Annotated in this window: 53 protein-coding genes (1 of these 53 running past the window's edge); 31 read left to right on the top strand and 22 right to left on the bottom strand. The window is 58.1% G+C overall.

Annotated features, from left to right (window positions below; genetic code table 11):
- The 5 genes in view from GOW31_RS17735 to GOW31_RS17715 are tightly spaced (at most 11 nt apart) and all read right to left on the bottom strand, a layout consistent with a single transcriptional unit that may run on beyond the window.
- On the bottom strand, window positions 1-132 hold the 5' end (the start) of the coding sequence (locus tag GOW31_RS17735) for an Ldh family oxidoreductase (RefSeq protein ID WP_171171898.1). The gene continues 885 nt to the left of window position 1, outside the view; the window shows 132 of its 1,017 coding nt (coding positions 1-132); its start codon is at window positions 130-132; the stop codon falls past the left edge of the window.
- 11 nt (window positions 133-143) lie between these two features.
- The gene (locus GOW31_RS17730) at window positions 144-773 is read right to left on the bottom strand and encodes a DUF3726 domain-containing protein (RefSeq protein WP_171120079.1); all 630 of its coding nucleotides are present in this window, start codon (window positions 771-773) and stop codon (window positions 144-146) included.
- Entirely contained in the window at window positions 770-2,458 is a 1,689-nt protein-coding gene (locus tag GOW31_RS17725; RefSeq protein ID WP_171171896.1) for a hypothetical protein, read from the bottom strand. Before GOW31_RS17725 ends, GOW31_RS17730 begins: the two co-directional genes overlap by 4 nt.
- Window positions 2,459-2,462: 4 nt before the next feature.
- The gene (locus tag GOW31_RS17720) at window positions 2,463-3,437 is read right to left on the bottom strand and encodes a membrane dipeptidase (protein ID WP_171171894.1); all 975 of its coding nucleotides are present in this window, start codon (window positions 3,435-3,437) and stop codon (window positions 2,463-2,465) included.
- A complete protein-coding gene (locus GOW31_RS17715) occupies window positions 3,437-4,879 on the bottom strand; it encodes an aldehyde dehydrogenase family protein (RefSeq protein ID WP_171171892.1) in 1,443 nt (480 codons plus the stop codon). The genes GOW31_RS17720 and GOW31_RS17715 overlap by 1 nt, the downstream gene beginning before the upstream one ends.
- Before the next feature lie 103 nt (window positions 4,880-4,982).
- Between GOW31_RS17715 and GOW31_RS17710 the strand changes: the two genes are divergently transcribed.
- The 3 genes from GOW31_RS17710 (at window position 4,983) to GOW31_RS17700 (ending at window position 10,443) form a co-directional block, all read left to right on the top strand.
- Complete coding sequence (locus GOW31_RS17710) at window positions 4,983-5,867, top strand: LysR family transcriptional regulator (protein WP_171171890.1); 885 nt, start codon at window positions 4,983-4,985, stop codon at window positions 5,865-5,867.
- A 116-nt stretch (window positions 5,868-5,983) separates the two neighbouring features.
- Complete coding sequence (locus GOW31_RS17705) at window positions 5,984-9,259, top strand: adenylate/guanylate cyclase domain-containing protein (RefSeq protein ID WP_171171888.1); 3,276 nt, start codon at window positions 5,984-5,986, stop codon at window positions 9,257-9,259.
- A gap of 20 nt (window positions 9,260-9,279) precedes the next feature.
- Window positions 9,280-10,443, top strand: a complete 1,164-nt coding sequence (locus GOW31_RS17700) for a hypothetical protein (RefSeq protein ID WP_171171886.1) — start codon at window positions 9,280-9,282, stop codon at window positions 10,441-10,443.
- Here GOW31_RS17700 and GOW31_RS17695 read toward each other — a convergent pair.
- Entirely contained in the window at window positions 10,440-14,039 is a 3,600-nt protein-coding gene (locus tag GOW31_RS17695) for a flavoprotein (RefSeq protein WP_171171885.1), read from the bottom strand. The two genes, GOW31_RS17700 and GOW31_RS17695, sit on opposite strands and share 4 nt — an antisense overlap.
- A gap of 331 nt (window positions 14,040-14,370) precedes the next feature.
- Complete coding sequence (locus GOW31_RS17690; protein ID WP_171171883.1) at window positions 14,371-15,948, bottom strand: DUF5928 domain-containing protein; 1,578 nt, start codon at window positions 15,946-15,948, stop codon at window positions 14,371-14,373.
- Window positions 15,949-16,091: 143 nt separating this feature from the next.
- On the opposite strand from GOW31_RS17690, the gene GOW31_RS17685 reads away from it, so the two are divergent.
- Window positions 16,092-16,910, top strand: a complete 819-nt coding sequence (locus GOW31_RS17685) for a sulfotransferase family protein (RefSeq protein ID WP_171171881.1) — start codon at window positions 16,092-16,094, stop codon at window positions 16,908-16,910.
- Between the two features lie 155 nt (window positions 16,911-17,065).
- On the opposite strand, the gene GOW31_RS17680 is transcribed toward GOW31_RS17685, so the two are convergent.
- Complete coding sequence (locus GOW31_RS17680) at window positions 17,066-17,518, bottom strand: NUDIX hydrolase (protein ID WP_171171879.1); 453 nt, start codon at window positions 17,516-17,518, stop codon at window positions 17,066-17,068.
- Between the two features lie 104 nt (window positions 17,519-17,622).
- Window positions 17,623-19,455: a dihydroxy-acid dehydratase gene (gene ilvD, locus GOW31_RS17675; protein ID WP_171171877.1), complete on the bottom strand. Its 1,833-nt coding sequence runs from the start codon at window positions 19,453-19,455 to the stop codon at window positions 17,623-17,625.
- A 107-nt stretch (window positions 19,456-19,562) separates the two neighbouring features.
- On the opposite strand from ilvD, the gene GOW31_RS17670 reads away from it, so the two are divergent.
- From GOW31_RS17670 to GOW31_RS17655, 4 genes are all read left to right on the top strand, one after another.
- Window positions 19,563-20,126 (top strand): helix-turn-helix domain-containing protein, encoded by a 564-nt coding sequence (locus tag GOW31_RS17670; RefSeq protein ID WP_171171931.1) that lies wholly within the window; start codon window positions 19,563-19,565, stop codon window positions 20,124-20,126.
- On the top strand, window positions 20,123-20,392 hold the full coding sequence (locus tag GOW31_RS17665; protein ID WP_152459709.1) for a hypothetical protein: 270 nt from the start codon (window positions 20,123-20,125) through the stop codon (window positions 20,390-20,392). Before GOW31_RS17670 ends, GOW31_RS17665 begins: the two co-directional genes overlap by 4 nt.
- A gap of 71 nt (window positions 20,393-20,463) precedes the next feature.
- Entirely contained in the window at window positions 20,464-21,318 is an 855-nt protein-coding gene (gene sseA / locus GOW31_RS17660) for a 3-mercaptopyruvate sulfurtransferase (RefSeq protein ID WP_152459710.1), read from the top strand.
- The gene (locus tag GOW31_RS17655) at window positions 21,318-22,502 is read left to right on the top strand and encodes an amino acid aminotransferase (RefSeq protein WP_171171875.1); all 1,185 of its coding nucleotides are present in this window, start codon (window positions 21,318-21,320) and stop codon (window positions 22,500-22,502) included. The genes sseA and GOW31_RS17655 overlap by 1 nt, the downstream gene beginning before the upstream one ends.
- A gap of 70 nt (window positions 22,503-22,572) precedes the next feature.
- Here the strand turns inward: GOW31_RS17655 and GOW31_RS17650 are convergent, their stop codons facing one another.
- Window positions 22,573-23,895, bottom strand: coding sequence for an ammonium transporter (locus GOW31_RS17650; protein WP_171171872.1), 1,323 nt, complete (start codon window positions 23,893-23,895; stop codon window positions 22,573-22,575).
- 33 nt (window positions 23,896-23,928) lie between these two features.
- Window positions 23,929-24,267 carry a P-II family nitrogen regulator gene (locus tag GOW31_RS17645; protein ID WP_152459713.1) on the bottom strand — a complete coding sequence of 113 codons (339 nt, stop codon included), beginning with the start codon at window positions 24,265-24,267 and terminating at the stop codon, window positions 23,929-23,931.
- A gap of 258 nt (window positions 24,268-24,525) precedes the next feature.
- On the opposite strand from GOW31_RS17645, the gene GOW31_RS17640 reads away from it, so the two are divergent.
- Window positions 24,526-26,700, top strand: coding sequence for a transglycosylase domain-containing protein (locus GOW31_RS17640; protein WP_171171870.1), 2,175 nt, complete (start codon window positions 24,526-24,528; stop codon window positions 26,698-26,700).
- Between the two features lie 76 nt (window positions 26,701-26,776).
- On the opposite strand, the gene leuB is transcribed toward GOW31_RS17640, so the two are convergent.
- Entirely contained in the window at window positions 26,777-27,880 is a 1,104-nt protein-coding gene (gene leuB / locus GOW31_RS17635; protein WP_152459715.1) for a 3-isopropylmalate dehydrogenase, read from the bottom strand.
- A 91-nt stretch (window positions 27,881-27,971) separates the two neighbouring features.
- Here leuB and GOW31_RS17630 point away from each other — a divergent pair, with 91 nt between their 5' ends.
- Window positions 27,972-28,499, top strand: a complete 528-nt coding sequence (locus tag GOW31_RS17630; protein WP_171120094.1) for a redoxin domain-containing protein — start codon at window positions 27,972-27,974, stop codon at window positions 28,497-28,499.
- A 3-nt stretch (window positions 28,500-28,502) separates the two neighbouring features.
- On the opposite strand, the gene GOW31_RS17625 is transcribed toward GOW31_RS17630, so the two are convergent.
- The gene (locus GOW31_RS17625; protein WP_171171868.1) at window positions 28,503-29,396 is read right to left on the bottom strand and encodes a LysR family transcriptional regulator; all 894 of its coding nucleotides are present in this window, start codon (window positions 29,394-29,396) and stop codon (window positions 28,503-28,505) included.
- 84 nt (window positions 29,397-29,480) lie between these two features.
- On the opposite strand from GOW31_RS17625, the gene GOW31_RS17620 reads away from it, so the two are divergent.
- Window positions 29,481-30,389 (top strand): sugar nucleotide-binding protein, encoded by a 909-nt coding sequence (locus GOW31_RS17620; protein WP_171171866.1) that lies wholly within the window; start codon window positions 29,481-29,483, stop codon window positions 30,387-30,389.
- On the opposite strand, the gene GOW31_RS17615 is transcribed toward GOW31_RS17620, so the two are convergent.
- Window positions 30,381-31,409, bottom strand: a complete 1,029-nt coding sequence (locus GOW31_RS17615; RefSeq protein ID WP_171171864.1) for an endonuclease/exonuclease/phosphatase family protein — start codon at window positions 31,407-31,409, stop codon at window positions 30,381-30,383. The two genes, GOW31_RS17620 and GOW31_RS17615, sit on opposite strands and share 9 nt — an antisense overlap.
- Entirely contained in the window at window positions 31,406-32,236 is an 831-nt protein-coding gene (locus GOW31_RS17610; RefSeq protein WP_152459720.1) for a hypothetical protein, read from the bottom strand. The genes GOW31_RS17615 and GOW31_RS17610 overlap by 4 nt, the downstream gene beginning before the upstream one ends.
- 104 nt (window positions 32,237-32,340) lie before the next feature.
- Here GOW31_RS17610 and GOW31_RS17605 point away from each other — a divergent pair, with 104 nt between their 5' ends.
- Window positions 32,341-32,544, top strand: a complete 204-nt coding sequence (locus GOW31_RS17605; RefSeq protein ID WP_171171862.1) for a hypothetical protein — start codon at window positions 32,341-32,343, stop codon at window positions 32,542-32,544.
- 24 nt (window positions 32,545-32,568) lie between these two features.
- Here GOW31_RS17605 and leuD read toward each other — a convergent pair whose 3' ends face one another.
- Genes leuD through GOW31_RS17585 form a run of 4 tightly spaced genes read right to left on the bottom strand, consistent with a single transcriptional unit; the run spans window position 32,569 to window position 35,363 of the window.
- Window positions 32,569-33,174 (bottom strand): 3-isopropylmalate dehydratase small subunit, encoded by a 606-nt coding sequence (gene leuD, locus GOW31_RS17600; protein WP_171171859.1) that lies wholly within the window; start codon window positions 33,172-33,174, stop codon window positions 32,569-32,571.
- A gap of 42 nt (window positions 33,175-33,216) precedes the next feature.
- Complete coding sequence (locus GOW31_RS17595) at window positions 33,217-33,771, bottom strand: HdeD family acid-resistance protein (RefSeq protein ID WP_171171858.1); 555 nt, start codon at window positions 33,769-33,771, stop codon at window positions 33,217-33,219.
- A 37-nt stretch (window positions 33,772-33,808) separates the two neighbouring features.
- Entirely contained in the window at window positions 33,809-35,212 is a 1,404-nt protein-coding gene (leuC, locus tag GOW31_RS17590; protein WP_152459723.1) for a 3-isopropylmalate dehydratase large subunit, read from the bottom strand.
- A gap of 43 nt (window positions 35,213-35,255) precedes the next feature.
- The gene (locus GOW31_RS17585) at window positions 35,256-35,363 is read right to left on the bottom strand and encodes a hypothetical protein (protein ID WP_010438763.1); all 108 of its coding nucleotides are present in this window, start codon (window positions 35,361-35,363) and stop codon (window positions 35,256-35,258) included.
- A gap of 103 nt (window positions 35,364-35,466) precedes the next feature.
- On the opposite strand from GOW31_RS17585, the gene GOW31_RS17580 reads away from it, so the two are divergent.
- The 4 genes from GOW31_RS17580 (at window position 35,467) to GOW31_RS17565 (ending at window position 38,345) form a co-directional block, all read left to right on the top strand.
- Window positions 35,467-36,819, top strand: coding sequence for a mechanosensitive ion channel family protein (locus GOW31_RS17580; protein ID WP_171171856.1), 1,353 nt, complete (start codon window positions 35,467-35,469; stop codon window positions 36,817-36,819).
- A 164-nt stretch (window positions 36,820-36,983) separates the two neighbouring features.
- The gene (rsfS, locus tag GOW31_RS17575) at window positions 36,984-37,343 is read left to right on the top strand and encodes a ribosome silencing factor (protein ID WP_058276550.1); all 360 of its coding nucleotides are present in this window, start codon (window positions 36,984-36,986) and stop codon (window positions 37,341-37,343) included.
- A gap of 44 nt (window positions 37,344-37,387) precedes the next feature.
- Window positions 37,388-37,858 (top strand): 23S rRNA (pseudouridine(1915)-N(3))-methyltransferase RlmH, encoded by a 471-nt coding sequence (gene rlmH, locus GOW31_RS17570; RefSeq protein ID WP_171171854.1) that lies wholly within the window; start codon window positions 37,388-37,390, stop codon window positions 37,856-37,858.
- 1 nt (window position 37,859) lies between these two features.
- A complete protein-coding gene (locus tag GOW31_RS17565; RefSeq protein WP_171171851.1) occupies window positions 37,860-38,345 on the top strand; it encodes a flavodoxin family protein in 486 nt (161 codons plus the stop codon).
- A 3-nt stretch (window positions 38,346-38,348) separates the two neighbouring features.
- On the opposite strand, the gene GOW31_RS17560 is transcribed toward GOW31_RS17565, so the two are convergent.
- Together GOW31_RS17560 and GOW31_RS17555 are read right to left on the bottom strand one after the other, a co-directional pair.
- The gene (locus tag GOW31_RS17560) at window positions 38,349-38,696 is read right to left on the bottom strand and encodes a hypothetical protein (RefSeq protein ID WP_171171849.1); all 348 of its coding nucleotides are present in this window, start codon (window positions 38,694-38,696) and stop codon (window positions 38,349-38,351) included.
- Window positions 38,697-38,731: 35 nt separating this feature from the next.
- Window positions 38,732-39,442, bottom strand: coding sequence for a DUF599 domain-containing protein (locus tag GOW31_RS17555; protein ID WP_152459727.1), 711 nt, complete (start codon window positions 39,440-39,442; stop codon window positions 38,732-38,734).
- Between the two features lie 78 nt (window positions 39,443-39,520).
- Here GOW31_RS17555 and GOW31_RS17550 point away from each other — a divergent pair, with 78 nt between their 5' ends.
- The 7 genes from GOW31_RS17550 (at window position 39,521) to GOW31_RS17520 (ending at window position 48,096) form a co-directional block, all read left to right on the top strand.
- Window positions 39,521-40,969, top strand: a complete 1,449-nt coding sequence (locus tag GOW31_RS17550) for an FAD-linked oxidase C-terminal domain-containing protein (protein ID WP_171171847.1) — start codon at window positions 39,521-39,523, stop codon at window positions 40,967-40,969.
- A gap of 24 nt (window positions 40,970-40,993) precedes the next feature.
- Window positions 40,994-42,094 (top strand): FAD-binding protein, encoded by a 1,101-nt coding sequence (locus GOW31_RS17545; protein WP_171171846.1) that lies wholly within the window; start codon window positions 40,994-40,996, stop codon window positions 42,092-42,094.
- 4 nt (window positions 42,095-42,098) lie between these two features.
- Window positions 42,099-43,412 carry a glycolate oxidase subunit GlcF gene (glcF, locus tag GOW31_RS17540; RefSeq protein ID WP_171171844.1) on the top strand — a complete coding sequence of 438 codons (1,314 nt, stop codon included), beginning with the start codon at window positions 42,099-42,101 and terminating at the stop codon, window positions 43,410-43,412.
- A gap of 119 nt (window positions 43,413-43,531) precedes the next feature.
- The gene (locus GOW31_RS17535; RefSeq protein ID WP_171171842.1) at window positions 43,532-44,323 is read left to right on the top strand and encodes a serine protease; all 792 of its coding nucleotides are present in this window, start codon (window positions 43,532-43,534) and stop codon (window positions 44,321-44,323) included.
- Window positions 44,324-44,346: 23 nt separating this feature from the next.
- The gene (locus GOW31_RS17530) at window positions 44,347-45,135 is read left to right on the top strand and encodes a serine protease (protein ID WP_254441751.1); all 789 of its coding nucleotides are present in this window, start codon (window positions 44,347-44,349) and stop codon (window positions 45,133-45,135) included.
- Between the two features lie 123 nt (window positions 45,136-45,258).
- Complete coding sequence (locus tag GOW31_RS17525) at window positions 45,259-45,726, top strand: Hsp20 family protein (RefSeq protein ID WP_171171838.1); 468 nt, start codon at window positions 45,259-45,261, stop codon at window positions 45,724-45,726.
- Window positions 45,727-45,870: 144 nt separating this feature from the next.
- Window positions 45,871-48,096: a tetratricopeptide repeat protein gene (locus GOW31_RS17520; protein ID WP_171171836.1), complete on the top strand. Its 2,226-nt coding sequence runs from the start codon at window positions 45,871-45,873 to the stop codon at window positions 48,094-48,096.
- A gap of 109 nt (window positions 48,097-48,205) precedes the next feature.
- On the opposite strand, the gene GOW31_RS17515 is transcribed toward GOW31_RS17520, so the two are convergent.
- On the bottom strand, window positions 48,206-49,681 hold the full coding sequence (locus GOW31_RS17515) for an NAD-dependent succinate-semialdehyde dehydrogenase (RefSeq protein ID WP_171171834.1): 1,476 nt from the start codon (window positions 49,679-49,681) through the stop codon (window positions 48,206-48,208).
- A 283-nt stretch (window positions 49,682-49,964) separates the two neighbouring features.
- Between GOW31_RS17515 and GOW31_RS17510 the strand changes: the two genes are divergently transcribed.
- The 8 genes from GOW31_RS17510 (at window position 49,965) to GOW31_RS17475 (ending at window position 57,637) form a co-directional block, all read left to right on the top strand.
- On the top strand, window positions 49,965-51,044 hold the full coding sequence (locus GOW31_RS17510) for a hypothetical protein (RefSeq protein WP_171171832.1): 1,080 nt from the start codon (window positions 49,965-49,967) through the stop codon (window positions 51,042-51,044).
- Window positions 51,045-51,320: 276 nt separating this feature from the next.
- Window positions 51,321-52,439: a hypothetical protein gene (locus GOW31_RS17505; protein ID WP_171171830.1), complete on the top strand. Its 1,119-nt coding sequence runs from the start codon at window positions 51,321-51,323 to the stop codon at window positions 52,437-52,439.
- 57 nt (window positions 52,440-52,496) lie between these two features.
- On the top strand, window positions 52,497-54,428 hold the full coding sequence (locus GOW31_RS17500; RefSeq protein WP_171171828.1) for an ATP-binding protein: 1,932 nt from the start codon (window positions 52,497-52,499) through the stop codon (window positions 54,426-54,428).
- Between the two features lie 72 nt (window positions 54,429-54,500).
- Window positions 54,501-54,725: a DUF2188 domain-containing protein gene (locus tag GOW31_RS17495; protein ID WP_171171826.1), complete on the top strand. Its 225-nt coding sequence runs from the start codon at window positions 54,501-54,503 to the stop codon at window positions 54,723-54,725.
- A 9-nt stretch (window positions 54,726-54,734) separates the two neighbouring features.
- Window positions 54,735-55,364 carry a hypothetical protein gene (locus GOW31_RS17490; protein WP_171171824.1) on the top strand — a complete coding sequence of 210 codons (630 nt, stop codon included), beginning with the start codon at window positions 54,735-54,737 and terminating at the stop codon, window positions 55,362-55,364.
- A 12-nt stretch (window positions 55,365-55,376) separates the two neighbouring features.
- Window positions 55,377-56,714: a DUF6638 family protein gene (locus tag GOW31_RS17485; RefSeq protein ID WP_171171822.1), complete on the top strand. Its 1,338-nt coding sequence runs from the start codon at window positions 55,377-55,379 to the stop codon at window positions 56,712-56,714.
- Window position 56,715: 1 nt separating this feature from the next.
- The gene (locus GOW31_RS17480; RefSeq protein ID WP_171120117.1) at window positions 56,716-56,982 is read left to right on the top strand and encodes a hypothetical protein; all 267 of its coding nucleotides are present in this window, start codon (window positions 56,716-56,718) and stop codon (window positions 56,980-56,982) included.
- Between the two features lie 10 nt (window positions 56,983-56,992).
- Window positions 56,993-57,637 carry a DUF1523 family protein gene (locus GOW31_RS17475; protein ID WP_152459741.1) on the top strand — a complete coding sequence of 215 codons (645 nt, stop codon included), beginning with the start codon at window positions 56,993-56,995 and terminating at the stop codon, window positions 57,635-57,637.
- Window positions 57,638-57,671 lie beyond the last annotated feature (34 nt).

Below are 57,671 nucleotides of genomic sequence, written 5' to 3'. Positions count from 1 at the left end.
GCCGTCTGCCTCGGTCGCGGCTGTGGCAACAGCCAAAGGGCGAGCGTTTTCTTCGCTTGTGCCGGCGGCAACCAGCGCATTGAATGACAGCTCTTCGATTTCGGCAAGCGAGAGAGTTCTGGTTTCGGTCATCGGGTGGTCCTTCAATCGTTGTCTGACAAGCCTGAACCAGCGCCAAGCAGTCGGGATTCTTCAGTTGCGGGGGCATAGGTGCGATGCGCCACAGTGTTGAGGAATTGCCACGCCCCCGGATCCGGGTCAGCGCGGCTGTGCATGGAACGGGTGGGTCTGATGCGGCCGGTTTCGGTTATCCCGACGCGATTTGCCCTCTCCATTCCGAAATCGCCACAGCTGAGATGAACACCATCAGTGGTCGCTGAAACCCCGTCCAATGTGATTTCCAAAGTCGATTTCCGCTTTTTCGCCATGGTGGCGACAAAGGGCAGCAACAGAAGAGGTGCGGCAACATTGGAAATCAGAACTTTGCCTTGCGACAGGGCGTCCGGGAAATCTGATAATGCCGATCCGGTCATAAGGGGACACAGATCCCGGGCGCCGGACCACATGCCGTCCCGGGCCTCTGGGATGTGATGTTCCAGGTGCGGCGCAAATTTCTGCTTAAGCAACTGGGCCAGGATCGCAGGCCCGTCAAACCCCTGGACGCACAGCCATCGGGTTGCTTTCGCGGCTTCCTCCGCCACACCCCAGGCATATCCAGCCCCACGGGTTGCGCGTTTGGCGGTGGCTTCCACTTCGTTCAACGAGAAGGTCATTGCGCAACCTCCGGATAAACCCAAAGATCGGCGTTCGCGGTGTTCAGCTCTTCCGGGTAGGGCGCGCCCGCATACATGCAGATACGCACCCACCGATCCGAACGCGGGTCGAAATGTGTTGCCCCAAAGAAAGACAGTTTGGCCCGCAGCATATCAATGGGCATCACCTGCGCGCTGATCGTGTTGTCTCGAATTTCACCGTAGGGTGCGATACGGCTGATTTGCGCGCGGCGCACGCTGTGGCGGTGTTCCGGATGGCGCAACAGAAACTCTGCTATCGGAGCGTCATCAGGCCAGTTCTGCAACGCTTCGAAAGCCAGGGTTGCATCCCGCGCCGGTGCAAGAGGTTGTTCATAGTCCGAGATCGGCTCCTCGAACCGCTCCCCCAGCCGGGGTTCCAGCTTTTCTTCGGATACGTACCAGGCCCGCGCGCAGTTTTCGGCGGCGGCCCAATCAAGGTTCAAAGCCCAGTCAAAGCTGTTCCGGATCAACGCACGCACCGCTGATACCGGCATGGTCCCATCAATCACCTGTGCAGTCGCGTCGGTGTCTGCCATGCAGCTCGCAAGCCCGTCAACAAGCGCGCCGTAAGGTTCAAGGATTAAAGAGGCCAGCAGCTCCTGACCTTCTTCGGTCAGCGCGGTTTCGGACCAAAGGATCAGACGGTTCCAGGGGTGATCCTGTGTCAGATCATCCTTGGCCAGGTATTTTTCGATTTCTTGCAGATCCGAATTCAGCGCCGCCAGCTTTTCCATCTGCACCGGGTGTTCAGATCGCCACCAGGCGATTGACTGTTTGCAGCGTGCAAAGACATCGCAAAAGACACGTGCCTCATCCGTCGAAGCCGTATCAATGGACCGAACGCGCGAGATCGCCTCTTCGCGCACCATGATCCAGTTGTTGAACAGTACCGGGTGATTGACGATGAACGGCGCCATACCCAGGCCGGTCGAATTCCCGATGCCCAGCCAGCGCGCGATGTCCGGATCAAGCTCTGCGGTCTGGTCTCGGCCTTTGACCCGCGCCATGTGCTGTACCAGATCGCGCACAAAGGCGCGGGTCAGATAGACCGACAGCATCTCGATCTGGAACGGGCCGCTGACTTCGGCCCGGCCGGCCGTCTTTTCACGGTCCGCCGCGCCAAACTTGCCCGAACCATAAACGGCCGTGGTCCGCATCAGATAGCCGACCTTGTAGATCTGTTCGAGGTCGGGTTGCCGTCCCGCAGCAAGCTGATCCACCACATGTGCCCAAAGCCGCACGGAACGGTTCGCCCGCGACAGGGACAGTTCGGCTTCGCTGACGCGTCCGGCTTCTTGCAACGGAACATTCTGCGACAGACGGTCGATATCGTCCGCCGTTGGAATGCCGTCAAACAAGGTAAAGGTGGCATCCCAAGCCTCGGCAATCACCCGGTCCGATCGTTGATCGGGTGGCAGGTCATGGGCAAAGGCGACCAGCGAATAGGCCCGATCGAGGCCTTGCGCGGTATAGACCGCATGGCCCACACCCTTGTTGTCAATTTCGAACGCGGGGCGCGAAAAGCTCCAGTTTTCTTCGGCCATGCGACGCGTCAGCTGCCGCATAAAGCTGAGCCGACATTGGTGCAACGATCCCAAACGTGACAGCCGCATGACCGTGGATGGGTCACGTCTGGCGATCTCTGTCTGCGCGTGTGGTTCCATTTGGTTACCTTTGTGGGACGAAGTTCTCGGCAAAGAACCGATACCAGTTCCCGCCCATGATCCCGGCCACTTCGTCATCGTTCAGGCCGGTCGCGCGTAACCCTTTTTCGATGTTGCCAAAGTCTCGGTTGTCCTGGAACCAACCCGGCATCGGTGGGAATCCCGGAGCCGAGGCCGAGCCTTCGCCATAGTCGATCTCTTTTGTCCAACGCCCCACACGCATCCATTCCACGACGCTGTCGGGCTGATCCTGACACAGGTCGGTGCCGATCCCCAGATGTTCGGCCCCGTATTTGTCAGCAGTGCGGGCGATCATTTCGCAGAAGCTCTCCAGCGTGCAATCGGACTTGTCTTTCAGGTGGTGAGGGTAGACCGAAAAGCCCAGCATCCCACCTTTTTCCGTTACAGCGCGGATGACGTCATCTCGCTTGTTGCGCAGGGCCGGGGACCATTCGTGCGGATTGGCGTGTGTAATCGCGATGGGCCGGTCCGAGATTTCAGCCGCCTCGATCGTGGAACGGTCCGCCGAATGGCTCATGTCGACCACAAGGCCCACGCGGTTCATCTCTTTGATGACCTGCTTGCCCATGCGGGTGATGCCGGTGTCTTCGGCCTCGTAGCAACCGGTCGCCAGCAGGGATTGGTTGTTGTAGGTCAGTTGCATGAACCGCGCGCCCAGATCGTGCAGGATTTCGACCAGCCCGATATCGTCTTCAATGGGCGACGGGTTCTGAAACCCGAAAAACACGGCGGTTCGGTCCGTTTTACGGGCCGTGTCGATATCGCTGACCCAGCGGCCTTTCATGATCAGATCCGGGTATTGCTCGAACCAGCGGTTCCATTTTTCGAAGTTCAGAACCGTTTCGCGGAAATTCTCATGATATGCGATGGTGACGTGGATCGCGTCCACGCCCCCTTCGCGCAGCTGGCGGAAGATCTTTTCCGACCAGTTGGCATATTGCAGGCCATCGATCCGCATCAGACGGGGCCTGCGCTGATATAGGCGGTTTTGACGGTCGTGTAGAATTCAGCCGCCGCCTTTCCCTGTTCGCGGGGTCCGTACGAGCTGTCGCCCCGGCCACCGAAAGGCACGTGGTAATCGGTGCCAGCGGTGGGCAGGTTGACCGTCACAACACCGGTGCGCGCGTTGCGGCGGAAATGCGTGGCGCGGGCCAGCGATTTGGTCACTATGCCCGAGGTCAGGCCGAAATTGGTGTCGTTGACCACGCTCAGCGCCTCGTCATAGCTGCCGACCTTGATGACACTGGTCAGCGGTGCGAACATTTCTTCGCGGTTGATGCGCATGTCGTTTGTGGTGTTCAGGAACACGCCCGGCGACATGTAGAACCCGTCATGGGGCATCTCCAGCCGCTGACCGCCACAGGCCAGCTCGGCGCCTTCGGTTTTGCCCAGTTCGACATAGGCAAGGTTTTCATTCAACTGCTGCTGGCTGACGACCGGACCCATCTGAACCCCGTCCTCCAGCGCGTGGCCGACCTTGATGGCCTGCGCACCGGCCACAAGCTTTTCGACGAAGGCATCATGGATACCGGCGTGGACGACCAGACGCGACGAAGCCGTGCACTTCTGACCGGTGCCGCCGAATGCCCCGCCCAGCGCCAGCGTCACCGCCAGATCCAGATCGGCATCATCCATAACGGCCAGCGCGTTCTTGGACCCCATTTCCATCTGCACCTTGGTCAGGTTCTGGATCGCCGCGGCGGCAATGCCTTTGCCCACGGGCACCGATCCGGTGAAGGAAATCGCATTAACCTTGGGGCTTTCCACAAGGCGCTGACCGATGGAACGGCCCGCGCCCATCACCAAGCTGAACAGACCCTTGGGGATGTCTTGCCGCGCGATGATTTCGGTCAGGGCCACGGCCGAGGCAGGGGTGATGTTGGCGGGCTTCCACACAACCGCGTTGCCATAGCAAAGCGCCGGGGCGATCTTCCACGAGGCCGTCGCGGTAGGGAAGTTCCACGGGCTGATGATGGCAACCACGCCAACAGCTTCGCGGCGCACGTCAATTTCGATGTCCGGGCGCACGGAATCGGCATTCCCACCGATCTGTCGCAGGCATTCGGCCGCATAGTAGGTGAAGAACTGACCGGCGCGGTAGACCTCGCCCTTGCCCTCGGCCAGCGGTTTTCCTTCTTCACGGCTGAGCAGGGTGCCGAGCTCCTCGGCGCGGGCCATCAGTTCGTTGCCAATGGCGTTCAGCACGGCCTGCTTGCGCTCCAACCCATAAGCCGCCCATTCCACCTGGGCCGCGCGCGCCTGATCCAGCGTTGTCTCAAGCTGATCAGCACTGGCCTGCGCGAATATGCCGACCAGATCGCTCAGATCCGATGGGTTGCGGTTTTCGATTTCGCTTTCGCCGGCCAGCCATTCGCCGGCAATCAGATTCAGTTTGGTCACGTCAGGCCCCAAATTCGCAAATTTCAGTTTGCGAAAGAATGGAACTTGCCGGCGACATCAGTCAAACTCAAATAACTTTAGAAAACTTCAGAAAGATTGAAGCATGGCCGTGAAAATAGAAATGCTGCGGTGCTTTTGCACTGTGGCCCAAACCGGAAACCTTGCCGAGGCAGCCAGCCGTTTGGGCCGCACGCAATCCGCGGTCTCAATGATGTTGAAACAATTCGAAGAGCATCTTGGAAAGAAACTGTTTGAAGGCGAACGGAAAAACCACCTTTCACCGCTGGGTCAGCAAGTTCTCGAGCTTGCGCTCAAACAGGTGCGGGATTTCGATCAGGCTGTTCAGAATATTGAACTGGCGGCACAGGCCGAGCACGGGTTGATCCGTATCGTATCCGTGCCGTCCGTGGGGGCGTTGGTCTTTCCTGCCCTGCTGGATCATATGACGTCTCGCTTTCCCGGCCTGAAGATCGAGCTGCGCGACGGAGATTCGCAGCAGGTTCTGGATGCGGTTGCCGGCGACACGTCTGATATCGGGATAGCGTCAGGCCACTTTCCGCTGAATGGGGTCAGTGCAGAGCCGCTGTTTCAGGACCGCTTTGGTTTGGTTGCAGCGTCCGATCATCCGCTGATGACACGGGCCGAACCGCCAGCCATTTCCGATCTGGTGGCTCAGCCTTTCGTGCGAAACGCCCTGTGTGACTTTATCGAGTCCGCGCCTTTCCGCGAAGTTCTGGACAGGGCCGAGGTTACCATCCACAATACGCATTCCCTGATCACGACTGTCAGGGCAGGCCAGTGGATCACGGTCCTGCCGCAGACCGTCGCGCAATTCATCCCGGACGCAGTCGCCTTTCGTCCGATTTCAGATTTGCCGGACAGGCGCGAGGTGTTTCTATACGTTCGGGAAAGGTCGCGATTCCGAGAAATCTCGGAGGCCTGCCGTTCATTTGTCCTTTCGAGTGGATTTGGAAATTCAAGCCTGTGAATGCATCAAAAGGGGATTAACCCTGCTCAAAATCACAAATTAATTTGGTTTTTGCAGACTCACGCCCGCTGCCATGCTAGGTTCTCGTTTGAAGTGGGGGACTTCAGAGGGGCGATATGTCTCAAGACCTGAGGGGCTGGTTGAGCGCAAATGGATTAAACGAGTACGCGCAGGCCTTCATTGATAACAAGATCGACTTTTCCATTCTGCCTGATTTGACGGCCGAGGATCTGATCGAAATCGGCGTGACTGCTGTCGGCGATCGTCGGCGGCTTTTACGTGCCATCGAGCAACTTGATTCCACCCACACCGCAGCCGAGCCTGAACCAACGGCACCGCATGAACCCGCGCGGCGGCAGGTCACGGTGATGTTTGCTGACCTGACCGGGTTCACGAAAATTTCCAGCGAGCTGGATGCCGAGGATCTGCACGCGCTGCTCAATCAGTTCTTCAGCAAAGTGGACAATGTGGTCGAAAAATACGGGGGTCGCATCGACAAGCATATCGGTGATGCGGTCATGGCTGTTTTCGGGGCGCCGATCTCACATACCAACGACACGGAAAGGGCAGCACGCGCTGCGGCTGAAATTCACGCGGTTCTTCCGACGTTATCGCCGCCGCTTTCCTGCCATATCGGCATCTCTTCGGGTCAGGTCATTGCCAGTTCAACCGGCAGCCAGTCACATACGGAATACACGGTGACAGGAGATGGCGTAAACTTGGCCTCCCGTCTCACGGACATATCAGCGGCAGGGGAAACGCTGGTCTCACATGACATTCAACGCGCGCTGGGTCCGTTGTTCGTGGGCGACTCCATCGGGGTCAAGGCGATCAAGGGGCTGAACGAACCGGTTGAGGTCTGGCGTCTGGACCGGTTGGCCAGGAACATTCGAACGAGACGGCACAAATTCATTGGGCGCGAGCGTGAGATGTCGATTTTCTCAGCCACTTTCGACCGGTGCCAGCGCCATGGCAAAGGTGAAGTACATATCGTTCTGGGCGAACCCGGAATTGGAAAAACCCACCTGTCCGAGCAGGTGGCGGAACTGGCCATCAGCCTGTCCTACACGATCCACAACGGCGTTGTGGTGGATTTCGGTGCGCGCGAAGGTCATTCAGCCATTCAGACCGTTGCACGCAGCATTCTGGGGCTTGAAGCGTCGGACGGGGCGGAAACCGGGGCGGCCGTTGCTAAAGAGGCTATTACCAAGGGCTGGGTCAGCCCTTCCAACGCTGCGCACCTCAATGCTTTGCTTGAACTCGAGCAGGATCCGGGCCTGGCCGAGGTCTATGCGGTGATGGACAACAAAACCCGTCTGCGGGGGCGGCGTCAGGTGCTGGAGGAGCTGCTTTCCGCCAGCAGTCGGGAATCGCCCTTACTTATTCAGATTGAAGACATCCACTGGGCGACGCCCGACATCCTGGCGGCGTGTTCTCATATCGCCGCGGTGACGCGGAACACGCCCTGTGTGTTGATGATGACCAGCCGGGCCGAGGGCGATCCGATCGACAGAGACTGGCAGATGGCCACGGATGGCGCGCTGGTGTCAAAACTGGAACTGGCACCGATGGGAGAGGAGCACGTCAGGCAACTGGTCGAAGAGTTCCGGGCCATCGATCGCGACTTGCTGGAAACATGCGTCCAGCGCGCCGGTGGAAATCCGTTGTTTCTGGAACAGCTGTTGCGAAACACGGATGTGCTCAAACAGGAAACTGTGCCGGGCAGTATTCAGGGTATCGTTCAGTCGCGATTGGATGCGCTGGATCGCGCCAGCCGAACCGCCATTCAGGCCGCATCGGTTCTGGGTCAACGGTTCTCGCCCGAAGTTCTGAATTTCATTCTGGGTGAAGGGCATCTGGATACAAGCAACCTGATCCGCTCGGCGTTGATCCGAGAGGCAGGGCCCGATTTCATGTTTACCCACGCGCTGATCCGGGACGGGTCCTATGCAACTTTGGTCAAATCCGAACGCGCCCGTCTGCACCGGCAGGCGGCTCAGTGGTTCGAAGACAAGGATGCAACCTTGCGCGCCCAGCATCTGGACCGGGCCGGGGCCAATAACGCGGCACAAGCCTATCTGGAAGCAGCCGACAAATTGATTCAGGCCTTCCGGTTCGACGACGCCAGCCCGCTGATCGAGCGTGCTTTGGAATTGCCGTCCCCGGCGGGTGTCCGATTTGACCTGCTGTGCGCGCGGGGCGAAACCCATCGGTTGCAGGGGTTGTCAAACGAAGCTTTGGACGAGTTCAAAGACGCCGCCGGTTTGGCTGAAACAGACGAGCAAATCGCCCGGGCCCATATCGGGCTTGCGCAGGCGGCGCGGCAAGCAAGCCTGTATCAGGACGCGCTGGAAGCGCTCGACACGGCCGAGGCAGCAGCACAGCGCTGCGGGTCCGAGGAAGATGAGGCCCAGATAAGCTATGTGCGCGGCAACGTCTATTTCCCGCTGGGCCGGAACAAAGAAGCGCTGAAGGCCAACGAGCGGGCGCTCTCGCTTGCCCGCAAGCTGGAATCCCCGCGCCTTGAGGTTGGGGCGCTGAGTGGATTTGGCGACGCCAATTTCATGAAAGCCTCGATGAAGACGGCGGCGGGGTTCTATACCCAAGCCGCTGAAAGGGCGCGCGAAAAAGGGCTGGTTCGGGACCTTGCGGCCAATCTGCACAATCTCAGCGTGGCGCGCAGCTATACTGGGGATGTCGGGCAGGGCCGAGCAGATGCCAATGAGGCGATTGAAATCTCGCAGACCTATTTCGCCTTCGTTCCGGAATGTGTCGCGCAAACATGCCTTGGTGTGGCCGAGACCTTTCTGGGCAGCCTCGACCGTGCGCTGGAAGCCTTTGGCGTTTCCGCCGAAATTGCAGAGCGCGTGGGCGCAAAACGCCTTGAAGCGCAGGCGTTGGAACATCTGGCCAGAACGCAGGTTTATGCCGGCCAGGTCGGGCGCGCACGTGAAACCGGTCTGCGAGCAGTCGAAATCGCGCTTGAACATGGCCGCAACTTTGTTGGACCAAAGGCCCTTTCAGCCCTGGCGATGGCCGAAACGGACCCGGATGAGCAAACGCGCCTTTTGAAACTGGGTTCTGAGATCATCGCCGAGGGATGTGTCGGCCACAGCCATTTGCACTTTTACCCCGATGCCAGCGTTGTCATGCTGGCGCGCGGTGATTGGGATGCCGCAATTGAATATGCGGATGGGCTTGCCGCGTTCACCAAGAATGAGCCTTTGCCAATGGTTGACCTGTCCATTCGTCAAACACGGCTGTTGGCCGAGAGCGGAAGGCAGAATATTCCACCGTCACAGCATAGCGGTTTTGCCGGTATGACCGAGCATTTTGCCACGATGGGAATTACCCAATCCTTGCTGGGCCGCGCGGATTTTCTGACGGGTTAGGCGGCAGGGCAGGAGGCTGAATGAGCGTCGAAGGAAAGGTGTGGCTTATCTCGGGTTTGCTGACCTTTGGGTTGGCCGCCTTGTTGCTCAAGCTTTGGATCGAACTGAACCATTTCGAAGGAGACCCGACGCAACTGCCTGACCAGGCTGCGGTAGATGCATATCTGTGCAAGCTGGACGTTGCACCGGACTACCGTTTGAGAACGGGGATTTTCATAAAGTCTTTCAGCTTTCTCGGCGCCAGCGATATACAGCTCACCGGCTATATCTGGCAGCACTACAAAGCAGGTGAACATGACGCGATCATTCCTGCCGAAGGTGAGGCCGGGTTTCTTCTGCCCGAAGCGGTCGATACGGCAAACGGCCTTATCGAACAGGCCTATCGGTTGCCGCAACCCGACGGCGTTTTGATTGGTTGGTATTTCGAACAAACTTTGCGCCAGAGCTTCGACTACACCAGTTACCCGTTCGACCACAAAACGGTTTGGGTACGGTTCTGGCCGGCCTCTTTTGAGGCCAACGTCGCGCTGGTTCCTGACTTTGAGGCTTATCCGGCGACCGGACCGGATGACATCTTTGGGATCGACAACCGGATCGTGATGGGCACGTGGGAGCGTGAAAACACCTATTTCGATTACAAGTTGTCAAATCTGGATACGACGCTGGGCATCCGGCAGAACGCTTACCAAACCAACGCGCCCGAGTTGCATTATAACTTCGTTATCAAGCGCAATTTCGCAAACGCGTTCATCGTGCACATGATTCCATTGCTGGTCGTGGTGATGCTGCTGTTCGGTGCGGTCATGACCGTCACGCGCCGCGAGGGCCTGGTAGAGCGGCATGACTTCAGCACGTCCAGCGTGATCGGCACCTGTTCGGTTCTGTTCTTCGTGATCCTGCTTGCCCATGTACAACTGCGCGAAGGATTCGCCGGATCGCCCGTGATCTACATGGAGTCGTTCTTTTTCCTTATGTATTTCATGTTGTTGGCAGTTTCGATCAACACGTACCTTTTCGCGTCAGAAGCGGTACCGTCGCTGCGGATCATCCATTATCGGGACAACCTGATTCCAAAGGCCAGTTTCTGGCCCTTCGTGCTGCTGTGCATGGTGGCGATCACGGCCTATAACCTCAGCATCAAGGACAGCGCGGAACTGCCACCGATCAGCACGCGGGAGTGTTAGGCCACGGGTTCAAACCCGGGTTTGGGTTCGCCTTGCGCCATATCCAGCGTGTAGTCGCCCACCACTTCGGACGTACCCTCGCGCCAGCTTTTCAGGTATTTTTCCGGATCCGCGATCACATAGGCATATGCGGGTTTCATCGCCCCGTCGATGACGACGTTGATTTTCTTGCGCACATAGACATTCTCGGGTGAGCCGGGGCCGTGATACCCTTCCAGCCTGTCCAGTTCGCGGAGACCGGATTCGGTGACACGGTAGACCTCTCCACCCACTTGCTTGCCCATCCCCTGCTGATCCACAAGGGTTGCCATGCGATGCAGATACCCGCAGTTGGGATTGTCGCAGAATGGTTCCTTCGGGATGATCAGGGGCATTGGTTGCCGGGTGCGCGCCGTTCCCACGAATTCATTCAGGACCGCGCTGTGTGCGTCATGATTGGGGAACCCCTGCTTCAGTGATCCATAGGTGAAATACAGGTAAGAGGGTTCGTTCACCGCCACGAAGCTTTCGTCACGCCCCTGTTCGGGGTCTGCCATCTTCAGGTTGTGATCTTGCGCCCAGGCGTCCAGCATGGAACGGATTTCCGGTTCGATCTGCATGCCCTGAACGAATTCGATGCACGGGGTCGCATCCATGTCTTCAGCCCGCAGCAGGATTTCCACCATCTTCGGTGCCTTGTTCATCACCGCCACATGCAATGCGGTGAACCCGTGATCGTTGACAATGTTGACGTCGATATCCCTGTCGATCAGGTCTTGGGCAGCCTCATAATCCGGCCTGCCCAGATCATGGCCGCTTTCGCCCAGTTCGCCTTCACCGCCCGCCGCATAGTGCAACAGTGAATCTCCATGGGCCTCGTCCACGATGTTGACCCCGACGACCCCTTCGTCGATAGCACGGAACACGCGTTTCCATTCGTTGATGTCATCGGCGGCAGCGGCCTCGCGCGCCCATTTGCAGACGCGATACTTCTGGTCGTCCAATTCCTCGAACGCATCCGCCAAAGCTTCCATGATCTGGTCCGGCGTTGCCATCATGCCGATGCCCATCCGGCCGTTCGACAGGCGGCCTTCGCGCGGTCCGACGAAATCGACCCCAAGCGTCTTAAGCTTGTCGACGTTGTTCTGCGTGGTGATATTGTTCCACATATTCGTATTGCACGCGGGGCAGAGGATCACGGGTTTCTTCTGGTATTGCCAGGCCACGAAGACCGAGGTCAAAAGATTGTCGGCGATGCCATTGGCAACTTTTCCCATCGTGTTGCAGGTTATGGGGGCCACTATGACGCAATCTGCCCAGTCACACAGTGCCAGATGCGAGGCGCGCACCGGCATGTCGAAATTCAAATAGCGGAAATTCCACTCGTCATCGTCGCGGTAATAGTCATTGTGGGTGATTTTGGCGTCGATCCGTTCGGCACCGAAATCCCGAAAGAACTTCTCGGCCGAAACAGACGGGATCAGTTTCACGTTATGCCCCGCGTCGACAATACGTTCGACAAGCTCGGGGATCTTGTCCGCCGCCGACGACCCGCAGGCACAGAGCAATACGTTTCGCTTTCCGGCGTTCACTTGATTCATCACCCCCTTGGGGTAGCCGAACGGGTTCTTCTCAAGGCTTGGGGTTTCATTCAGTTCGGATACTGGCAGCCCTTCCTTGCGCATCCTGGCCTGCAATTCACCGGCCTGGATCATGTCTACGATGTCTTCCAGCTTTTCACTTTTGCTGATGCATTTCCCTTTGAAAAACAAATACGGCACGTCCGGTCTTTCGCCCAGCGTCACCAGTTGCCGCCGCATCCTGATCATATTGGGATCGCGCCCGCCCACGTCGATCTGCTTGACGGTTGTTGCCCCGATATTCGAAAGAATGCTGCGCAGCATATAGGACCACGGGTCCTCGTCCTCGTAGAACAGAACCATCGTATTGTGCTTGATAATGCTGGCAACATCGCTTGGGTTTTCGGGCGGTTCGACCTCTTCGATCACCAGCAATGCAGGGTCTTCGAGATCCCGCAGACCACGGAAGATGTTGCTGCGCGGCGCTTGCCAGACCTGCGAGGTTGCCGGGCTCATATCGACTATGGTCACAACGTCTTCATCGTCGTCATAGTCTATGCACAGGCACCAGAACTCTTCGAGCAACGCAGTTTCCCGGAACACGTTGTCCGGCGGGCGGATCGCCTCGATCCCGGTGACGCGATTGAAGTCGATGTTGATCATCAGGTGGCGATTGCTGTCGGGGGTCAGGCTTTTCAACTGCGCCTTGAACCAGTCTTCGGGGGTTTGGATTGATTTGTCATCGCGGGTCTCAAAGCTCTGGAACGAACTGCTCAGATGCAGGTTCTCGGATTGTCTGATATACTTTTCGACCATGTCGTGCATGTCTTTGGCGGTGGCGACCCGGCGGACAGTATCCGTGAACGACACCTGGGCCGCCCGCAGCAACTCGTCCTCGTCCACCCTGTAATCGCCGTGAATGGCGAGGCTTTCCACCAAAACGCCGATCGAGTTCATGTTGGGCGTTGCCCGGCGGAACAGGTTGCGGCGTTTCTTGGGATCTTTCGCCAGATAACGTGTGCTGTCGACGTAATTGCACCGCTGCTTGAAGGTCTTCAGGTGCGTCTTGACCGCGGCCCGTGCCGAAAACCGCAAAAGGCCGCGGGACCGCATCGAGGTTCCGTCACGATCCGACATGGCTTGCCACAACCGTTCGACGGTTGTCACCCAAAGCTTGCCGTATTTCTCAGGGTGCACATCCATCATATGCACCAGCCCCGTGCTTGGATTGCACTTGGCGATGACGGCAAAATGGCCGCCGGGCATAGTCTCGTTGCCATGGGCAAGACCGACCTGGAAATTCGCCACCAGAATGTCGTTGTCACCGCCCAGCCGGTTGGATTCGTCGATCGCCTCAAGCAGCAGCGGCACACTGGTTGTGTCTGCGTCCATGAAATAGGCCTGAACCTGAACCCTCTCGCGCAGACCCTGCGTGTGAATGTAGGTGCAGGCGACGTCAAAAAGCTCGCCCAGCGAGATTCCGTCGTTCACGACAAAGGACGAGGGCAATGCGCATTCGCGGAAGATGTCATTCACTTCGCAGCTGAACCCCAGGGCCGACATGCTGAGAGCGGCCGCCGTGACACTGCAACAATTGATCGGCTGCTGAAAATTCTGCAACTGAACGCTGACCAGATCACCAAACATCGTTGCAAAACAGGGTTGCCGGACGCTCTCTGGTATCTGAAGCCAGTTCTGGGTGGATAGATACGCCAACCGGGTTCCATCCAGCGCAAGCGCTTCAAGGCTGACAGGGATATCCGAGATTTGAAGGTGTTCTTCATAGAAGTAATCACCGACATCCGCGCTGGCCAATGGTTTCCCGTTCTGGCGCAACTGAACCACGCCACGCAGCACGATATACATGCCGTTCGCTGGCAGAACCGCGTTTCCGGTCACCTCGATACATTCGAATTGTGGGTTGATGACGGTTGGGTCGGCGATCTGAGCCTTGCCCGGAAGAACATCATATATCATCTTCCAGTCTGCGTCGCTTGGGGTGTAAGGTCTGGATTTGGAAATTTGATCTATGGTCACAACTGTGTCCCCCCGGAGTTGCGTTGCAATACTTCAATCTTCGGTCAGCCAGTGCCTCTGGTTCTTCGAAGCTCGGACACCGGTCATTCAGAATAAAAGACCTGCCTGTTATCTGTGTTTGTTCCTGGCAAGGGCCGTGTTGCTGATGGAAAAAGTATGAACAAAATGGCCCAATTGGCTGCACAGTATCCGATATTTGAATAAAAATCACGAGTGCAGTTGCGGCGGCTGCCGCCGCCTTTCGTGGCGGAACACCTGCCATCCGCGATTTGGATTGCGCGGGTCGCGGGTGCCAGCCTTTGGGCAGACAATCTGTGAAGGGCTTTGGGGATCAGTCGAGGAAAAGGTAATCCAACTGCATGATGGCTTGGGCTTTGTCTTCACCAACCCCAAGAAACTTGGCAATAACCGCTTCATTGTCGGCGCGCGGGGCCGTTTCCCGCAGGCGCAGGTAATTGTCCAGCCGGGCGGCGCGGATCCGTTCGGATTCATAGCCCAGATCGTTGCGAAGGGTCGGCAGCAAGGAAGCAACGGTTTCCGTTGGGCTGTTGTCTCCGGCCAGCCCGACGCGACGCGCGTGGCCGATCAGATAGTCGTCCGAGTATTCGCATTCGATCTCAAGCACGTGAGTTTTGGCCTGGTCGCCGCAGAAATCCTCGAGCGCGTCAAGATTGGCCGGGTCAAGGCACAGCACCAGCTGATCCGACCCGAAACTGTCGAACAACAGGCGCAGAACGGCGCGCCGGTGACGAGAGCGCTTGGTCAGTGTGGATTCGATCCCGCCCAGGTCCGGCAGCAACGTATTTTCTTCGTTGAACAGGTATTCTACGCAAGGAATACCCGTTTCAGATGCGATCTGATCGACAAGACGTTTGGCGACATGCCATTTCTTGCAGACGATCACGAACAGTTCCCGTTCCGGGCCGAGTACGCTTCCGGCTTCCCAGAAGCGTTGTCCGAACCGGCGGCCGATACGCCCGCGGCCGGTGAGAAACGCATACAGATTGCGCCCCTCGTTCGAGATCGGGAAATCGACACCCTCACTTGCATAGAGCGAGCCGAGCCGGGCCTTCAACTCATGCGCCTCGGCGCTGATCTTGCGGGCGAACAGATAATCCTGGCCCAGCAACATGTCATAATGGTCATTGTAGAACGTGACCGGCATTCCATAGTCCGAGAACATCAGGAAGGTCGGCGTTCGGTTTTCAATCTCGTTTTTTGGGATCAGGTGACGCACCAGCGTCTGAAAGAAGGTTTCATCGGGGATCCACGTGGTCGAAAAAAAACGGATCACATCCCGGCGCTGACGCAGGAAATCCAGAATCATTTCGACGGTTCTGCGACGCAGGCACCACCATTGGCTGCCGATCATCATCTGAATGTCCTGGGGGATGTCCCGCGTCAGACCGAGGCGCTTTTGCAATTCATAGGCGGCATAAAACAGCTTGGACTGCGTGCGCTCGTTGAAGTAGTGGCGATAGATCAGCCGGTCTTCCTTCATGCCGGTCTTGATCCAGTTGCTTTCAAAGAAATCGTGACTTTCGATGAAATCCTTGTCGTTATCGTCGAGGTAACGGTGCGTGTATTCAGCGGTTTTAATCGCCATGCAGTCACCCGACAGCATGTAGAAATGTGTGGCGCGGGGGAAATTTTCCACGGCGGCTTCCAGGGCGTTCAGCGTGGCCCGGACCAGCGACCATTCTCCCCAGCCGCATCTCACGCGTTTTTTTGCAAAGGTCACATTGGGGTTCTGATCCAATGCGGAACGAATGCGCTCATAGGCTTCGGCGCTGGCGCTGGCGTCAAAATGGATGGCCATGCAATCGCCGACAGCGGTCAGTTGTTCGGCCTGTGCAATGATGGCTTCAGGGTCCTTGTGACACAGCAATATATAGGCGACTTTTGCCATTGAGATTACGCAATATCCGTTTCTGCCTGATTTCAACCGTGATACTGAGGATGAACGATTGAATAAACAGAATAATTTTGGTTCTTTGTAACCAAAAGCTGGCGTATCGGATCGAGACCTGGCCAGCGGAGGAGGCACAGCAGATGGGGTTTCCCGGTACCTGGATGACCGAGAGCGAAAGCATGGTGTACCGCGTGGTGCCCAAATGTGCCTGCTCGACCATTGGTCAGATCATGTATTTCTCGGATCATGGTCAGTTCTTCGACGGTGATATCCATGATGCCAAGGACGGCATGCACAAATGGGCATTTGATCAGAGCCAGGAGCTGATCTCGAACAATGTGCGCAATCACGCGTCCTATTCGTTCACTTGCGTGCGCAATCCCTACACCCGCATCCTCAGCTCATTCTTTGACAAGATCTGTGGCATTCAGCGCAACGGCAAGAGATACCGCGGCAATCTGGTGCCGACGCTGATCTATAACTACGGGATCGAAGTGGGCGGCGACGACGGCAAGGGAGAGTTTGACCAGATCGCCAGCTTCCGCCGGTTTCTGCTGTTTGCACGTGATACGATCCGGTGGCGGCGCCCGATGGACCCGGACATTCACTGGTCTGCGATGTCAGGCCACGTGTCTACCTTCATCGTGAACGGCGGTCACTATGACCGTGTATTCTGGACAGAAGCGTTCAATGACGGGATGCAGGATGTTCTGGACAATGTCGAGCTGAAGCACCCGGTCAATTTGTCCGAAATCCCACGGTTCAATGAATCCGAAGGGCATGGGCCAAAACGTGCGCATCCGGTCGAGGACTACTTTGACGATCTGTCAATGCATCTGGTCTATGAGATCTACAAGCAGGATTTCGAGCTGTTCAAATACGACTTCGAAAACCCGGCGAACAAGATGCCGATCGGTGAAATCGATCTGGACGAAATCCACGCCAAATTGGGCGACTGACGGTGGGGTGCTCCCGCCCGTCGTCGGTATTTCTTGCGAAACATCTCCTCCGGTTGGGCCCGGCGCCGCGCGTTGCGCGGCGCCGGGCCCAAGGCCAAACGTGGCATCAGCGAAGCTGATGGTGCGATTTGGGCGCGGGAGGGTCTTTTTGCGTTTCAGTCTGAGCTCAGGTGCTGTTTGAGACCGTTGGGAAAAAGCTGCGGTCCGTCACGTGTGCCCAGTTTGCGGATGTCGCGCCAACGGGCGGTGCAGATTACCCCGTAGTCTTCGCGGAACGTGATGGGTGCATCCGGAAATTCTGCTGGATTTGCAAGGCGCACGTCCGCAGCGAAAATGATCTCATGCCCAAACGATCCTTCGTGGGTGTAGATGTTTTCGAGCACCAGCGGCGCATCTGATACTTCGACATCAACTTGGAGTTCTTCACGAAACTCGCGTTTCAGCGCAACTTGCCAGGTCTCGCCAAACTCGATGCTTCCGCCAAGCGGGTGCACACCTTTCAACACGTTGTCGTCGTCACGAACATCTGCCACAAGCAGCCGGGGTCCCCGCCAAAGCAAGCCAATGGCTTTGACACGAATACTATTTTGTGGACGCCAGATAGTCATGTCTCAGCACCGGAACAGCTGATTGGACGGAAGAAGGCCCCGCTGATTTTGAATAGCGAGGCCTTTGAAGCTATTGCGGTTTTGATGATTTGAAAACCAATTCGTCAGACTTGACGCACAGCACCTTTCGCAGCGCTTGTCGTCAGCTTGGCATAGGCCTTGAGCGCAGTGGACACTTTACGTTTGCGCGGTGCGGCGGGCTCCCACCCCTTTGCGTCCTGTTCCGTGCGGCGGGCGGCCAGCTCTTCATCCGAAACCGCCAGATGAATGGTGCGGTTGGGGATGTCGATCTCGATCGTGTCGCCATTCTGAACCAGACCGATCTCACCGCCTTCGGCCGCTTCGGGTGATACATGTCCGATCGACAGGCCTGATGTGCCGCCCGAGAAACGGCCATCGGTCAGCAACGCGCAGGCTTTGCCAAGTCCTTTGGACTTCAGATATGACGTCGGATATAGCATTTCCTGCATCCCCGGGCCACCGCGCGGGCCTTCATAGCGGATGACGACCACATCGCCTTCTTTCACCTTGCCCGTAAGAATGTCGTTGACCGCCTGATCCTGACTTTCGCACACGTAGGCCGAGCCGGTGAATTTCAGGATATTGGCGTCCACGCCAGCAGTTTTCACGATACAGCCGTCGCGGGCGATATTGCCGAACAGAACGGCCAGACCACCATCCTGGCTGAACGCGTGCTCTTTCGAGCGGATCACGCCGCCTTCGCGGTCGGTGTCCAGTTCCTTGTACCGGTTGGACTGGCTGAACGCCTGTGTGGTGCGCACACCGCCGGGGGCGGCCTTGAACAGCTCCTGCGCCTTTGGATTGTTGGCGACCTTGATGTCCCAGTTGGCGATCGCTTCGCCCATTGTGGCCGAATGTACCGTGTTGCATTCCTCGTGCAGCAGGCCTGCGCGGCTGAGCTCTCCGAGGATCGAGAAGATACCTCCGGCGCGGTGGACGTCTTCCATGTGCACATTTTCGGTGTTGGGCGCGACTTTGCACAGGCAGGGAACGCGGCGGCTCAGGCGGTCCATGTCGGACATGGTGAAATCAACGCCACCCTCATGCGCGATGGCCAACAGATGAAGCACCGTATTGGTGGACCCGCCCATGGCGATGTCGAGGCTCATGGCGTTTTCGAATGCTTCGAAGGTGGCAATCTCTCGTGGGAGAAAACCTTTTTCATCCAGATCATAATGGCGCTTGGTGATCTCGACGATGCGGCGGCCTGCCTCAAGGAACAGATCTTTGCGGTCGGCATGTGTCGCCAGTGTCGAGCCGTTGCCCGGCAGAGCCAGGCCCAATGCTTCGGCCAGACAGTTCATCGAGTTCGCAGTGAACATGCCCGAACAGGACCCGCAGGTCGGGCAGGCATTCTCTTCGATGTGTTGAACCTGTTCGTCGGTGAATTTGTCGTCTGCCGCGGCCACCATCGCATCGACGAGGTCGATTTTCTTGGCATCCAGATCTGCGATATCGATCTTGCCGGCCTCCATCGGCCCGCCCGAGACAAAAATGGCCGGGATGTTCAGGCGCATCGCGGCCATCAGCATGCCGGGGGTGATCTTGTCGCAATTCGAAATGCAGACCATGGCGTCGGCACAATGCGCGTTGACCATGTATTCGACCGAATCCGCAATGACTTCGCGCGAGGGCAGCGAATACAGCATGCCGTCATGGCCCATTGCGATGCCGTCATCCACCGCGATCGTGTTGAACTCTTTTGCAACGCCACCGGCGGCCTCGACCTCGCGCGCAACCATCTGGCCCAGGTCCTTCAGGTGGACGTGACCGGGCACGAACTGGGTGAACGAGTTGACGATGGCAATGATCGGTTTGCCGAAATCGTCGTCTCCCATGCCGGTGGCACGCCAAAGGCCGCGTGCGCCAGCCATGTTGCGGCCATGGGTTGAGGTTCTGGATCGGTACAATGGCATGATGCTGTTTCCCTGTTGCCTCGGGTTGCATGTCTTGGGGTTCGTACGTTATAGCGCACGTACCACATGTGCGCTATAACGCACAAGAGGATTCGCGGGACGATGAGATGAACTCTGACGATATAACGCTGAAACTGCGAGACGTGCGTGCGGCATCGGGCCTGAGCCTGTCGAAAGTGGCCAAGATGACGGGCGTGAGCAAAGCCATGCTGGGGCAGATTGAGCGCGGCGAATCCAGCCCGACCATCGCAACGCTGTGGAAAATTGCCAAGGGGTTTCAACTGCCGCTCAGCGCGCTGATCGATACGATGAACGGGGACCCTTCGGTATTTCAGACCGTAACTTTCCCCGGCACGATCGAGGTCAAGATCGTCTTTCCATTCGATCCCGCTCTGGGGGCCGAGACGTTCCACGTCAACCTCAAGCCGAACCAAAGCCACGAGTCGCCCGCCCACGCGACAGGCGTGACCGAGGAGGTCTTTGTTCTGAACGGCACGCTTGAGATCCTGCGCGGAGACGAGTGGGTTTCCCTACAGGCCGGGCAGGGGTTGCGTTTCGCGGCCGATCTTCCGCACGGGTATCGCGCCGGTCCAAAGGGGGCGGCCTTTCTGAACATGCATCATTACGCCCAACACACCGAATTTGTAGAGAACGGCAAGGCCCATTCATGACCGCATTTTTCGACAGCCTGACCATCGTCGACGCCATCGGCTCTTTCGGTGCCTTGATCGTGGTCGCTGCGTATTTCGCAACACAGATGCGGATGATGAACTCGGATGATCTGGCCTTTCCGGTGATCAACCTGCTGGGCTCGGTGCTGATCGTCTATTCCCTGCTCCAGAACTTCAATCTCGCATCAATGTTGATCGAAGGGTTCTGGATTCTGATCAGCCTCATTGGGATTATCCAACATTTCCGCCTGCGCAGCGCCAAGTGAGCGCTATCCAGCCTTGAACCCCTATGCCGCCGGGTATAGGGAAAAATCAAGCGCGCTTAGGGGAGGCTTTGATGCAGGACGATCCAAAAACCCTCGTATCCACCGAATGGCTGGCCGCGCATATGAAGGATCCGGATCTGCGGATTCTGGACGGGTCGTGGTACTTGCCCGCGCAAAATCGTGATGCACGGGCGGAATATGACGCAGGCCACATCCCCGGGGCGCGGTTCTTTGACATAGACGAGATATCAGATCACCGTTCCGACTTGCCGCATATGGCGCCTCCGGTCGAGAAATTCATGTCGCGCCTGCGGGCGATGGGTGTGGGCGACGGTCATCAAGTCGTGGTTTACGATGGTGCTGGGCTGATGTCGGCTGCGCGCGTCTGGTGGCTGTTCCGTCTGATGGGGCAGGAAAACATCGCAGTTCTGGATGGTGGATTCCCCAAATGGCAGGCGGAAGGGCGCGAGGTCGAAGACCTGCCGCCAGTCATCCGTGATCGTCATATGACCGTCCGGGTGCAAAATCAGCTTGTTCGGGATGTCACGCAAGTTTCCGCCGCCGCCAAGCTGGGTGATCATGAGATCATCGACGCCCGTTCTGCCAGCCGGTTTTCCGGGGCCGAAGCCGAACCGCGCGAGGGACTGCGCTCGGGGCATATTCCGGGTTCACGCAATGTCCCCTTTGGCCAGTTGCTGAACGCCAATGGTACCATGAAGTCGCCGGAAGAGTGCCGCGCCATATTCGAGGCCGCGGGCGTCGATCTGTCGAAACCGGCGATCACCTCGTGCGGGTCTGGCGTGACCGCCGCGATCCTCAGCCTTGCGCTTGAACGCATGGGCAAGAAAGACCACTCGCTTTATGACGGCTCATGGGCTGAATGGGGCGCCTTCCCGACCCTGCCCGTCGCAACCGGAGAGACCTGATGTTCGAGAACCTGAAACCGCAGCCTGCCGACAAGATCCTGGCGCTGATGCAGATGTACCGCGAAGACCCGCGCGATCAGAAGATCGACCTGGGCGTCGGCGTCTACAAAAACGCGGAAGGCATCACCCCGGTCATGCGCGCCGTCAAAGCGGCCGAGCAGCGTGTCTGGGACGAGCAGGAAACCAAAGCCTATACCGGGCTGGCCGGCGACCCGGCCTATGCGGATGCGATGATCGGGCTGATTCTCGGCATCTCGGTTCAACGCGGCAATATCGCCGCCGTGGCGACACCGGGCGGCACCGGCGCCTGCCGTCAGGCATTCGAGATGATCCGTATGGCCAACCCGTCGGCCCGCGTCTTCGTGTCGAACCCGACATGGCCGAACCACTTGTCGATCCTGAACTACCTGGGGATCGAGACGGTTCCATACCGCTATTTCGATGGTGACACACGTGGCGTCGATTTCGACGGCATGATCGAAGACCTGAAGACCGCCAAGGCGGGTGACGTGGTTATGCTGCACGGTTGCTGCCACAACCCGACCGGCGCCAACCTCAACATGGTTCAATGGCAGGAGGTCGTGAACCTGATCAACGCGCTTGGCCTCGTTGCGATGATCGACATCGCCTATCAAGGCTTCGGCGACGGTCTGGAAGAGGATGCGCAAGCAACACGTCTGGTCGCATCTTCGGTCAAGGAATGCCTGATAGCGGCGTCATGCTCGAAGAATTTCGGCGTGTATCGCGAACGCACCGGTTTGCTGATGGCCATCAGCGCCGATGCCGGGCAGACCGCTTTGAACCAGGGTACATTGGCATTCCTGAACCGCCAGAATTATTCCTTCCCGCCCGACCACGGCGCACGTGTTGTGACCACGATCCTGATGGACGAAGCCCTGCGCGCCGACTGGATGGCCGAACTGGAAGAGGTGCGCCTGTCGATGCTGGGCCTGCGTCGCCAACTGGCCGACGAACTCCAGCGTCTGAGCGGCTCGGACCGCTTTGGTTTCATCGCCCAGCACCGCGGCATGTTCTCGCGCCTAGGTGCGGCCCCGGAACTGGTCGAGAAACTGCGCGTTGAACACGGCATCTACATGGTTGGCGACAGCCGCCTGAACATCGCCGGTCTGAACGCCGACACCGTTCCGATCCTTGCGCAGGCGATTGTCGACGTCGGCGTCTGATTTTCAGGCATTGCCAAACAAGAAACCCGGGCACGAATGCCCGGGTTTTTTTGTTTGGGTGGAAGTGGGCTCAGCCTTTCGAAAATTCGGGATAGGCTTCCATGCCCAGTTCGCCCATGTCGAGGCCGTTGATCTCTTCTTCCTCGCCAACCCGCAGGCCGACGGTGGCCTTGAGGATCGAGAACAGGATGAAGCTGACCACGAAGACGAAGATCCCGATGGCCGCGAAGCCGATGATCTGGGTCACGAAGGACGCATCACCGTTGGTCCAGGCCACGATGAAGGTGCCCCAGAAGCCCGCGATCAGGTGAACCGGGATGGCGCCGACCACGTCATCAATCTTCATCTTGTCCAGCAGCGGCACGGTGTAGACTACGATCACGCCACCGATGGCCCCGATGATCAGTGCCTGGAACAGCGACGGCGCCAGCGGTTCGGCGGTGATCGAGACCAGCCCGGCCAGCGCGCCGTTCAGAACCATGGTCAGGTCGACCTTGCCATACATCACCTGCGTCAGGATCAGGGCGGCGACGGCACCGGCGGCAGCGGCCATGTTGGTGTTGGCGAAGATACGGCTGATATCGGCGATGTCTCCGATCGTGCCCATGGCCAGCTGCGAGCCGCCGTTGAAGCCGAACCAACCCAGCCACAGGATGAACGTCCCTAGGGTTGCCAGCGCCAGGTTCGAGCCGGGGATAGGCACAACTTTGCCGTCCTTGTTGTATTTACCGATGCGCGGGCCCAGTACGATGGCACCGGCCAGAGCCGCGAAGCCACCCGCGGCGTGAACCAGGGTCGAGCCGGCGAAGTCGCTGAAGCCCATCTCGGACAACCAGCCGCCACCCCACTGCCAGGACGCTTCGATCGGGTAGATGATGCCTGTCAGGACGATCACGAAAAAGAAGAAGGGCCACAGTTTGACGCGCTCGGCCATGGTGCCCGATACAATGGACGCGGTGGTGGCGCAGAACATCAGCTGGAAGAAGAAGTCCGATCCGACGGACGCATATGACAGGTCGGTTTCGACACCTTCCAGACCAACCGGTTCCAGTGACGTTGGCGAGAACGCGCCCAGAATGCCGGTGATGGTCCAGCCGTCGCCCGGATACATCAGGTTGAAGCCCACCAGCCAATACATGATGGCTGCAAAGGAAAACAGGCCCATATTCTTGATCAGCTGCATGGCAACGTTCTTGGAACGCACCAGGCCGGCTTCGAGCATGGCAAAGCCCGCAGCCATCCAGAATACCAGAAAACCGCCGACCAGAAACAACAGCGAAGTCAGGATGTATTGGGTATGCTGCGCAGTCTCGCCGGTGGCCTCTTGCGCCAGGCCCATCTGCGGCAGCGCGACGATCGCCGCGGCAGGAATGAGAGATTTCATCAGGTTCATGTTCAGTCCTCGAATGATTGTCGGTCGCGGCGCCTACAGCGCCTCTTCGTTGGTTTCCCCGGTCCGCACGCGCAGCGCCTGCTCGACATCGAGGACGAAAATCTTGCCATCGCCGATCTTTCCGGTCTTGGCGGTTTTGGTGATGGTCTCGACGATCTGGTCGGTCATCGCGGCAGGCACCACGATTTCCAGCTTGATCTTGGGCACGAAGTTCACCGCGTATTCGGCCCCCCGATAGATTTCGGTGTGGCCGGATTGCGAGCCGAAGCCCTTGATCTCGGTTACCATCATGCCGCGCACGCCGGCTTCGGTCAGTGCTTCGCGCACCTCCTCCAGCTTGAACGGCTTGATTGTCGCAATGATCAGTTTCACGTCTTTCCCCTCTGGTTCTCCGGTGGAACCGGTTTGTTTGCACCTGCAGAAAAATGCGCGACTGATCGTGGTAAGAAACGGCTCCTGAGGGCCAAAGGATCGCCAAACGGCGAAAAATTGCACATTATTTGCACAAAATAGGCACGCTGATTAAATAATGGGCAGTATTGTGAGGGGAAATTTCGGAAATTCGGACCTCTACATACTCAGATCACCGGGGTATGGTGGCGCAAAAGAAAACCCGGGCAGAGTTTGAGCATGACTGAGTCCAAGCGACGCAAGCCGAAATTGGTTGCGGATAAAAGGTACCCGTCAAAGGGTCGTAAACCGTCGGCATCCAAGCGCCCGGCGGGCAAGAAGGCGACGGCTCGCAAAACCACCTCACGCAAAACTGCGCGCAAAAAGACGCGCAAAAGATCGGGGGGCAAAGGCGGCGGCATCTTGCGTCGTTTCTTCCGTTGGGTCTGGCGCATGGTCTGGGGTCTGACCTGGCGGGTCGGAGCGGTCGTGGCCATCCTGATCGCCCTGGCGGTGGGTGTCGTCTATTCCTCGTTGCCTGAGTTGGATGCCTTGTTGGACGGCCGTGCGCGCGGGTCTGTCACGCTGCTGGACCGCGACGGCAAAGTGTTTGCCTGGCGGGGCGACCAGTTTGGCGGGGTGATCACTGCTGATACGGTGTCGCCGCATCTGAAAAACGCCGTCATCGCGACCGAGGACAAACGGTTCTATCGCCATTTCGGGGTCAGCCCGCGCGGTGTGGCAAGCGCCGTGCGCATCAACCTGAGCGAAGGGCGCGGCCCGTTGTCCGGGCATGGCGGGTCAACCATAACGCAGCAAACGGCCAAACTGCTGTGTCTGGGCGTGCCTTATGATCCGACAGAATGGGAATCAGAGGCCGCCTATGAAGCCGATTGCCGTCAGGGATCGCTGTGGCGCAAGGCCAAAGAGGCCATTTATGCAATGGCGATGGAGGTGAAATACTCCAAGGATGAGGTTCTGACGATCTACCTGAACCGGGCTTTCCTTGGTGCAGGCGCGCGCGGGTTCGAGGCGGCAAGCCAGCGGTACTTTGGCAAGTCCGCCGCCGAAGTCTCGCCGGCCGAGGCAGCGATGTTGGCCGGGCTGTTGGTTGCGCCCACACGCTATGCGCCGACGAACAATCTGCAACGGTCGCAGGACCGGGCCCGCCTTGTAATCGGTCTGATGGAGGATCAGGGCTATCTGACCGCCGCGCAGGCCAGCGAGGCGCGGGCGCGCCCGGCCCAACTGTCCGAGGCGGCGGCTGCGCGGGCCGGGGGGTATTTTGCGGATTGGGTCATGGCCAGCGGGCCCGAGTTCTTTACCCGCAACACGACCGAAGATGTGGTGATCCGGACAACCTTGGATCAGCGCATTCAGACCTCTGCGGAAGAGGCGCTGAAGTTCATCTTTCAGGAAAAAGTGCGCGAAGGATCAAAGGCGCAGGCGGCCATTGTGGTGATGTCGGCCGACGGTGCGGTGCGCGCGATGGTTGGTGGGCGCAAGACACGCGTGTCTGGCGCGTTCAACCGGGCGACGCAGGCGTTGCGACAGACAGGGTCATCGTTCAAGCCATTCGTTTACGCCACCGCGCTGGAACTTGGATATTCGCCGCTGGATACGGTGATGGATGAACCCTATTGCGTCGATATTCCGGGGTCAGGCCAGTGGTGTCCCAAGAACTACACCAACAAGTATTATGGGCGGGTGACTTTGGCGGATGCGCTGAAAAACTCGCTGAACATACCGGCGGTGAAAGTGGCCGAGATTTCCGGCCTGGACAATGTTCGGACGGTCGCCAGCGGCTTTGGGATTGCCAGCGACCTGGCACAGGGGCCTGCGCTGGCGCTTGGTGCATCTGAAAGCACGTTGATCGAGATGACCGGGGCTTATGCGGGCATCCTGAATGGCGGGTCGCAGGTTGAACCTTATGGGCTGACCGAACTGAAGCTGTTGGGCGACGAAACACCCGTCATGGTCACGACGACCGGTATTGGCGAGAGGGTGATCAATGAAAAGGCTGCCAAACAACTGACCTGGATGATGGAGCGCGTGGTCTCTGAAGGAACCGGCGGGCGGGCCAAATTGCCCGGCTGGCAGGTGGCGGGCAAGACCGGCACGACCCAGGCCGCGCGCGATGCGTGGTTCATCGGGTTCACGGCGGATTATGTGACCGGGGTCTGGATGGGGTATGATGACAACACGCCCTTGTCCGGCGTGACCGGTGGTGGCTTGCCGGCCGAGATCTGGAAAGAAACCATGCTGCGCGTGACCGAGGGGATGACACCCACGCCCTTGCCGATGATGGCGCCGGAACCACCGGTGCAGGTTGCCCAGCCGCAGCCCCGTCGAAAGCGCGGAGGTTTTGCCAATGACATCAACAATCTGCTGAAGAACATTTTCGGCGGCAATTAAATCAATCTCGAAAACGCCAAAACAAAAAAAGGCGGTGCCCGGTGCACCGCCTTTTGTTATTTCTTTGTTTCGTTGCTTAGACGCTTGCGTCCAATGCAGATAGGATCGCGTCGCCCATTTCGCTGGTCGAGACGGGCTGAACACCCTCATCCGCAAGCAGGTCGCCGGTGCGAACGCCGTCGGCCAGAACTTTCTCGATCGCAGCTTCCAGCCGATCCGCTTCCTCGCCCTGATCAAAGCTGTAGCGCAGAGCCATCGCAAAGCTGAGGATACAGGCGATCGGGTTGGCTTTGCCCTGACCTGCGATATCGGGGGCGGATCCGTGTACGGGCTCGTACATCGCCTTGGGGCGTCCATTGGCCATCGGCGCGCCCAGCGACGCCGACGGCAGCATACCCAGAGACCCGGTCAGCATCGCGGCGCAGTCGGAGAGGATGTCACCGAACAGGTTGTCGGTCAGGATCACGTCGAACTGTTTCGGCGCGCGCACCAGCTGCATGGCACCGTTGTCGGCGTACATATGGCTCAGCTCAACTTCGGGGTAGTCAGCGGCAACACGGTTGACCACTTCGCGCCACAGGATGCCCGATTCCATCACGTTGGCTTTTTCCATCGAGCACAGCTTTTTGTTCCGGCGCATGGCCAGTTCAAAGGCCGAGCGCGCAGCGCGTTCAATCTCGGATTCGGTGTAACGCTGGGTGTTGATGCCGACGCGTTCATTGCCTTCTTCGAAAATCCCACGCGGCTCGCCGAAATAGACGCCCGAAGTCAGTTCGCGCACGATCATGATATCGAGGCCGGCAACGATATCTTTCTTCAGTGACGAGAAATCGGCCAGCGCGTCAAAGCACTGGGCCGGGCGCAGGTTCGAATACAGGTCCATTTCCTTGCGCAGGCGCAGCAGGCCGCGCTCGGGCTTGAGGCTGAAATCCAGATCGTCGTATTTCGGACCACCGACAGCGCCCAGCAGAACCGCGTCGACCTCTTGCGCCTTGGCCATCGTCTCATCGGACAAAGGCTTGCCGTGGGCGTCATAGGCGGCACCGCCGACCAGATCCTCGCTCACGTCAAATTGAAGACCGCGATTGGCGCCGAACCAATCGATGATTCTGCGCACTTCGGCCATGACTTCCGGGCCAATTCCGTCTCCGGGCAGGATAAGGAGCGAAGGGTTGGACATGAAGGGTCTCCTTGCGTTTTGTTGCACAGGGCCTAGCGTCTGCGTTGCATCGGGTCAATGAGACGAACCTGCCAAAACAGAAGGAAAACACATGCTGACTCCTGGAAATCCGGTTCCTGCGCTGAAAATCGAAACTGTTGCCCATGGCAGCTTCGATCTGGACGCGGACAAGGGCGAAAACGGGACGCTGGTGATTCAATATCGCGGGCTGCATTGCCCGATCTGCATCAAGCAGATGGCCGAGGTCGAAGCGGCGCTGGATGACTTTGCGGCGCTGGGCGTCGAGGTCATCATGATCACCACCGATACAGCCGAGCGCGCGGCGGAAACCGCCGAAAAAGCCGGAGCGTCGCGCCTGCGTGTGGGTCACAGCCTTCCCCTGTCCGCCGCGCGGGATGATTGGGGTCTTAACATCTCGACCAAGCGCGAAGGCAGCGCCGAACCGGACCTGTTCGCAGAGCCGGGGCACTTCTACATCGCACCCGACCGCACGCTGTACTATGCATGGCAACAGACCACGCCTTTCGGTCGCCCGTCCATGTCGGATATTGCGGGTGGTTTGAAATTCACATTGGGCAACAACTATCCCGCGCGTGGAACTTATACCGGTCCGCTTTGACCCTCAAAGAGCGGCTTTGAGCCCTTCTGCCAACAAATCCCAGACTCTGCGGATGCGCGGGGTCTGGCGCATGGCCTGAGGTGCGGCCAGCCACACGGGTAGAATCGGGATGTCTACATCCAGCGGCAGGATTTCCACGTCGGGGTCAGCTTGGGCAACCTGTACCTGGCTGAAGCCTATGCCACAGCCCGCCCGGATCAGTTCCCAATAGGCGCTTTGCAGGTCACAGCGGGTGGCAAAGCTGTCGCGGCTGGCGGGCCATCCCTTTTCACGCATGGCCCTGATGATTTCCTGGTTCGCGTCAAACCCCACCAGGTCATGCGTAAACAGTTCTTCCGGCGTCTTGGGGCGCCCCTTCCGGTCCAGATAGGACTTGGCGGCACAAAAACACAGCGGCACATCCCCGAGATAGCGGGAAATGAGATCCACCTGAGCAGGGCGATACATACGCACGGCGATATCCGCCTCGCGATAGAGCAGATTCTCGGTGGTGTCGGTGGCCACCAGTTCAAGCTGAATCGTGGGTTCCTGCTTGCGGATGGACGCCAGTATCGGTGGCAGCAGGTGATGCGAGGCAAAGACCGATGCGGTGATACGCACCGAACCTTCAAGCTGTTGCGATTGCCCCGCGGCGGCAAGACTGAACGCGGTCATGGCGCTGTGCATCTGCTGGGCCATCGGCAAAAGCTGTGAACCCGCTTCGCTGAGTTTCAGACCACGCGCGTGGCGATCGAAAAGAGAGACGCCCAGCTCGTCCTCGAGGTTTTGGACCTGCCGCCCCAAAGTGGGTTGGCTGCGATTCAGATGCCGTGCGGCGGCGGACAGCGATCCCGTCTCGGCCACGGCCAGAAAGCATTGGATCAGAGACCAATCTGCATGTGTCAGAGCTTTGTCCATTCAGAAATGAATACACGTTCTGCAAATTGCGGCAATTCCTTGCGCGAAGTGAATGGCTAGATTGATCTCAGTCAGGAGGTAAACATGGCACAATCTGCACTGGTACTGGGCGCAACAGGTCGTTTTGGGCGCAATGCAGCCCTGGCGTTCAGGTGCGCGGGCTGGGATGTGACGGAATTTGACCGCAGGTCTGATTCGCTGTCACAGGCTGCGCGCGGCGTGGACGTCATCGTGAACGGGTGGAACCCGCCCTATCCCGATTGGGCACGCGATGTGCCGGTGCTGACCAAACGAGTGATAGATGCGGCCTCAGATACGGGGGCGACCGTGATCGTGCCGGGCAATGTCTACGTATTTGGTGGAAATACGCCGGGTCCATGGTCGGGCGGGACGCCGCATCGGGCCACCAACCCTCTGGGCCGGGTTCGGATCGAGATGGAAGAGGCCTATCGCGCGTCAACCGTGCGCACCATCCTTTTGCGCGCCGGGGATTTCATCGACACCAATGCATCCGGAAACTGGTTCGATCAGGTCATGATCAAGCGTCTTTCGCGCGGTCAGTTCGTTTACCCCGGCGATCCGCACGCGCCGCACGCTTGGGCCTTTCTGCCTGATCTGGCCCGCGCCGCCGTCGCGCTGGCTGAGATGCGGCAAGACCTTCCCCGTTTTGGCGATGTTCCCTTTGAAGGGTACACTTTGACCGGGACGCAGATGGCTCAATCGCTTTCGCAAGTCACCGGCCGGCCGGTTGCAGTGCGACGCATGAATTGGTGGCCGCTGCAATTGGCCCGCCCGTTCTGGCGCATGGCCCCTCATTTGATCGAGATGCGGTACCTCTGGCACGTGCCGCATCAATTGGATGGCGGCTATATGAAAGAATTGCTGGCCTCGTTTTCTGAAACGAACCTGGAGGATGCCTTGCGTTCCGCCATTCCGCCCCAACGTGCCGCTTCATCGTCAACAGCCGGGAACGGGGGCGAGGTTCTAGGGTAGGATTATGTCAACCCAGACCAGTCGATGTCTGCTGGCGCGTCGGGCACTGTCGTACAGCGTGTCACCTTCCACGGGCCAGACAATGCCGGTTTCCACGATTTGCAGATCACTGGATGGCAACACGTAGTCAACGCGCATTTCCCCGGTGGCTTTCCATTCGACCGTTGCTGATGACCCCGATGGGTCCATTGGCATCGGGTCCTGCACCTTGGGATCGGTCAAAAGCGCGCGAATGGCCTGTTTGTGGCCTTCTCCGCGGCTCGGGTCGAGATTGGCGTCCGCAGCTATCACGAAGGGGCCTTGAGGAACTGGCCCCAGACCGCCATTCAACAAAACCGACCACAGGCGAATCTCATCCCCGTTGCGCAGACCGTTGCGATCCTCGGGTCCGTCAAAAACCGGTGGGGCGGCGTGAAAGGTCATCAGGCTGAATCGCCCCTGCGGGGTTTCGATGGGAAGAACCCAATGCACGGTCGAGGACAGGCGCTGAATGTCGTGCGCAGCTTCAGACGGGAAGGGAAGCCCATCACCGCGTGGCAAAGCAGCCCCAGGCAGATCTTTCCACCGCAGATCGGTGTAATCCTGAACGTCATCGGTCATGATTTCGAAACGGGACAACACCGCCACCCCTCCATGGCCGGTGAACTTCCCCCAGCCCTGCGCGTCGCCGGGGCCTTGCGTTTTGCCATCACCGTCCAGATCCAGCGGCGTTTCCAGCCCAGCATTTGGTTGGGCGGAAAAGTGATAGGGGAAATCCAGGCCCGCCTCGCGCAGTTTCTCGGACAGGGCGCTCAGGGCCGCGCCTTCCAGATCCCAGTCGATGCCTTGCAGGGCAATGACATCAGGTCGCGCAGCGGCAATGACCTCGACAACGGCTTCAACCTGCGCATCATCCCGCTGGATGTCGCGCAGCAGCAGGCCGGGACCGTTTCTGCTGAGTTCAGTGTTGTAGGTGGAGATGCGATAAACCTCTGCCTGCACCGATAAAGGCAGCAGCAGCAGGGCAAGGGCACGGATCATGCGGCTTGCGTTGTCTCGCTAGTCGAATAGGCGCGGCGCTTTTCTACGATCAGACCCGCGATGCGAAGCGTCGCCATGCCGCGCATGATCATGCTGGCGGGAAGGAAGGCCCAAGCGCACATGGTCCAGATCAACGTTTGCGGATTGCTCAGCGAGATCGGGGCGACGACGCTACTCATGAGCTTGATGACGGCCGGAATGAGGAAGGGAAGCAGAACACCAATGCAGATATTCAGGCGACCATCGCGTTGCAGGCGGGTGACAACATCGCCGCCCTTGGTGGGATCAAACAACGGTAGATTGGTCCAAACGTTGAAGGCGCCATTACCCGTGGGCCAGCCACGCACTTTGACCGCATAGGCAAAGCTGGCGACGGTGACCAAGGCGGCCACATAGGCCACACTGGCTGCGATCCGAACCAATTCGATCAACGGCTGGCCCGCATCCAAGGGCAGCATCAGCACGATCAATCGAACCGGGGAATAGGGAAAGTCCGCGACATTCGCGACGGCCAGACCCGCGGTGTAGGCAAACGCGGTCAGCTCAGTCGGCTCATAGGCGTTTTTGCAAACCAGGGTCAGAAAGGTGACCATCGACATCAGCCCGACAAACCGCAGACGGTTCACCGGCGGCGCATCGCGAAATTCAATAAAGCTGGGAAAGGCAGAATTGTACTCGGCGAATGTCAGGATGAACGCGAGAATCGCGAGGAAGACCAGAATCTCGGTCCCGTTCGTCGATGATACAGGCAGGTACAACGCGGGTGTCAGCACCATCAGTGCCACAAGTATTCCGCGTATCGCCGCCCCTGTTGTGCGCGCAATCACTATCCGAACCCTTTTTCAAACCGGATAAGTCGATCTTCGCCGACTTACATTCCAACTTGTGCCCATCGTCTCGAGTTTTTGACGGATGCCTCTTTAGCGCCAACATGGACGATAAGCGGCATTTCGCTCAAGACAGGGTGCAGAAAACACGTGATTTCGGGCAAAATGATGGCGCAACTGGTGCGGGATTGCATCATTTTCGACGCAAATCCGACGTGTATCTCAATGTGAGACCAAGATGTTGTGGTTCTGGTAAAATCAACCCCAAGAATGAGAACGGGGCCGCCTTGGCGACCCCGTTAGGTTGAGTATCCAAAGAATCGGCTAAGGCCTTACACCCAGGGGCGGGCCTGACTTGCGTGATCCTCGAATTTGTCGATGTGGTGATCTTTCTCCATGGTCAGGCCGATATCGTCCAGACCGTTCAGCAGACAGTGCTTGCGGTGCGGATCGATGTCGAATTCGATCACGACCCCATCCGAAGTGGTGATCTGCTGATCTTCCAGGTGCACGGTCATCCGGGCGTTCTCTCCCTTATGTGCGTCTTCCATCAGGATCGCGTGGTGTTCTTCTTCGACCACGATCGGCAGGACGCCGTTCTTGAAGCAGTTGTTGAAAAAGATGTCGGCAAAGCTGGTCGAGATCACGACTTTGATGCCGAAATCCTTGATCGCCCAGGGTGCGTGTTCGCGCGACGAGCCGCAGCCGAAATTGTCGCCGGCGACCAGAATTTCGGCCTCGCGATAGGCGGGTTTGTTCAGGACGAACTCTTCGTTTTCCTGCCCGTCATCATGATAGCGCATTTCATCAAACAGCACGACGCCAAGGCCGGACCGTTTGATGGTTTTCAGATGCACTTTGGGAATGATCATATCGGTGTCGATATTGATCAGTGGCATCGGGGCGGCCACCCCGTGGACTTTTTCAAACTTTTCCATGTCTGCACTCCTGCAGGAGAGGGCCGCGCCCGTATCCCGCGATTAAGCTTCTTTCGCTTCTGTTGTTTCGTCCTTGGGTGCGTTCTTGACGAAGAACGCCATGAACACAAATCCGAACCCGTTGAACAGCATCTCGATGCCCAGCAGGATACCCAGAAGGCTCAGCAAAGCGGCGGGTTCGCTGCTTGCATAAGACCAGATGATACCTGCGAGGATGATAGACAAGATGCCCGAGATCATCGTGGGCCAGAAAAACTGTGTTCCTTTCATCTGGAACGACAGAATGACCCGCGCGATGCCACCTGCCATGAACAGGATCAGCATCACGGTTGCCAGCGTCAGTGTTCCCTGAAGCGGATGATCCAGAAAGGACCAGCCCAGGAACAGCATGACCGCACCCATGATAAGTGACAGAATCTTGTTGCCTGTGCCTTCGACGGTGAAACCGCCGACCACCTGCATCGCGCCTGCAATCAGCAGCAGCGCACCGGTTACGACCGTTACGGCAAGCGAAGCCGCAATCGCATTGCCCAGCGCAAAGACGCCGAACGCAATTGATAGAAGCCCCAGCAGGAGCCATTTGACCCAGTCACTCATTTGTTCAATCCCTCAAATATCTAGATATGAGGGCACCTTACATCAATTCACGGACGTCTGTCAGCCGTCCCGTGATTGCCGCTGCGGCAGCCATTGCCGGGCTCAGCAGATGTGTGCGCCCGCCCCGGCCCTGACGGCCTTCGAAGTTGCGGTTCGAGGTCGCGGCACAGCGTTCGCCCGGTTGCAACTGGTCGGGGTTCATCGCCAGGCACATCGAACAGCCTGCCAGACGCCATTCGAACCCGGCCTCTTTGAAGATGTCGGCCAGGCCTTCTTCTTCGGCCTGGGCGCGGACCAGCCCCGAACCCGGCACGACCATGGCGCGCATACCGTCCTTGATCTTCTTGCCTTTCAGGATCTCGGCCGCGGCACGCAGGTCTTCAATACGTCCGTTGGTGCAGGACCCGATAAAGACGGTGTCAATCTCGACATCGCTCAGCTTCTGACCGGCTTTCAGACCCATATACTCGATTGACCGGCGGGCCGCCTCGACCTTGCCGCCTTCGAAATCCTCGGGGTGCGGCACGGTTGCAGTGATCGGCAGAACATCCTCGGGGCTAGTGCCCCAGGTGACGACAGGCGCGATGTCTTCGCCACGAATCGTGACAACCTTGTCGAAATGCGCGCCTTCGTCGGTGTAGAGTGTTTTCCACCAATTCATCGCGGCTTCCCACTGCGCACCTTTCGGCGCATGCGGACGGCCTTTGACATATTCGAACGTGGTCTCATCCGGTGCAATCAGCCCTGCGCGTGCGCCGCCTTCGATGGCCATGTTGCAGACGGTCATGCGGCCTTCCATCGACAGGTTGCGGATGGCTTCACCGCAATACTCGATGACATAGCCGGTGCCGCCGGCGGTGCCGGTTTCGCCGATCACGGCCAGGGTGATATCCTTGGCGGTCACGCCCGGCTGCAATTTACCGGTGATTTCCACCTTCATGTTCTTGGATTTCTTCTGGATCAGGGTCTGCGTGGCCAGAACGTGTTCGACCTCGGACGTGCCGATGCCGTGGGCCAATGCGCCGAATGCGCCATGCGTGGCGGTATGGCTGTCGCCGCAGACGACGGTCATGCCCGGCAGGGTCCAGCCTTGTTCGGGGCCGACGATGTGCACGATGCCCTGACGGACGTCATTCACCGGGTAATAGTGAATGCCGAAATCCCGGGCGTTTTTGTCCAGCGCTTCGACCTGAATGCGCGATTCCGGGTTTTCAATACCGTTCACCCGATCCGGTGTGGTCGGAACGTTGTGGTCCGGCACGGCAATGGTTTTTTCTGGGGCGCGCACTTTGCGGCCTGCCATGCGCAGGCCTTCGAACGCCTGCGGGCTGGTGACCTCGTGGACCAGATGGCGGTCGATATACAGCAGGCAGGTGCCATCATCGGCTTCGTGCGCGACATGGGCATCCCAGATCTTGTCATAGAGTGTTTTGGGGGACATGTGTCCTCTCCCGTATGTAATGAGAAATAGCTAGCGAGTTGGTTCAGGCGACGGGTAGGCGCGCCAGGACCGTGCGGGCAGCCCCAAAGAACCGTTCGCGCAGACGCGCGCGGTCTTCCAGATTCTGTTCTTGGGCCACATTGAGTCTCATGCGGTTCAGATATACCGCGCCTTTGCTGCAATCAAGGTTCAAAACTGGTGTCAGACTTGCATCGCCTAGCATTGCTGTCCAAGCTGCCGTGCAGGAGGCGCGTATGAACCAAGACCTGATCCCCAGCTCGCTGACAGACCTTTACAACAACATGGTCGCGGGGTTCTCTTCCGAGCTTCAAGAACTGGTCGAGTTGGTGGTTACGCCGGGCTGGCGGCAGTATCAGTTGGTCATCATCCTTTTCCTTTGGGCGCTGGCTTTCCTTCTGAAAGTTCTGACACAGCCGCGATGGGATGCTTGGACGCGCGCACGCACCGGATGGCCGAAATGGCGGCTTCGCACCATGGTACAGCTGATGCAGCGGCTGACACTGGTCTATTTCGTGCTGCTGTCCTGGCTCTTGTATCAGGTTATGCAGCATGTCACCTGGCCGTCACGCAGTTATCTCATTGGGATCATTGCAACTCTGGCAGCTGCGTGGCTGGCGATTGCACTGGTCGCGAGGCTTGTCCGCAACCGGACGCTGCGACGGATATTCAAGTGGGCAATGTGGGTCTATGCAACGCTTGTTGCGTTGAATCTGACGGATGACGTGGCCGAATTCCTCGATGGGGTCGCGATTTCCGTCGGTGACCTGCATATTTCCTTGCTGGGTATTCTCAAGGCCATCCTGCTGATCGGGGTCCTGTTGACGCTGGCCCGCATCGGCACCCGCGCGGCCGAGCGTGGATTGCAGAGCAATGACGACATCACCCCGTCCATGCAGGTGTTGTTGGCCAAGGGAATTCAGGTGCTGCTGTATGGCGCGGTCTTTCTGGCTGCGATCCGCACGCTGGGCTTCGATCTGACCGGCATTGCGCTGTTGTCGGGCGCGATCGGCGTGGGCATCGGGTTCGGCCTGCAAAAAGTGGTGTCGAACCTCATATCGGGGATCATTATCCTGATGGATCGGTCGATCAAGCCAGGCGATGTGATCTCGCTGGGCGATACGTTCGGTTGGATCAATGCGCTGGGCGCACGCTATGTCTCGGTTGTCACGCGGGACGGGCGGGAATACCTGATCCCGAACGAGGACCTGATTACCAACCAGGTGGTGAACTGGTCGCATTCCGACAAATTCGTGCGGTTAGATCTGGATTTCGGCACCAGCTATGAGGATGACCCCCACAAAGTGCGGGCAACGGCGATCCGGGCTGTAAAGGCAGTGACCCGCGTATTGAGTGGCGGAAAACATGAACCGGTTTGCCATATCACCGGTTTTGGCGACAGCAGCGTGGATTACGTTCTGCGGTTCTGGATCAGCGATCCGACCAAAGGGCTGACCAATATAAGGGGAAATGTCTATCTTGCGCTGTGGGATGCGTTTCAGGACGAAGGCATCTCGATTCCCTTCCCGCAGCGCGAGGTTCGGCTTTTGTCGGAAAACGCAAACATGCAACAAATCGCAAAAGAGTGATCAACCCTGCGCGGGGCCGGACGCGCTTTCATTGAAATGTTGCATTCCCCTTGTTACTTTATTAGTACCCCGGCGCCGGGGTTTCACGGCGCGCAGCAAAGGAGGACTATGTCCTGTCACTACATACACAGGCGGGTTTGCCTGCCGAAGACGGGTCCCGTGTAATGGCCCACTCTCAGTCAATCAGCGACAAGCTGCTTGAGCGTATCCTTTCCTCACTTTCCGATGACAAGGCCGAAGACGTCGTGCAGATCAACCTGCAAGGCAAGTCGTCTGTCGCGGATCACATGGTCATTGCTTCGGGTCGGTCGACCCGTCAGGTCTCGGCCATGGCGGAAAAGCTGACGGATCGCATCAAGCAGGAATTCGGTTTCACCTCGAAGGTCGAAGGCAAGGATGCCGGCGATTGGGTGCTGATCGATACGGGCGACGTGATCGTCCATATCTTCCGCCCCGAAGTGCGCGAATTCTACCAGCTGGAAAAGATGTGGCTGCCCCAGGGCGGCAGCGCCTCGGCGAACTGAGGCGCCATCCCGGCCCGTATTGAGGGGCCGGAGGCGAGAGAGATATGCGTATCAGCATAGTTGCGGTCGGGCGATTGCGCGCCGGACCGGAGAAGTCCCTGCTTGATGATTATCTGACCCGCTTTGACCGGACCGGCCGTGGCCTGGGCCTTGGTCCCGCGCGGTTGATCGAGGTCGAGGACAAGAAAAACGCAGGCATGGGGGCCGAAGCCGCGTTGCTGCGCAAGGCGCTGCCCAAGGGCGCGGTGATCTGTACGCTGGACGAACGCGGGCGCGTGATGTCTTCACCCGATTTTGCCAGGAAACTGGGCGGTTGGCGCGATGCGGGGCGGCAGGATCTGGCGCTGGTCATCGGCGGGGCCGACGGAATAGACCCTGCTTTGCGGGCCGAAGCCGACTTTTCCATCTCGTTCGGGTCGATGGTCTGGCCTCATATGCTGGTCCGTGTGATGCTGGCCGAGCAACTGTATCGGGCCGCGACCATTCTGTCAGGTGGCCCCTATCACCGGGTCTGACATGGCGCAGCTTCTGATCGTTTACCATTCGCGCACAGGCGGTGCCCGGCAGATGGCCGAAGCGGCGGCTGAATCGGCGCGGGCTGAGACCGAGGTTGAGATCGTACCAGCGGATCAGGCGGGGCCGGAGGATGTGCTGGCCGCCGACGGCTACATCTTCTGCGCGCCAGAGAATCTGGCGGCGATCTCGGGCTTGATGAAGGAATTCTTCGACCGCTGTTATTACCCGGTTCTGGGACAGATCGAAGGTCGCCCATATGCGCAGATGATTTGCGCCGGGTCGGACGGAGAGAATGCAGCCCGCCAGATCGCACGGATCGCCACTGGATGGCGGTTGAAAGAGGTCCTGTCGCCGCTGATTGTCTGCACGCATGCGCAAACGCCCGAGGCCATTCTGGCCCGAAAAACCATTCCGGAAGATCAGCTGGATCGGTGTCGCGAGATCGGCGCCGCGTTGGGTGCGGGCCTGGCCATGGGGATTTTCTGAAGGTCAGTTCAGTTCGACCAACGTCGTGTCTTCGTTCCAGCCATCCACATTGCACCGGGCCTGAATCTGCACCTGTGAAACGTTTTCCGGAATCACCACGCCGCCAAGCGAGCGGGTAAAAGGTTGTTCTGTCTCATGCGGGTGGTGCAGCACCCGTAGTCCCAGTTCATTCCCGTCCATGTCCAGAACGCGCCAGCCGTCGGCGTAATGATCCCAGCCTGTATCGGGATGCCGGATCGTCACGTCGAACCGCCATGTGTCACCGGTGGCACTGGCGCGGACCTGTTCGATTGTCGGCGGGTCGGCAAGGGCAGGTACAGCCAGAAAGGCACTGAGAATCACATATCGCATGGTTCGAACCTAGGGTTTAATGCTGCGCTTGGGGATCACGTCTCTGTGTTCGACGTTTGGGCCATGAGGATCGCGCGGGAATGCGATGCAAACTCGCGGCGATACAGGACACCGAATGTGATCATCGTGCCCAACACCAATGCCATCGGCCCAAGAAACCACGCTAGCGAAGCAAGGGCGAAATAGGTGGCGCGGAGACCGCGGTTGAAGCTTCGGGCGGCGGTCACGCAGATCTCGGCCGCCTGACCGGCCCGAGGATAGGCGTTTGGGTCCTCAGGATCGTTGGGGACCGAGGCCATCAAAACGGCGCAATACCCAAAAAGACGATGGGCCCAGACGTATTTCAGAAAAGCATTGGCCAGCAGCAGGACAACCACAAGTATCTTGATTTCCCAGACCATCGCCGGTGCGCTGCCGATGGCAAGATCCGTCGCCACCCCGGCCAATCGCTCGGTATTGCCCAACAGGGCCAGACCGCCCCCGATGGCAATCATCGTGGTTGAGGCGAAAAAGGTGCTGCCTTGCCGCATGGCAGCCACGACCTGCGCATCGAACATCCGTGGCTGGCGCGTCACCATCTCGTGCATCCAGTCGCGGCGGTAGCCATCCATCACAAGGGCGACGGACGGCTTCTGTGGTGACGGGTGTTCGATCTTCCATCCGATCCACAGCCACGCACCCAGCAATATTGCAATGGCAGCATAATCCAGAGGGGAAAATAGGGCGGCACGTTCGATCCAGGTCATGGCGCGACAGTACGACCGGACATCGCAACTTGCCAGAGTGGTAAATTGGTAATATTATTTTACCAAAGGGAGGGTGCCATGGAAATGCCAAAGCCAAGCCCGGACGTACTGAACCGGAAAAGCGCGATCGTTTCGCGGCTGTCGCGGGTTTTGCCGGATACGGCAATTATCCATGATCCGGCTGAAACCCGAGCCTATGAGTGCGATGCCCTGACGGCTTACAAATGCCCGCCGATGCTGGCCGTGCTGCCGTCGAGCACGCAGGAAGTCTCGGACGTTTTGCGCATCTGCCATGAAGAAGGCGTGCCTGTCGTGCCGCGCGGTGCGGGTACGTCGCTGGCCGGCGGGGCATTGCCAACGGCTGATTGCGTCATTCTGGGCGTCGCGCGGATGAATGAGGTGCTGGAGGTTGACTATGACAACCGTTTCATCAGGGTGCAGACGGGCCGCACCAATCTGAGCGTCACCGGCGCGGTCGAGGAGGAGGATTTCTTTTATGCGCCTGATCCTTCCTCGCAACTGGCATGCGCCATTGCCGGCAATATCGCGATGAATTCAGGTGGCGCGCATTGCCTGAAATATGGCGTGACAACGAACAACCTTATGGGCGTGACCATGGTGATGATGGATGGCAGTGTCGTCGAGATCGGCGGCGCGCATCTGGATGCGCCCGGTCTGGACCTTTTGGGCGTCATTTGCGGCTCGGAAGGTCAGTTGGGCGTGGTGACCGAAGCAACACTGCGCATTCTGCGCAAACCCGAAGGCGCGCGGCCGGTTCTGATGGGGTTCGACGACAACGAAGTCGCGGGTCAGTGTGTTTCGGACATTATCAAATCGGGCATTCTGCCGGTCGCGATCGAGTTCATGGACACGCTGTGCATAAAAGCCTGCGAAAACTTTGCGCACGCCGGATATCCCGACTGCCATGCTCTGTTGATTGTCGAAGTGGAAGGGTCGGAAGCCGAAATTGACCATCAATTGTCGAAAATCATCGAGATCGCCAAACGCCACAACCCGGTCGAGCTGCGAGAAAGCCAGTCAGCCGAAGAAAGCGCAAAAATCTGGCTTGGTCGGAAATCCGCATTCGGCGCCATGGGGCAGTTGAACGACTACATGTGCCTTGACGGTACGATCCCGGTGTCGGCCCTGCCAACGGTGCTGCGCCGTATCGGCGAGTTGAGTGAAGAATTCGGTCTGCCTGTCGGGAACGTTTTTCACGCAGGGGATGGGAACATGCATCCGCTGATCCTTTTCGATGCCAACAAGCCGGGTGATCTGGAAAAATGCGAGGCATTCGGGGCCGAAATTCTGAAACTATGCGTGGATGAAGGCGGTTGTCTGACCGGTGAGCACGGCGTTGGCATCGAGAAGAGGGATCTGATGTCGCATCAATATGCGCTTGCCGATCTTGAGGCGCAGATAGCGGTCAAGGACGTTTTTGACCCCAAATGGCTGCTGAACCCTGCCAAGGTGTTTCCACTGAACGTTTCGGAAACCCGTCGCCACGCGCAGATTGCTGCCGAATAAAAGGCTCTAATAACGGATTTTGCCATGAAACCTGAATCAGAATCTGAACTGGCCGACATGGTGGCCGGATTGAAAGACCCTGTTCGCATCGTCGGTGGCGGCACGCGCGCGGTCACCGGTCCCGACGCGAATATCGAAACCGGGGCTCTGCGTGGCATTTCGCTTTACGAACCCGGAGCACTTACTCTTGTGGCCAAGGCCGGGACACCATTGGCAGAGATCCAGGCCGTGCTGGAAGCGGAAGGTCAGCAACTGGCGTTTGAGCCGATGGATCACCGCAGTTTGCTTGATACTCAAGGTGAACCAACGATCGGCGGTGTCGTCGCGGCCAATATCTCGGGCCCGCGGCGGATTCAGGTTGGCGCCTGCCGGGATTTCCTGCTGGGTGTGCGTTTCGTCGACGGGCGCGGGCAGGTTGTCAAGAATGGTGGGCGAGTTATGAAAAACGTCACCGGTTATGATCTCGTTAAATTGATGGGTGGGTCTTGGGGAACACTGGGAATTCTGACCGAAGTGTCGTTGAAGGTGCTGCCCAAGCCGGAAAGAGTGGCGACTTTGTCCGTCGCCGTTCGGGATGCCGGCAGCGCGGTGAAAGTTCTTTCCGCTGCGTTGAAATCACCTTTTGAAGTGACTGGTGCCGCCTATGATCCGGCGGGTGGAAATGCCCTGCTTAGGGTCGAGGGATTTGCAGAATCGGTGACGTACAGGATCGGTCGGTTGACCGCCTTACTGGCAGATTATGGTGAGGTGACAGACGAGGGAGACGCCGCAACGCTTTGGACTGGGATCCGCGACGTTCACCCATTTCAGGGCAAGGACGGGGACGTCTGGCGGCTTTCGGTAAAACCGGGTGACGCGGCGGAGATTTCGGCGCGCGCCGAAGCGGATCAAACGCTGTTTGACTGGGGCGGTGGTCTTGTCTGGCTGCGGGTCCCGGGTGGCACGGATGTGCGTGCCCGGCTTGGTGGGTTTTCAGGTCATGCCACTTTGGTACGATCCGACCACGAAACGATCAGAAAACTGGGGCGATTTCATCCGGAACCCACATCAATTTTGGCTCTGACAAAGGGCTTGCGTGGGAAATTTGATCCTCGCGGTTTGTTCAACCCGGGGCTGATGGGATAGGGCGATGCAGACAACATTCACCGATGAGCAATTGCAAGACCCGGCCATCCAGAGCTCGAACGAGATTCTGCGAAACTGCGTCCATTGCGGATTTTGCACGGCCACGTGTCCGACATATCAGGTGCTGGGAGACGAGCTCGACAGTCCTCGTGGGCGCATCTACCTGATCAAGGACATGCTGGAAAACGAGCGTGTGCCCGACGAAAAGACGGTCAAGCACATCGACCGCTGCCTGTCCTGTTTGGCCTGCATGACCACCTGCCCGTCAGGTGTGCATTATATGCATCTGGTCGATCATGCGCGCGAATATATCGAGGCCAACTACAAGCGTCCGCGGACGGATCGGCTGTTGCGTTGGTTTTTGGCGCAGATCCTGCCTTATCCGATGCGGTTCCGTTGGGCCCTGATCGGGGCCAGGCTGGGCCGTCCTTTCCGGTTCCTGATGCCAGATGCCCGGCTGCGCGCGATGTTGGAGATGGCGCCCAAGCATATCCCGTCTGTCAGCCGCAACGATGATCCGCAGAGTTTTGCGCCCGGCGGTGAACGAAAAATGCGGGTGGCGCTGATGACAGGCTGCGCACAAAAGGCGCTGAACACCGATATCAATGACGCCACGATCCGCCTGCTGACACGGTTGGGGTGCGAGGTCGTGATCGTCGAAGGTGCCGGGTGTTGCGGAGCTTTGACCCATCACATGGGCAAAGTGCAAGACAGTCATATGGCGGCAAGCGCCAATATCAGAGCCTGGAAACGGGAAATGGACGGTGATGGGTTGGACGCCATCGTCATCAATACCTCTGGCTGTGGCACCACCGTGAAAGATTATGGGCATATGTTTCGCAATGGCCCGCTTGCCGAAGATGCGGCGCGTGTGTCTGCAATCGCCATGGATGTCAGTGAACTTCTGATCCAGCTGGACCTGCCGGCGGGGGAAAACCAAAACCTGACCGTCGCCTATCATGCGGCCTGTTCATTGCAGCATGGGCAGAAGATCAAATCCTATCCCAAAGACTTGCTTAAACACGCGGGTTTCAAGGTCGTCGAACCCGCCGACAGTCATTTGTGCTGCGGCAGCGCGGGAACGTACAACCTGATGCAGCCGGACATATCAGGCCAGTTGAAACAGCGAAAAGTCAGAACTCTTGAGGCGAAACAGCCTGATATCATTGCTGCCGGCAATATCGGGTGCATGATGCAGATCGGTTCTGGTACGCAACTGCCGATCGTTCACACGGTAGAGTTGCTGGACTGGGCAACGGGCGGACCAAAGCCACCGGCCTTGCAGGAAACAGGGAACCCGGTTCCCGTCTTGCGGTGAATCATGCTGATGCCAGCGCGCATCATTTCCCAGGGAAATACCTTTGGTGCATGATCGCCCTATTTTCGCCCAACGCGGCACGTAGGACAAAAGCTTCGAAGTGAGTCTCGGAGAACCGCGTGCGTAACTGGATCAAGGCGATCGTGCTCTGTGTCTTGCCATTGGCGGCCACGGCGCAGGACACTAGGCTGGAAAGCCTGGATACGTCGGATTCCGGGCGCGAGTGGATGGCTGTCGGGCGGTTGGATATCGCCGGCGCGGGGTTTTGCACCGGAACGCTGGTGTCGCCGACGCTTGTACTGACAGCAGCGCATTGCCTGTTCGACAAAAGATCCGGACAACGGATCAACCCTGCGGATATCGAGTTTCTGGCCGGGTGGCGTTTGGGACGTGCGTTGGCCTATCGGACCGCGCGCCAGGCTGTGATCCATCCGGACTACCAATATGGCGTCGATTCTACGGCCGACCGGGTAAGCGCGGACGTGGCTTTGATCGAGCTGTGGCAGCCGATCCGTAATACCGCCGTCATTCCATTTGAGTCGGGCGATCAGCCCAAACGTGGCGCTGAAGTGGGCGTTGTGTCTTATGCGCATGACCGGTCAGAAGCTCCGTCGCTGCAACAGGTCTGCTCGGTCATGAACCGGCAGGCCGGGGTTATGGTCATGTCCTGCGACGTTGATTTCGGGTCTTCGGGGGCACCCGTTTTTTCTTTCACGGGCGCGCGCCCTCAGATCGTATCGGTGGTTGCGGCCAAGGCCAGTATGGACGGCCAGAGTGTTGCAATTGGAACCGCGGTTGAGCATTCGCTGCAATTGCTGCGTGACGAACTTTCTGCAGGGCGGGGATTTGGGCTTTCCTCGTCCGGATCGGGAACGAACAAGAACATAGGCGCAAGGTTCATTCGACCATGATGAGAGTCTTCTGGAGCTTGTTATTGGGCCTGAGCGTCTTGGCAACAGCGCCGCAAGCACAATCCAACAAGCGCAAGCTGACCGACCGGGATGACCTTTATGGTTGGGAGGCTATCGGTCGGCTGGATGTCCGCGATGCCTCGTATTGCACCGGCACGTTGATCGCGCAGGACATGGTGCTGACCGCAGCCCATTGTGCGGTGGATCGTCGTACCGGGAAGACTTATGTGCCCGAAGACATCACGTTTCGTGCAGGCCTTAGCAACGGCAACGCTTTGGCCGAGCGTCAGGTCACGCAAATCGCCCTTCATCCCAGCTATGGGGCGCAGAACCCGCTGTCGCACGAAGGTGTCCAGTTGGACGTGGCCCTGATGCGGCTGAACGAGCCTATCCCGTATTCGGTCGCCGACCCTTTTGCGCTGCACAGCGGCCGTGTTCCGGGCAACGAGATCAGCATTGCCTCGTATGGGCGCGGACGGTCCGAGGCGATCACCCGAGAACGGTCGTGCCGTATCATCGACCGCAGGCAGGGTCTGATCACCTTTGATTGCGACATTACTTTCGGGTCTTCCGGGTCTGCAATTCTGGCGAAAAACGGTGCGCGCTGGCAGATCCTGTCTGTGGTATCGGCGGTAGGCACGAACGGCCGTAGAAAGGTGGGGTTTGGCATGGAGCTTGGCGGGATCGTCGCCGAGCTCAAGGCCATCATGCGGCGCGACGCACCTCAGCCCAAGGCGTCGATCCGCCGATTGCAGGTCGGGTCCGGTAAGTCAGGATCTGGTGCGAAATTCATCAGTTCTGGCGGGGGTTGAACTCGGCGAAATCGCTACCCATGTGATGTGTATCGGACCGCCACAACGGGGTCCGGTACCTGAAATCGCCCGTCCAGTCGGAGGGCACTTATCGCAAATCGCTCAAGAATGAGGATATGACACATGCGTACGTTTGATTTTGCACCGCTGCACCGCGCCACCATTGGCTTTGACCAGATCGCCGACATGATGGATCGCGTTCTGACCAACGATGGGGCCCAGCCCAGCTATCCACCCTACAACATTGAAAAAACCGATGTCGACACCTACCGGATTTCGGTGGCCGTTGCCGGTTTTTCGGAAAACGACCTGACCGTGGAAGTGAAAGAGAACTCGCTTGTCGTGTCAGGCAAAAAAGCCGCCGAAGACAAACAGCGCACCTATTTGCACCGTGGCATCGCCACCCGCGCGTTCGAGCGTCGGTTTGCCCTGGCGGATCATGTCCGCGTCACCGGTGCGAGCCATGAAAACGGCATGCTGAACATCGAACTGAAGCGCGAGGTTCCAGAGGCCCTGAAACCGCGCCGGATCGAGATCACCTCGGCCAAAGCCATCGAGAAGGATGTGGTGGACGCCAAAGCCGTGAACTGAGGCTTCTGAATATCCCGCGGCAGTTCACTCCTCCCGGACTGCCGCAACACACGCCCCGCGTTCCTCCAGACGCGGGGCGTTGTGTTTTGGGCGTGTGCGAAAACTGGTTCCCAGCAAATTATCCGCCTGATAGTCTTCGGTATTATGGAAAGCCGACCAAAACGTCGACTAGCAGCTATCCTGGCAGCCGACATCGCCGGCTACTCAAGATTGGTTGGTCTGGACGAAGAAGGTACCATCGCAAGGCTTCGCCTGATCCGCAGCGAAGTCATAGAGCCGGCGATCGCCCGGCATTCAGGGCGCATCGCGAACACTGCGGGAGACAGCTTTGTGATCGAATTTCGCAGCGCCGTCGATGCGGTTCACGCTGCCGTGGAAATTCAGGCCGACCTTGCAAAGAGAAACGCGGGTACCGATCAAGATAGCGTCATCACGTTTCGGATCGGCCTGAATGTCGGCGATGTGGTTTCGAACGGGGATGACATCCTTGGCGACGGGGTGAACGTTGCCGCGCGGCTCGAGGCACTGTCAGATCCCGGTGGTATCATTGTTTCACAATCCATCGTCGATTATGCGCGCAACAAAGTGCCCTATGGTTTTGCCCCGATCGGGCCACAGAACGTCAAGAACATCGCAGACCCAGTTCAGGCCTTTCGCGTAGAAGCGGAAATTTTGCCTTCACCGCGAAAAAGCCGCACACTGAGGAAATCCCGCTGGCTGCCGCTGGCGGCTCTGCTGGTGATGTTGGCGGCAATTGGCCTTTTTCTGACGAAACCGTGGAAGACTGGCCAATTGCGCGCCTCAGAGGCGCAGATGGTTTACCCTTTACCGGATCTGCCTTCCATCGCTGTGTTGCCGATTGCGAATTACACCGATGACGCGTCCAAGGAGATGCTGATCAACGGTATCTCTGAGGATTTGATCACGGACCTGTCCCGAATATCCGGATTGTTCGTCATCGCCGGCAATTCATCCTTCGCATACCGCGACAGGAACATAGATATCGCACGTTTCGCTGAAGAACTTGGGGTTCGCTACGTCGTTGACGGCAGCGTGCGACGTGCGGATGAAGACTTCCGGATCAACATTCGCCTGACCGACACATTGAGCGGGCGATTGATCTGGGCGGACAGGTTTGATGGCGCGATTGATGACATCTTTGAAGTGCAGAAAACCATTGTTCTCGCAATTGCTCAGGAGCTGGATCTTCCACTCGACCCTCAAAGCCGGCAAGCCATCGAAAGCGTGGAAACCCAGACCATTGCAGCACGCGAAGCCTTCCAACGCGGGTGGGAGTTGTATTCGCAGTTCAACGAACAGGACAACCTTGCGGCAATTCCCCATTTTGAAAAGGCCGTGGAACTGGACCCGGATTATGGGCGTGCCTGGGCGACGCTTGCTCTGGCGCATTTGCGACCGCACATCTTTCATCATTGGAATGGGTTTGCAGAGTCAGGCGCGCAAATGCATATCGGCCTGTTTTACAGATATTACCGGGATGTGATGGAGCAGGACACCGCCCTGGTGCACGTTATCCGGGCTATTGTCAGTCTCAACCTTCCGGATTGGGACAGTAACCTACGGGTAGGTCGGGGGACGGAAGAAGCCAGACGAGAAGCAGCGAAAGCCATCGCGCTGCAACCCAGCGACCCCGAGGCGCATCTGACGATGGGATGGGCGCTGATTGCAGCCGGTGAGCCCGAGGAAGGATTGGCCTTTGTACAGGCCGCGACCCGGCTGGATCCCAATTATCCCAGCCACTACGCGCTGTTTGAAGCGGCGGCTCTTTACGCATTGAATGACCTGACGGGTGCGGCAGATGTGATCGAGAAAGAGTTGAACAGAAATCCGCAGGCAACTGAACTGATGCCATTTGCAGCCTCGGTTCTGGCCCTGAATGGAGATCGACGTGCGGGCAGGGCCATCATCGACCGATGGCAAAAGGGCAAGCATGCCGGTGTCATACAGGACGCTGTTCAGAATTACTTTTTCATCATTCGCTGGGTCGGTGAGAACCAGCATTTGAACGCCCGGCTGAACAACGGGCTGCGTCTGGCGGCGTTGCCTCCGGAAAAAAACATAGCAAGTCTGAGGGCGGATCTGTCACGGGGGGATGCCAAAGATCAGAGGACGGCAGCCCAATCGCTGGCCCTGTTTGGTCCCGAGGCAGAGCCAGCGGTGCCGGAATTGATTGCGCTTCTTGAAAGCCCGTCGGTGTTTGTCCGCAAAGAGGCAGCTATTGCATTGGGGAAAATAGGTGGCGCGGCGTCCTCTGCATTGCCCGCGCTGGAAGCCATGGTGGACGGTTCGTTACAGGGAAAGTTCGCGACCCGTGCAATCGAACAAATCCGCGACAAGTCCGCAGAATAGCCGTGTCAGCGTCGACTGGGACGCCGCCATGAACAGTCAAAAGACGACGCGATCGCGTTTCCGGATACGGGGTCTCTGCCCACCGCAATGGGACAGAGACCGTATTGGATCAGACCGACATGCAGACGTATTTCATTTCCAGATAGTCTTCCATGCCGTGATGGCTGCCTTCGCGGCCCAGACCGGATTGCTTGACGCCGCCGAACGGGCCCAGCTCGGTCGAGATGATGCCGGTGTTCACGCCGACGATACCGTATTCCAAGGCTTCGGCCACCTTGTATACGCGGCTCAGGTCCTTGGCATAGAAATACGAGGCCAGACCAAAAATCGTGTCATTGGCCATGGCGATCACGTCGTCTTCGTCCTCGAACTTGAACAGCGGGGCCAGCGGGCCAAAGGTTTCGTCCTGCGCCACCAGCATGTCCTGCGTCACGCCGGTCACGATGGTTGGCTGGAAGAACGTGCCGCCCAGATCATGCGGCAGACCGCCAGTCAGGACCGCGCCGCCCTTGTCGGTCACGTCCTTGATATGTTCTTCGACCTTGGCGACCGCGTCGGCATTGATCAGCGGGCCGGTGGTGGTGCCTTCGGTCAAGCCGTCGCCGATCTTGAGTGCCTCTACTGCCGTTTTCAGTTTGGCCGCGAATGCGTCATAGACCCCGGCCTGCACATAGATACGGTTCGCGCAGACACAGGTCTGGCCATTGTTGCGGAACTTGCACAGCATCGCGCCTTCGACGGCGGCATCCAGATCGGCGTCGTCGAACACGATGAACGGTGCGTTGCCGCCCAGCTCCATCGAACATTTCATGACCTGATCGGCTGCCTGGCGCAGCAGGATGCGGCCCACTTCGGTCGATCCGGTAAAGGTCAGCTTGCGCACACCGGGGTTTTCGCAGAACTCCTTGCCGATCTCACTGGCCTGCGACGAGGGCACCACGTTGAACACGCCCGCAGGTACGCCGGCCTGTTCCGCCAGCAGCGCCAGTACCAGCGCCGACAGGGGCGTTTCGGTGGCCGGGCGCGCCACAAACGCGCAGCCGGCGGCCAAAGCCGGGCCTGCCTTGCGGGTGATCATCGCGTTGGGGAAATTCCAGGGCGTGATCGAGGCCGCAACGCCGATCGGCTGCTTCATCACCATGATCCGCTTGTCGCGCTGATGGCCAGGAATGGTCTCGCCATAGACGCGCTTGGCCTCTTCACCGAAGAACTCGATGAATGACGCGCCATAGCCGATCTCGCCGATGGCTTCGGCCAGGGGTTTGCCCTGTTCAGCGGTCAGGATCTTGCCCAGATCCTCGGCGTTTTCCATCATCAGATCGAACCAGCGCCGCAGGATGGCTGCACGTTCCTTGCCGGTCAGTTTGGCCCATTCCTTCTGCGCGGCTTCGGCCTGTGCGATTGCTCCGGCGACCTGAGCGCGGCTGACGTCTGCCACTTCGGCGACCACATCGCCCCGAGCGGGGTTTGTGACTTTGAACGTGCCATTGTCACCGTCCACCCACTGACCGCCGATATAGGCTTTGGTTACAAGCAATTCGGGGTTCTTCAGGATTGACTTCAGATCGGTCGTTGCGTCCAGCATGATAAGCCTCCGGCGTGAATTGGGTTGCGCGCACCCAATCAGGTGATGTCTCAATTGTCTATGGCCACTCTGGATGTGGAATCAATCCAGATTTGATCAAAAAATACTTAACAAGTTAATTTAATTGAGTCACCCGAAATCTGCGCGTTTCATTGGCCGGTCTCGCCTTTCTTTTTGCCAAGGAGTTTGCCAAAGTCTGGGTGAATTTTGAGACCCAGGGGATGTAAATCAGTGTAACATTCCCTATCTTATTGGGTAATAGAAGAAAAAAGGGATAGAAGCGATGTCGAACCAGCAATTCGAAGCGTTGATAGAAGAGACTCAAGCCAAAGTGCGCGAAAGCCAGTCTCAGATCGAAGGGCTGACCTCGCGCATTGAAGCGGCCCGCGCCAAGATCGGCACTGCCGAGGCCGATATCGACATCGAAAACGCCACGCTCGAGGATGTGCATGCCCATACCGAGGTGATGAATGCCAATATCGCCGAGCTGATCATGGGGCTGGACGACGTCACCAGCGCGTTTTCCAAGGATTTTGACGAGATGCGCTCGAAAACCGGTTGGGAGTCGTTTGTCGGCATCTTCTCGAAAGGTAAATCCGAGTCGATGCGGCAGGAGCGGATGCGCACCGCCAATATCGATGACAAGCTGCAAGACCTGATCGCCAAATCCGACGTGATCGTCAAACTGCTGCAAGGGCAACTGTCCGTGCTGGAAGAACAGCGCGTCAAGGTCGAGGACAACCTGACCGTCACGCTGGATGATCGCGAGGCGACCGTGGCGGAACTCGAGGCGTTGCGCGCCGAGATTCAGGGTATGGATCCGACGATCATCACGCTGGAAAACAAGATCAGCGTCGAACAGGACGCCGCCGCACGCACCCAGCTGGAAACCGAACTGGCCGAGTTGAACAAACAATACAACGCCAAGGTTCAGGAAGAGCAGGTCAAGCTGGCCAAGTCTCAGACGCTGGAGCGTTACATCGAAAAGGGCAAGACCTGGGTCGATTCGCTGCAAAACCAGGCGGCGACGCAGATGGTGCTGATCAACAAACTGCAAACAGACACGCAACAGCGCGTGGTGCTGTATGATGCCCTGACCAAATCGCTGAAAACCGCGCAGCAGCAGGACGTGGCCCACCGCATCAACGAGATCGGCGTGCAGACGGATCAGGAGGCTCAGACGGCGATGGCCGCCATCGGCACCGCGACCAACCAGAAAATGGCCGACATGCTCGAGGCGCACGAGGACCACATGGTCTTTGCCCGCGACGTGCTGGAGAAAAAGGCCAAGGCGGATGAGCGCTTTGCCCGCCGGTTTGCCTCGATTGTCGAGAAGCATGACAAGAATTTATATCGTGGGTGAACAGGCCAGCGGGTCCAACGTGATAAAAGACGTACTTATTCTGCTCCTCAAAATGCTAGCGATGTACGGGTGTATTGTTGGGGCGATGCTAATCGTATTCGTAGCAACCAGAAGGATTTTAAGCGCGCACGATCTATTGTTTCAGATGGTGGGTTTGTCTGTCGTGCTCGGTAGCTTTTACTGTCTTTTGTATTCGTTGAAGATACTCAAAGAAGAAATGCTCAAAATCGAAAAGAAACATCGACCTTGGCTTTTCGACAGATTTGGGAACCGTTTATGAACGACCCCACCCTAGACCATGTCGGCCTGACCGACACCTTCGCCTCACGCCGCTATTTCCGCAAATTCGAGGTGATCACCGTCCACCTCCTGCGCGTGGCTGCGACGATGGAGGCCGAGGGGGCGATCAGCAAACAAGAGGTTCGGATCGTGTCGCGCTATCTCTCGGGGCTGCTCTACACCTTCCGTGCGCTCAGCATGAAGTACCTGCTGGTCGGGCGCGATACGGGGCGGTTCTTTGGCAGCCTCGCCATGGACAAGCGCGACAGCGGGTTTCCGGTGGCGGCCGAGTTGTTGACCATGGCCAATGACGCGCAGCAGGCGCAGGTTCATCTGGCGAATATGCCCTCGGAAGACGACCTGAAAACCGACATGGTGCGCGCGATTATTGGCGACCAGGAAATCCCTACCAAGCTGCAATTCGCGCTGTCCCAAAGGCTCTATTACGAGGAATTGTTGAAAGGTCAGCTGTTCTGGGCCCGCAATGATCCCGAGTGCCACTGGATCGGAAATGAGGGGGACCGACGCAAGTTCCTGATCCACTGGGCGGTCTATGACAGCCAGATCAACCTGCCCGTCATCTATTTGATGCAGCTTGAGGACAGCGGCAAAACTGCCCTGCCCAAGGATCAGCGCCGCTGGCCTGAGGTGCAGGCCCATCTGATGGCGCAATCCTTAGGCGGTCTGAAACTGGTGACGATTGCCAAAGGTTTCGATCAGGATTTCGACGACCTGCATCCCAAACACCTGCGCCGCATCCACGTGGGTCCGATGTATTCCTCGGCCTATACCGAGCAATCCGGCCCCCTGCGGCAGGTGCTGGAGGACGCGCAATCTCCGCAAGGTCAGGATTGGGCACTGGCCTGGACCACCGAAGAACTGGAAAGCGAAGAGGTGATCGAAGAGCGCTCCGGGTGGTTTTCAACCGTTGAGCGCGAGATTTTTGCGCTGGACCCGTTCGGCGGGCAAGGAGCCGAGACCGGGGCCACGCGCACTCAGCGCTCGATCATCCTGCCCCAGCGTCCGTTTCAGGTGCTGGCTGAGCGCAAACCGCCGGGTTTTGCCGATGTGCGCAAGTTCGTCGTCAGCAAGACCGGGCAGGTGTTGAGATATTGAATTCTTCGCCTCCGGCGGGAGTATTTTTGAAAAGATGAAGCAAGGGCGGCTATTGAGATGAGTTTGACGTCAGATCAGATGGAATTGCGCGAAGACGACATTCGCAAGCATTATCCCGCAGCAACCGCCTTGCTGAACGGGTTCGAGCATGCACCGCGGATTGCCAAACCCCTTGAGGCCGCCGTCGAACGCTCTCCGGGTGTGTCAACGGCACGGCGGTTTCGGTCGACGACCCCGGGGTTGGTGACGCGGCGCACGGTGCGCGCGGATGGGGTACATCTGGTCGAACGGATCGAGGCGTCGGATGATGGCGATGCATTGGTCTCGCCACCTCAGGCCACAACGCAGCAGGCCATTCGTCGGGCCATTGCCATTGCGCTGGCCGTGGCTGAAGCTTATGCCGAACAAACCCCGCTGGCCGATCTGAAGCGGGCGAATCTGGCCGGGGATCTGCCCGCCGCCCGCAAGACCGAATTCTCGGAATTGCTGACCGCTGAGGCTTTGATCACGCTACATACGTTCGGCAACGCGCTTGCCTATCTGATGTCCTCGCATCTTGGCGAAATCACGGTTGATCTCGGTGAGATCGAAGAGGTTCTGACCGACAATGGCCAGCTTGCCCTGCATGGCGCGCTGTGGGAGCTGGATCAGGTGCTGGCCAAACACGCCCCCGACGACGCCCGTCTGATCGCGGCCACCAGCGCCTATGCCGAACAACTGATGGAGAAAGCCGCCCTGCGTGCAGGGTCCGCAGGCCATCTGGCCCCGTTCCAGAACGCCGCCTGGCATATCGAGGCAGACGATCTGACGATCCGGGGGTTTGAGCCGGCCTCAAAAGCCAAATCCACCACCCTGACCATGACGTTCAAGAAGCCGAACGAGGTGGTCGGCAACCATATCGCCAAATATCAGGCGATGAAGCTGGCCAAGATGGTGATGGCCTATGATTTCGACCGCCGCCTGAACCCGTTTGCCGAGCTTGGTGGGTTCATCTTTACCTTCATGGGCGACGGCAAACCGGGTACCGGCAAGACCACCCTGATCCAGATGATGGCGGGGCTGATCAACGACTATTGCCAGAACGCGGGCTATCCGTTCCGCTATCAGAACCTGAGCACCGACAATATCGACAGCTATCAGGGCAAATCGGGCCAGAATGCCAAGGCGTTTATCAACACGATCATCGACCCTTCGGTTATCGGGTTCGGCACCATCGACGATATCGACCAGCTGGCGGGTAAACGCGGCGACCGGCAATCGTCAGCCGGGCAGTTGGAAATCACCGCCGTGCTGATGGAGAGCTTTGCGGGCGCCAACACCGTCGTGCGCGGCAACTGCACCTTTGGCATGTTCTCGAACTACCCCGAGAATGTGGACGACGCCCTGCGTCAACGGGCGGGTGCGCGGTTTCTGGTGGACGGGCCACAGACGCGCGAGGATTACATCGACATCCTGCACCTGCTGATGGGCCGCAATCACGACATTCCGCTGGGCGAGCACGAGGCCTATGCCGCGCAGGAAATCAAAAAGGCTGTCGCTGCCAGTTTCGAAAGCCACTCGCGCCCGCATGAGGATGCGCTGCTGCAGGTCTATGACCGGGTCTCTGGCGACATCGGCCAGCTGGACACGATTGCCAAGCTGGGCACCTACCTCAAGGCGATCCAACAGGCGGATGAACGCTTCACCGGCCGCGCGATCAAGAACATCACCGACGCGGTCAAAGTCCGCGCAATGGATTTCGAACTGCCCGACGAATGGATGGAGAACCCCGATCTGTTCCTGTTCCGCGACTACGACACCAAGAAGGCCATGATCGAGGACCTGCGCCAGCCGATCACGGTGGACATGGTGATACAGGAGATCAACCGCTACGCCGACAGCGAATTCCGCTATGCCGACAAGAGCGACGAGGCCGCCATCGAGAACGCGGTGCGTGAGATGGGCCGGATGGAAGAGGCCAAACGGCGGTATCTGGAGGGAAAGGGGTGACTGGAATTTCTATAGTAAATTATCGCATCTGCACCTATATTGAATCTAGAAATAGCAGTTTGAGGCTACCCAATGGCAAGCAAAGGTCAGCATGTAGTACCACGTGACGGAAAGTGGGGTGTGCGCAAAGCCGGCTCTGACAAGGTCACAAGAACTTTTGACACGCAGCGTGAAGCGATCAGTGAAGCTCGTAAGATTGCACGCAATCAGAGTACTGAGCTTTATGTTCATGGTCGTGATGGGCGAATTCGTTCTCGCGATTCCTATGGGAAAGACCCTTACCCGCCAAAAGGATAACCAATTTTGGTGGAAGATGATTTTTCGACGAGCGCTTTTGTAAACTGCCCTTTTGATGAAGACTATGAACCTATACTTCAGGCAATACTGTTTTGCTTGGTCAGGTTTGGTTTGTCTCCTCGAATAGCGACTGAGCGTATTGATAGCGGTGAAGCGAGATTAGCCAAAATCGAGGAATTGATCGAAGCTTCGAAGTACTCAATACACGACCTGAGTAGATGCCAATCAAATGCTGTGGGCGAGTTGTATCGTCTCAATATGCCTTTCGAACTCGGTATCGATTATGGTTGTCGAAAATACCGTGGAGAGCCATTCAAAGAGAAACGTATATTGATCCTTGAAGAGCAGCAGTTCAGGTATCAAGCGGCGATCTCAGATCTAGCGGGCCGAGATATTCAACGCCATGACGGAGAATATGTGACTGCTATTCGGGCAGTTAGAAAATGGCTTGTTAGTAGCGGCGAATTTGAAGAAGTCCCTGCAAGCCGTGTCGTAAGCGAATACGAGGACTTTCAAGAATGGTTCTTGGAGAAAAAGCTGCAGGACGGCTATTCGGAAGACGACTTTAAGGATATGCCAACGACAGAATTGCTGGCCGGAATGAAGGAGTGGGCTAATAGCGGCAAGCCCCGACAATAAAGGGGTTTCATAATGATCCGCCTCATCAAAAAAGGTCTGATGTTCGGCAACCTCGTCCACATCTCCAGCCCGGCTCTGGTCGAGCGGTATAACCGCGCGTTGCAGCATCTGGCGGGCAAGACCACGGCGTTGGCGGATTTCCATGTCGATATCTCGGGCTATTCGCCGGAGGTGGGGATTGAGCTGGAGGACGAGCTCTACCTAAACCCCAACGGGGTCAACCGGCAGTTCATCCTGCTGACAACCGAGCAGAAACGCGCGCCTCTGTTGAACGTCAAATTCTCGACCTCGCGCGATATCCTGCGGGAATTCATCGAGATGAACGAGGCGCAGCTGTTCGCCCTGACCGCCACTGATGCGGTGGCCGGAGAGTTGGTGAACTCAGTCTTCAAACTCACCACACCGCGCGACCTGTTGAACCTGCGCAAGATCGAGATCGAGGCCGACACCACAGGCGGCACCCTGCGCAAGGCGCAGCAACTGGCGGGCATGGTCGAACGGTTCAAAACCGAAGAGGACGCCTGGTTCGACGATGTGCTGATCGCCAAGATGATCGAAACCGCTAGGGAAACCGGTGACGTCACCCGAAACCCGGTGCGCCTGCGTCATACGGATTTTGAGCAGCGAAACTTCTGGACGGCACATTTCGGTGGGCTTTATCTTTTTCCCGATGTTGATCACCCGGCAGCGATTTGCATGGGTGAAAAGCCTGACGACCTGCCGATCAAATACACGTTTGATCTGTCGCAGCGGAACCAGATCGCCAAATTTCTGGACTACAACGATCTGGTTGAGCCCATCGTCAAGGCGCGCGGCGTGGATGCGGCCGCGATCCTGCAACAGAAGATGGATTTCCTGACCGTCGATGCGGCGGCAGATGCCGATGTCAACCTGACCGGGCTGGATCGCAGCGACATGCGGCGGTTGGCCCGGAACCACGCGGATCGCCTGCCGCAGGCCTATCACGGGCTTGCGCAACTGCTGCGCTGGGCAAGTGACGGGGGTCCGTGGCCGCGCATCACCTCGGACCACCCGGCCTATTTCTACACGCTACGCGCCGCCGATACGCCGAACCGCGATCTGGTGAACATGCTGTTGTCCGAATTGGCCCCGCTGGACCCGCGCCAGATGTTCATCTGCCACAAAGAATTGTTCTACCGAACATATTCGGGCTGGCCCGAGAGCAAGAAGGCCTATGTGGCCGACTTCCTTGCACGCGAATATCAGGTGGACAAGCAAGGCGCCCGCGCCGCCCTGTTCGGACATGAGCCGGATATGAGCGGCGACGATCGCGTCAGCGATGACATAATTGCCCGGGTCGGTCCGTGGGGTTCGGTGAGGAAAGGTTGAAATGATTGGATTGTTGCGCCTTTTGCTGATCTTGCTGGTGATCCAGACGATTGCCTATGTCGGGCTGTCTTTCTATTCGCGCGGCATACGCCGGCGCAAACTGGAGAACTGGTGGGACGAAAAGGGCAAGACGGGCAACAAAGAAGCCTTTGTCGAACGCGGATTGCATGTGTATGACAACTCGTTTCGGCGTAAACTGATCCTAGGTGTCTATATCGTGCCGTGGGTGGCGATTGGCGCGCTGATCTACATCGTGAACTACATGTGAGGGTTTAGGCATGGCCTATGTGAAATGGGCGTTCATTATCATTTTCTGGGGTACGATTGCCGTGATCCTGCAATATTCTCTGCCCCAGCATGACATTGTGCGCATCGTCAACACCTATGAAGAACGGCAGGATCTGAACGACTGGACCCGGATCTTCTGGTCAGAGCCGGAAGATCAATCCACCAGCCTGTCCAACCGGGATGTGCAGTTCATTCAGGCGGTGCGGGCCAACGGAAAACCCATCGTGTACCGAAATGAGGATACCGGCTGGGGATGGCCCCCGTATTTCAAGTTCGACACGGCGAACCTGTATACCGAGGCCAATGATGCGAAATCCACCAAGGAAAACCCGAAATGGGTGGTCGTAACCCACTACGGGTGGCGCAACGAATTCATGTCGATCTTTCCCAACGCCATTTTCATCAAAGACGTTGAAGGGCCGGATGTTCGGATCATTCCATGGTTCAATATCATCTTCCTGACGATCTTTGCGGCGTTCGTCTGGGCGATATGGGTGCGTTGGCGCAGGTTCCGGCAAGCACGGATTGATCCGATGATCGAAAACGTGGAAGATGGCCTATATGCGGCCGGTGACGCCATAGAAGAGCGACATAACAGATTTCGGCGCTGGCTGGACAGCTGGAAATCGAAATAGATACAAGCTTTGGTGGGCGTGCCAGCAGCACGCC

It is taken from the genome of Ruegeria sp. HKCCA0370, assembly GCF_013033705.1.
Classification (GTDB): Bacteria; Pseudomonadota; Alphaproteobacteria; order Rhodobacterales; family Rhodobacteraceae; genus Ruegeria.
The sequence above is the reverse complement of the archived record's forward strand: the minus strand, read 5'-3'. Positions and strand labels throughout refer to the sequence as shown.

Coding starts and splice junctions, on each gene's coding strand:
- GOW31_RS17730 (WP_171120079.1), bottom strand. CDS start 773: ATGACCTTCTCGTTGAACGAAGTGGAAGCCACCGCCAAACGCGCAACC.
- GOW31_RS17615 (WP_171171864.1), bottom strand. CDS start 31,409: ATGATCCGTGCCCTTGCCCTGCTGCTGCTGCCTTTATCGGTGCAGGCA.
- GOW31_RS17655 (WP_171171875.1), top strand. CDS start 21,318: ATGTTCGAGAACCTGAAACCGCAGCCTGCCGACAAGATCCTGGCGCTG.
- GOW31_RS17710 (WP_171171890.1), top strand. CDS start 4,983: ATGGCCGTGAAAATAGAAATGCTGCGGTGCTTTTGCACTGTGGCCCAA.
- GOW31_RS17505 (WP_171171830.1), top strand. CDS start 51,321: ATGAACGACCCCACCCTAGACCATGTCGGCCTGACCGACACCTTCGCC.
- GOW31_RS17475 (WP_152459741.1), top strand. CDS start 56,993: ATGGCCTATGTGAAATGGGCGTTCATTATCATTTTCTGGGGTACGATT.
- GOW31_RS17545 (WP_171171846.1), top strand. CDS start 40,994: ATGAAACCTGAATCAGAATCTGAACTGGCCGACATGGTGGCCGGATTG.
- GOW31_RS17605 (WP_171171862.1), top strand. CDS start 32,341: ATGGACGATAAGCGGCATTTCGCTCAAGACAGGGTGCAGAAAACACGT.
- GOW31_RS17680 (WP_171171879.1), bottom strand. CDS start 17,518: ATGACTATCTGGCGTCCACAAAATAGTATTCGTGTCAAAGCCATTGGC.
- GOW31_RS17585 (WP_010438763.1), bottom strand. CDS start 35,363: ATGAGACTCAATGTGGCCCAAGAACAGAATCTGGAAGACCGCGCGCGT.
- GOW31_RS17560 (WP_171171849.1), bottom strand. CDS start 38,696: ATGCGATATGTGATTCTCAGTGCCTTTCTGGCTGTACCTGCCCTTGCC.
- ilvD (WP_171171877.1), bottom strand. CDS start 19,455: ATGCCATTGTACCGATCCAGAACCTCAACCCATGGCCGCAACATGGCT.
- leuC (WP_152459723.1), bottom strand. CDS start 35,212: ATGTCCCCCAAAACACTCTATGACAAGATCTGGGATGCCCATGTCGCG.
- GOW31_RS17520 (WP_171171836.1), top strand. CDS start 45,871: ATGGAAAGCCGACCAAAACGTCGACTAGCAGCTATCCTGGCAGCCGAC.
- GOW31_RS17640 (WP_171171870.1), top strand. CDS start 24,526: ATGACTGAGTCCAAGCGACGCAAGCCGAAATTGGTTGCGGATAAAAGG.
- GOW31_RS17720 (WP_171171894.1), bottom strand. CDS start 3,437: ATGCGGATCGATGGCCTGCAATATGCCAACTGGTCGGAAAAGATCTTC.
- GOW31_RS17565 (WP_171171851.1), top strand. CDS start 37,860: ATGGCGCAGCTTCTGATCGTTTACCATTCGCGCACAGGCGGTGCCCGG.
- GOW31_RS17510 (WP_171171832.1), top strand. CDS start 49,965: ATGTCGAACCAGCAATTCGAAGCGTTGATAGAAGAGACTCAAGCCAAA.
- GOW31_RS17705 (WP_171171888.1), top strand. CDS start 5,984: ATGTCTCAAGACCTGAGGGGCTGGTTGAGCGCAAATGGATTAAACGAG.
- GOW31_RS17550 (WP_171171847.1), top strand. CDS start 39,521: ATGGAAATGCCAAAGCCAAGCCCGGACGTACTGAACCGGAAAAGCGCG.
- GOW31_RS17495 (WP_171171826.1), top strand. CDS start 54,501: ATGGCAAGCAAAGGTCAGCATGTAGTACCACGTGACGGAAAGTGGGGT.
- glcF (WP_171171844.1), top strand. CDS start 42,099: ATGCAGACAACATTCACCGATGAGCAATTGCAAGACCCGGCCATCCAG.
- GOW31_RS17515 (WP_171171834.1), bottom strand. CDS start 49,681: ATGCTGGACGCAACGACCGATCTGAAGTCAATCCTGAAGAACCCCGAA.
- GOW31_RS17480 (WP_171120117.1), top strand. CDS start 56,716: ATGATTGGATTGTTGCGCCTTTTGCTGATCTTGCTGGTGATCCAGACG.
- GOW31_RS17670 (WP_171171931.1), top strand. CDS start 19,563: ATGAACTCTGACGATATAACGCTGAAACTGCGAGACGTGCGTGCGGCA.
- GOW31_RS17700 (WP_171171886.1), top strand. CDS start 9,280: ATGAGCGTCGAAGGAAAGGTGTGGCTTATCTCGGGTTTGCTGACCTTT.
- GOW31_RS17650 (WP_171171872.1), bottom strand. CDS start 23,895: ATGAACCTGATGAAATCTCTCATTCCTGCCGCGGCGATCGTCGCGCTG.
- leuD (WP_171171859.1), bottom strand. CDS start 33,174: ATGGAAAAGTTTGAAAAAGTCCACGGGGTGGCCGCCCCGATGCCACTG.
- GOW31_RS17625 (WP_171171868.1), bottom strand. CDS start 29,396: ATGGACAAAGCTCTGACACATGCAGATTGGTCTCTGATCCAATGCTTT.
- GOW31_RS17620 (WP_171171866.1), top strand. CDS start 29,481: ATGGCACAATCTGCACTGGTACTGGGCGCAACAGGTCGTTTTGGGCGC.
- GOW31_RS17595 (WP_171171858.1), bottom strand. CDS start 33,771: ATGAGTGACTGGGTCAAATGGCTCCTGCTGGGGCTTCTATCAATTGCG.
- GOW31_RS17500 (WP_171171828.1), top strand. CDS start 52,497: ATGAGTTTGACGTCAGATCAGATGGAATTGCGCGAAGACGACATTCGC.
- GOW31_RS17525 (WP_171171838.1), top strand. CDS start 45,259: ATGCGTACGTTTGATTTTGCACCGCTGCACCGCGCCACCATTGGCTTT.
- rsfS (WP_058276550.1), top strand. CDS start 36,984: ATGGCCCACTCTCAGTCAATCAGCGACAAGCTGCTTGAGCGTATCCTT.
- leuB (WP_152459715.1), bottom strand. CDS start 27,880: ATGTCCAACCCTTCGCTCCTTATCCTGCCCGGAGACGGAATTGGCCCG.
- sseA (WP_152459710.1), top strand. CDS start 20,464: ATGCAGGACGATCCAAAAACCCTCGTATCCACCGAATGGCTGGCCGCG.
- GOW31_RS17685 (WP_171171881.1), top strand. CDS start 16,092: ATGGGGTTTCCCGGTACCTGGATGACCGAGAGCGAAAGCATGGTGTAC.
- GOW31_RS17665 (WP_152459709.1), top strand. CDS start 20,123: ATGACCGCATTTTTCGACAGCCTGACCATCGTCGACGCCATCGGCTCT.
- GOW31_RS17630 (WP_171120094.1), top strand. CDS start 27,972: ATGCTGACTCCTGGAAATCCGGTTCCTGCGCTGAAAATCGAAACTGTT.
- GOW31_RS17725 (WP_171171896.1), bottom strand. CDS start 2,458: ATGGAACCACACGCGCAGACAGAGATCGCCAGACGTGACCCATCCACG.
- rlmH (WP_171171854.1), top strand. CDS start 37,388: ATGCGTATCAGCATAGTTGCGGTCGGGCGATTGCGCGCCGGACCGGAG.
- GOW31_RS17580 (WP_171171856.1), top strand. CDS start 35,467: ATGAACCAAGACCTGATCCCCAGCTCGCTGACAGACCTTTACAACAAC.
- GOW31_RS17485 (WP_171171822.1), top strand. CDS start 55,377: ATGATCCGCCTCATCAAAAAAGGTCTGATGTTCGGCAACCTCGTCCAC.
- GOW31_RS17555 (WP_152459727.1), bottom strand. CDS start 39,442: ATGACCTGGATCGAACGTGCCGCCCTATTTTCCCCTCTGGATTATGCT.
- GOW31_RS17690 (WP_171171883.1), bottom strand. CDS start 15,948: ATGGCAAAAGTCGCCTATATATTGCTGTGTCACAAGGACCCTGAAGCC.